Consider the following 54088-nt stretch of genomic DNA (forward strand, 5'->3'; position numbering starts at 1 on the left):
ACCCGCCGGACCGCCTTACCGATCGCTCCCGTCTTCATGACGAGCCCCCTCATCCGTTCCGGAGCCCCTGTGCAGAGGCCTCGAAGCCTGGGTCCCGAAGCCCCGCGGAGCCCCGGTTCCGATCTTTCGGTGGCTCAGTCTGCCCGGGCGTGGACGCCCGGCGCTCTAGGCCTGAACACCCAGTTCGGGGTGTATCTGGATACACCCCCGAGAGGCCGTTTAGACGGCTGTCCGCACCCCGCTGCCGATTCGTAGCGTCATGTCCCGTCAGCCGGCCCGGGTCTCCCGGTGCCGGACCCCGAACCGTGGAGGGCCCGTGAACGCGCCGATCATCCGGATCCGCGGCGTCAGCAAGACGTACGACCGATCCGACGCCGCCCGCCCCGCCCTGGCCGGGCTCGAACTGGAGGTACGGGCCGGCGAGGCGCTGGCCGTGCTCGGCCGCTCGGGCAGCGGCAAGTCCACCCTGCTGAACCTGATCGCCGGCCTTGACCGCCCGAGCGAGGGCGCCGTCGAGGTGGACGGCGTGGCCGTCCACCAGCTCGGTGAGGCCGCGCTGGCCGAGTACCGGCGGACGCGGATCGGCATGGTGTTCCAGTTCTTCAACCTGCTGGACGACCTGAACGTGGAGGACAACGTGCTGCTCCCGGCCCAGCTGGCCGGGATGCGGCGGGAGCGGGCCCGGGCCAGGGCCGGGGAGCTGCTGGAGCGGCTCGGGGTGGCCCGGCACGCCAAGGCCTTCCCCGGCAGGCTCTCCGGCGGCGAGCGCCAACGCGTCGCGGTGGCCCGGGCGCTGATGAACCACCCGCCGCTGCTGCTGGCCGACGAGCCGACCGGAGCGCTCGACACCACCTCGGCCGCCGACGTCCGCGACCTGCTGCGCGGGCTCAACGCGGAGGGCCAGACGATCCTGCTGGTCACCCATGACACCGCACTCGCCGAGGCCTGCGCCGATCGGACGATCGAACTGCTCGACGGCCGACTGGTCCGGGACACGGCGGCCGTCCCGGCTGCGGGGGTCGCCCGGTGAACGAGCGGAGCGAGCGAACCGAGGAAAGGCGCGGGAGGGCGAACGCCCCTGCCGGACGAAGCGAGGTGGCCGCATGAGCGCTCTGAGCAAGGTGGTGCGCGCCGGGGTCGGCCGCAAGCGCGTGCAGACCCTGGTCATGGTGCTGACCACGATGATGTCCGTGACGGCGTGCATCCTCGCGGTCGGGCTGCTGGTCGCCGCCCAGGGCCCGTACCAGCGCTCCTTCACCGACCAGCACGGCGCGCACCTCAACGTGCTGTACGACCGGACCAAAGCGAGCCCCGCCCAGCTCGCCGCAGCCGCCCACACGCCCGGCGTGACGGCTTCGGCGGGCCCCTACTCGGCGGTCACCGTGCAGCCGCGCTCCGCTCCGGGCACGCGGATCCCGCCGGCCGGCAGCCTGCTGCCGCCGATGACGCTGGTCGGCCGCGCCCAGGACGGCCCGATGGACGGCCTGCGGCTCACCATGGGCCACTGGGTCACCGGTCCCGGGGAAGTGGTGTTCCTGGACGGGCACTCCCCACTGGCCGTCGGCGACAGCATGCAGTTCCCGGACCTGCCGGGGCACCCGACGCTCAAGGTCGTCGGCCTGGCCTCCTCGGTCTCCTGGAGTGCGGACGGCTGGATCGCCCCGGAGCAGGTGGCCGGGCTGACCGCGCCCGGCACCACGCCCGCCGCCCAGTACCTCTACCGCTTCGCCCACGCCGACAGCGACGCCGAGGTGGAGGCCGACCACGCCGCGCTGGCCGCCGCGGTGCCGAACGGCGCGCTCACCAAGGCCACCTCCTACCGGCCCGCCCGGGAGGAGGCCAACCGGACGGCCTCGACCTTCGTCCCGTTCGTCACCGCCTTCGGAGTGCTCGGCCTGGCCATGTCGGTGCTGATCATCGGGGTCGTGGTCAGCGGCGCGGTGAGCGCCGCCACCCGGCGGATCGGCATCCTCAAGTCCCTGGGCTTCACCCCGGCCCAGGTGGCGCGCGCCTACGTCGGCCAGGCGCTGATCCCCGCCGGGGTCGGCACGGCGCTCGGCGTGTTCGGCGGCAACCTGCTCTCCGTTCCGGTCCTCGGGATGGCCCACAAGGCCCTGCGCGGCGGGTTGCTCGGCATCCCGCTCTGGGTGGACGTGGTGGTCGCGGTGGTCGCCCTGGGCGCCGTGACGGGCACCGCGCTGGTACCGGCGCTGCGGGCCGGGCGGCTGCGGACGGTGGAGGCGCTCGCGGTCGGCCGGACGGCGCCGGGTGCCAAGCGAGCGGCCGCCGCCGGCACGACGGAACGGGCCGGAGCGACGGGCCTGCTGCCCCGGGTGCAGAACCGGATCAGCCGGCTGCCGGTGCCGCGTGCGCTCAGCCTCGGGCTGGCGTCCCCGTTCAACCGGCCGGGCCGCTCGGCGACCACCGCCGCGGCGGTGGTGCTCGGCACGGTCGGGGTCACCCTCTGCGTCGGTCTGACGCTGTCGCTCGGCTCCCTCCAGGACGGCCTGACGGCCGACCGGGCGGGCAAGGTGCTGGTCCAGCCGCCGATCGAGGGCTCCGCCAAGCCCGTCGACCACGTGGACGAGGCGGCCGTGGTGAAGGCGATCGAGTCCCGCCCCGGCACCCGGGCCTGGTACAGCAGCGTGCCGACCCCGGTCACCGTGGCCGGGAACACCGGGCGCTCCCAGGTGGTCGCGTTCACCGGTGACGTCTCCTGGAGCGGCTTCCAGCTGGTTTCCGGCCGCTGGTTCCACGGCCCCGGCGAGCTCGTGGTCGGCGCCACCTTCCTGCGCGCCAACCAGGCGAAGATCGGTGACACCGTCACCCTCAGTGACCAGGGGCGCAGCACCCCGGCGAAGATCACCGGCGAGGTGGTGACCACCGAGGACCTGGTGTTCCTGGACCGGGCGGCGCTGACGCCGCTCGGCGGTGCGGTCCACAGCGAGGCGCTCTCCTTCCACATCGACCTCACCCCGGGGACCGACGCGAAGTCCTACGCCGACGGGCTGGACCAGGTCGTGGAGCAACAGGGCCTGAGCGCGGACCCCGGTGAGGAGCACATCAACATCGTGGTGCTGGCGATGAACACCCTGGCGGGCACGCTCACGCTGCTGCTCTCCGTGGTGGCAGGGCTCGGGGTGCTCAACACGGTGCTGCTGGACACCCGGGAGCGGGTGCACGACCTCGGAGTGCTCAAGGCGCTCGGGATGTCACCCCGGCAGACGGTCGGGATGGTGCTCACCTCGGTCTGCGGCAGCGGGTTGGTGGCTGGACTGATCGGGGTCCCGATCGGGATCCTGGTGCACCACCAGGTGATGCCGGCGATGGCCGGCGCCGCCGGGATCGGGGTGCCGGACGCGGACCTCGCCGTGTTCGCCCCATCGGTGGTGGGGCCGCTGATACTCGGCGGCCTGGTGCTGGCGCTGCTCGGCGCCCTCCTGCCTGCGACCTGGGCGGCCCGTACCCGGACGGTCACGGCGCTGCGGACGGAGTGACGAGGGACGGAGTGGCGAGGGACGGAGTGACGGCGGACGAAGTGACGGCGGGGGCGCGGGTGGTCGGGCCGGAAGGGTCGGGTCCGTCCCCGGTCCTGCCCGCGCCCACCCCGCCCGGCTCAGGAGAGCCGTGCCGCCGCGTACGCCTCCATGGCGGCGCGCTGGTAGGCGGCCAGGCCCGGAGCGATGGTCTCGTACGCGGTGCTCCACATCTCGTTCTCCGTGCAGGAGCGGGCGATCACGAGGTACTCCTCCACCGGGACGGCCCGGAGCCCGCTGAGCAGCTGGTACTCCTCGTCGATCATGTGCTGCGTGGGCTCGGCGTCGGCCGGGTGGCCGCCCGCCATCAGCTCCGCCAGGCGGACCATCCGCGCGGTCCGTTCGCGCTGGCCGGCCTCGACCTCCGCCGGGGTCATCGCGGCGGTCGCACGCCGGGCCGCCTCGGCGTGCTCGGGGAAGTCACGAAGGCTGACATCGACGTCGGCGGGCTGGATGCCCTCGAAGAGGTTCTCGGGTCGGTTGATGCTGGTCATGGGTGTGCCGTCCTTCCGGGAGCGTTCCAGGTCGGCGATCGTGCGTGAGACGGTGGTGGCCAGAACGTCGAGCCGGTCGCGCTCGGTGACCAGTCGGCGGTGGTGGCCCCCCAGGGCCTCCAGCTCGTCCACCTGGTCGCCCAGGATCCGGGCGATCTCGGACAGCCCCACGCCCAGTGCCCGCAGCACGAGGACCTGCTGCAGCTGGAGCAACTGCTGCTCCTCGTAGTAGCGGTGGCCGTTGGAGCCGATCCAGGCCGGAGGCAGCAGCCCGATCTCGTCGTAGTGCCGCAAGGTCCGGGCGGTCACCCCCGACATCCGGGCGACCTCCGCGATGGGTCAGGCCATGGTCGTCTCCTCTCCCACGTCTCTCGCGTCGCTTGGACCAGGGCCGGTTCCTCCGGCCCTGGTAACGACGGTAGAAGCTGCCGCTGCGGCAGCTTCAAGCCCTCGGAACCTTCACCCACAGCGCCGGGTCACCGGCCGTCACCGCGCCGGGCCACCGGCCGTCGCCCGCAGCGCCGCGACCAGTGCCCCGAGCACCGGCTGCCCCCAGGCGCCCTCCCGCACGGCGGCATGCAGTGCCCGTACCGGTTCCGGGCCGCGGACCCGCCGCACGGTGACGCCCGGATGCCGTTGTGCCAGGCCCAGTTCCGGGAGCAACGCCACCCCCAGCCCCGCCGCGACGAAGCCCTGCGCGGTCAGGTAGTCCGCGCCGTCCACCGCGAGTGCCGGACGGAACCCGGCCGCGTCGCAGGCCCCGTGCACGATCTCCCGGCAAGGGCCGGGCGGTTCGGCGCCCACCCAGGGCTCCTGTGCCAGCTCGGCCAGGTCCAGGACGCGCCGCGAGGCGAACCGGTGCCCCCGGGGCAGCACGGCGCGGTACGGATCGTCACGCAGGTGCACCAGTCGCAGGCCGACCGGGGCCTCCTCGGACCGGAACACCACTGCGAGGTCGGCCCGGCCGTCCCGCACCTCGGTGAGCGGGTCGGCCGGGTCGGTCACGCCGAGGTCGAGCCGAACACCCGGGTACTCCCGGCGGAAGGCGGCCACCGCCGGGGCCACCAGCGCGGCACCGGCCGTGGCGAAGTAACGGACGGTCAGGCTGCCGCTGCGCCCGGCCCGCAGGTCGGCCAGCGCCGCACCCGCCTCCGCGACCTGCCGGTCGATGGCCGCCGCGTGCCCGGCGAGCAGCAGTCCGGCGGCGGTCGGCCGCACGCCGCGCCCGATCCGCTCCAGCAGGGCCGTCCCGGTCTCCCGCTCCAGGGTCGCCACCTGCTGGCTGACGGCCGACGGGGTGTAGCCGAGTGCGGTGGCGGCGGCGCTCACCGAGCCGTGGTCGACCACGGCGCGCAGCATCTGCATCCGGCGGACATCGAGCGAGGCATTCATGCAGCACAGCTTAAAAGTCATGAAGAACTTTTCGCTTGTGCTACCGGATCCCATCACGCGACCGTCATCGGGCACCCGTGAACACACTGACCGACAAGGAGCCCGCCCGTGCTGCGGATGGCCGTCCTCGCCCTGCTCTGGGGCTCGGGTTTTCTCTGGATCCGACTCGCGCTGCACCACGGGCTCACCCCGGTGCAGATCACCGTGCTGCGGGCCGCCCTCGGCGCCGCCGTCCTGCTGCTGCTCGCCCGCTCCGCCCGGCAGCGCCTCCCGCGTGGCCGCACGCTCTGGCGGCGGCTCGCCGTGGCCGCCTTCCTCTGCAACGCCCTGCCGTTCCTGCTCACCGCCTACGGAGAACGCAGCGTCGGTTCCGGCCTGGCCGGGGTGCTGCACGCGACCACCCCGCTCTGGTCGCTGCTGATCGGCCTCGCCCTGGGCACCGAACGCGCCACCACCCCGCTGCGCCTCGGCGGCCTGCTGCTCGGCTTCGCGGGCGTCCTGCTGATCCTCGCCCCCTGGCGGGAGAGCGGCGGCATCGACGGCCCGGGGGCACTCGCCCTGCTCGGCGCGGCGGTCAGCTACGCGGTCGCCTTCGCCTACATGGCCCGCGCCTTCAGCGGAGCCGGAGCCGATACCCAAACCGGAGCCGAAACCCAAACCGGAGCCGAAACCAGAACCGAAACCAGAGCCGGAGATGAGGCCGGAACGGACACGGGTAGGGACACCGCCCCACTCGCCCTCTCCGCCGCCCAACTCTCCGCCGCCGCCGGGCTGAGCGCGCTCGCGCTCCCCACGGTCGGCCCGCTGAACCCGCTCTCCGGCGCCGACGTGCTCGGCCTCGTCGCCGTCACCGTCCTCGGCGTCGCCTGCACCGGGCTCACCTTCCACCTCAACTACCGCCTGATCGCCACCGAGGGCCCCACCGGCGCCGCCACCGTCGGCTACCTGCTGCCCGTCGTCTCCACCGCGCTCGGCGCCCTGGTCCTCGGCGAGGAGCTGACCGTACGGGCGGTCGCCGGGATGGCCGTGGTCCTCGCCGGGGTGTTCCTCGTGAAGCGCCAGCCGAAGCCGAAGCCAAGCTCGCCCCCGGAGCCGACCTCGATCCCGGAGCCGACCTCGAACCCGAGGCGTGAGCCGAAGTCTCACACCGCCGTTCCCGTGACCACTGACTGACTGGCCGACCGACTGGCTGACCGATCGACTGACCAACTGACCAACTGACCAACTGGCTGAACGGACCATGCACCCCGACTCCCTTTGGCGGATCCCCGACTTCCGCACCCTCTTCACCGCCACCGCCCTCGCCCAACTCGGCACCAACGTCGGCTACGTCGCCCTCCCGCTGATCGCCGTCACCGCGCTCGACGCGGGCCCCGGCGAGGCCGGCCTGCTCGCCACCCTGAGTACCCTCGCCTTCCTGCTGATCGGTCTGCCCGCCGGTGCCTGGGTCGACCGGATGCGCCACCGCCGGGTCCTGATCGCCGCCGACCTGGTGAAGGCGGCGCTCTACACCTCCGTCCCGCTCGCCTGGTGGCTCGGTGGGCTCACCCTCCAGCAGCTGTACGCGGTCGCGCTGCTCACCGGCGGTGCCACGGTGTTCTTCGACGTCGGCTCGCAGAGCGTGCTGCCCCGGCTGGTCGGCCGCACGCACCTGGTGGACGCCAACGCCGCCGTGGTCGGACTGATGGCGGTCGGCAATGTCGCCGGACGCGGCGCGGGCGGCGCGCTGGTCCAACTGCTCACTGCGCCGCTGGCGATCGCCGTCACCGCGCTCAGCCACCTCGGCTCCGCCCTCCGGCTGACCGCGCTGCGCCGCACCCCCGTTCCGGCCCCCACACCAACTGCCCCCACGCCCACTGCCCCCACACCGCCGACCGGAGCCCCCGCCACCGGCCTCCGCGCGCAGATCGCCGAGGGCCTGCGGCACGTCCTCGGCAACCGGGAACTGCGCGCGCTCGCCGTCACCGCCGCCCTCAACAACCTCGGCTCCCAGCTGGTCAACACCCTCCTGCCGGTGCTCTTCGTACGGGAACTGCGTCTCCCGGCCGGGGCGTTGGGCCTGTTCTGGGCGGTCGGCGGGGTCGGCATCCTGCTCGGCTCGCGCTGCGCCCGCCCGATCGCCGCCCGGTTCGGCGACGGCCGGACGCTCGCCCTGGCGGGCCTGTGCCTCGCGCCCGCCGGACTGCTGGTGCCGCTGATCGGCGGCGGACCGTGGCTGTTCCTGGCGGGGGCGGGCTGGCTGCTGGCCTCGCTCAAGACCGGGATGGACAACGTGCTCGGGGTGAGCCTGCGCCAGCGGATGACCCCGGACGCGCTGCTCGGCCGGATGAACGCGACCTTCCGCTTCCTGCTCACCGGTGCGCTGGCGATCGGCTCCGCGCTCTCCGGGCTGCTCGGCGAAGTCCTCGGCCTGCGGACCACGCTCTGGCTCGGTGGGGCCGTCCTCGCGACGGCCTTCCTGCCTGTCTACCTGTCCCCGCTGCGCACCCGCCGTCCGACCCCGGCGCCTGCGCCTGGGCGAGCGACTGCACCCGTGCTCGTGCCAGCGCCCGCGCCAGCGCCCGTACCCGTGCCCGTACCCGTGCCCGTGCCCCTACCGGTACCGGGGCGCGCGGCTACCAGCGCGGAGCGCCGTGTCCCGGCTGCCAGTCCAGCCCCGGGTTCGGGCGCGGCCGAAGGGTGCGCACCAGTGAGCTGACCGACCAGACGACCACGGTCAGCAGCCCGTAGAACAGCAGCAGTGCCCAGAACGGGGTGGTGGACAGGCTCTGGTCCTCGAACCGGCACCACGCGTCCGGCGGCAGCCAGGACGCACCCGTCTCCAGCAGTCGTCCGCCGCCCCGCACCAGGCCGTGTTCGCAGCGCTCACCGTAATCCAGCGACCGGACGTACAGCAGGCCGTACAGCGCACCGGCGGAGGCAAGGGAGAGGGCGGCGCTGATGCCGAGGAGCATCGCCCGTCTTCGCCCGGCCGCCGTACGGATGTTCGTCACCGAGGCAGCGTACCGGCGGGGAGGGCCCCGGACCGGCCCGGACACCCGAGCGGACCGCAGGCCGGGGACCACCGCAGCGGTCCCCGCCCCCGCTCAGCCCAGCAGCCCGCCCATGTGCCCGTCCTCCGCGAGCAGCCGCCAGGAGCGGCCCGGCGAGGCGAAGGCCTCCGGGTCGACGGCCTCCACCAGCCGGTCCACCACGGTGCTCAGCAGCGACTGCGGGTCGAACACCGCCCAGGTCTCCCGGCCCCGGCCGTAGTCCCAGCGCTCCCACTCGGCGCGCAGCCGCTCGTACGTCCACAGTGCGTAGAGCAGGGCGGACAGGTCGCGGTTCAGGTAGGCCTCGGGCTGGCCGTCGTCGTACCAGTCCGGCAGTTCGAGCCGGCCGGTGGCGCCGTCCAGGGCGATCGTGAGGTCGGTCGGCCAGTCCCCGAGCGCGAGGTAGTCCCGCTGGTACGGGCGTTCCTCCTCGCCGTCGAAGTACTCGGGGTACGCCTCCGCCATGGTGACCAGCGGCTCCTCGCAGACCCCGAACATCGCCCCGCCCAGCGGCAGCCCGACCTCGGTCAGCAGCCGCCGGGTCGGCTCGTGCACCAGGGTGGCGGGCAGCCCCTCCGGCCGGAAGCGGTGCACCAGGCCGGCCCCGCCGTCCTCGTCCGTCAGCGCCGCGAGCTCGGCCACCAGCTCCCCGCCGACCTCGTACGCGGGCCCGTCCGGTCCGCCCGGCAGGGCACCCCAGCCCAGCGCCCGGACCAGCAGCGCCGTTCCCCAGTGCGCCGGTGCGGCGCTCCGTTCGAACAGCACGGGGTCGATCTCCCGCATCCGCCGCTCGGCCTCCGCCATCACCTCGGCCACCACCGCCGGTCCGCGCCGTCCGTCCAGCGCCTCGGGCCGCCGGGCGGCCTCGCCCACCGCGTCCACCTCCCGCACCAGGGCGGCCAGCGCGGTCAGGTCGGAGGCCAGCGGATCGCGCCTCGGCCCGCCGTTGCCGAGGAACACCTCACCGGTGGTCCCGTCCAGCAGCACCAGGTTGCCGACCGCGGCGAACGGCGTGCAGTAGTCCGTCTCGCCGAGGACGAACAGCCGCTCCGCCCCATCAGGGAAGGCCTTCAGCGACCCGTCGTCGAGCACCCCGAAGTCCAGGAACGCCCCGGTCGTCGGCAGCCCCACCCGCACCAGGAACTCCCGGCTGCCCTCGTGCACCACCCCGCCCGGCACCCCGGCCACCCGCGCACACCCCACGTGCCCCACCCTTCACGGTTCTGCCCCCTGACCCACCAGACCCTAGCGGGCCCGCCCGACAGCGCCACGGGGTTTCCCGGGTCGGGGCGGGACCGTGACGTGTCGCCCGGCGCGGGCAGCGGCGCGTCCTGCGCCGGCGGCACCCCGTCGACGTTCCAGTGCCCCGGGCCCGGCAGATCCGCGTCGCAGAACACGCACACGTAGTGCTCCTCCCGCACGATTCCGCAGTGCCCGCACTCCGGGCAGCGCCGGAACACCACCGGGTGGGTGAATCCGCCCGGGTACGGCAGCCCGATCCGGTCGAGGGCCGCGGCGACGGCGGGCCAGGAGCGGACGTCCGGGCAGTAGCCGGTGGACAGGTTGCTGACCGTCTCCACCTCCCAAGCCCTCTGACCGCCGCCGCCCGAGCGACGGAACCCGACTTCCCCGGCGCCGAGCACCAACTCCCCGCCCGCGCACGCCACATGTTCACTGCGACGTGGAGCGAGCCGCAGCGCCCCGCCCAGGTCGACCACGAAGGTGAACGGCTCCGCGAGTTCCGCGGCCGTCCGCGCGTCCACCCAGGCGGCGAACTCACCTGCCGTCCGCACCCGTTGGCCACCAGAGCCGCCGCCCGTCACCAACTCCTGCAGCTCCGGCGGCCCCACGTACCGGTACGCCCGCGCGAAGCCCTCCTCGACCTCCGCCGCGACACCCCGCTCACCCAGCCGAGCCCGCCAGTACGCCATCTCGACGGCCGTTCCGATCAGCCCGAACTCTCTTGGATCAGCGAGCAGTTCACGAGACCGCCCGAGCGAAACCCCCGCCCCCTCCCGCAGCACCCGCAGCGCGGCCACCGGATCGCCGAGCGGTCCCGCGAGCCGCAGCCGGGCCGGGCCGTGAGCGATCAGCAACGCCTCGCGGACGTCCGCCGGCGCCCCCTCCGGGCCCACGTACTCGCACTGGGCGACGCCGCAGGACGGGCAGCGGCGTTCGGCGTCCCACCACAACTCCCGCCCACCGTGCAGGAACTGCCTGACGCTCCGGACGGCAGCGTCCCCGCAGTCCGCACACCGGACGGTCACCCTCGCGCCCTGCCCCGCCCACGTCATGCCGGCCCGCCGGCCTCCCGGGCGGCCTGCTCCACGCGGTCGCGGTGGGCCTGCCACCAGTCCTTGTCGCCCGGGGCAGTGTTGGCGCCGTCCGAACGCTGGCCGGTGGCGCCGTCGATGAGTTCACGGACCAGGTCGGCGTGGCCGACGTGCCGGTGGGTCTCGGCGATCATGTGGACGAGCACCCGGTGCAGGGTCTGCTTGTGGCGGTCGCCGAACGGCACCTGGCCGACCGCGTCCAGCGGCAGCGCCTCGATGGTGGCGTCCGAGTGTGCCCAGACCCGCCGGTAGCGCCCGATGATCTCCTCGGTGCTCTCGTCCGCCCGGGCCCACAGGTCGCCGTTGGGTTCGGCGGTGCCGACGATCCACAGCGGGGTCGGCTCGGGGAAGGGCCGCCCGAAGGTGTCGCCGAAGTACAGCGCCTCGGCCCCGGTGACGTGCTTGACCAGCCCCAGCAGGTTGGTCCCGGTGGGGGCGAGCGGGCGCCGGAGGTCGTACTCGGAGAGGCCGTCGAGTTTCCACAGCAGGGCGTCGCGGGCGTCCTGGATGTAGATCCGGAGATCGTTCTTGTCGTCTGTCTCGCTCATGGGATCAGTCTGTTGATCGCAGGGAGGCTGTCCATCGAATTCGCCTCCTGACGATGGATCGGGCCGTGTCATCATCGGGACCGCAGACCGAACCCCCACGACAGGAGATCGGGCATGACCGGCGACTGGACCTGGGACGAGACGCTGTTCGCCGGAACGGCCGCCCACTACGCGCGCGGCCGACTGCCCTACGCACCCGGCCTGGCGGAGGCCCTGACCGAGGCGCTGGGCCTGGACGGCACGGGTCGGCTGCTCGACGTGGGGTGCGGACCGGGGACGCTGGCACTGGGGCTGGCGCACCTGTTCGCCGAGGTCGTCGGGGTGGACCCGGACGACGGGATGATCGCCGAGGCGCGCCGGGCGGGCGTGGGGGAGCGCCGGGTCACCTGGGTGCGGGCCCGGGCCGAGGAACTGCCGCCGGGCCTCGGCGCCTTCACCGTGGCGACCTTCGGCCAGTCCTTCCACTGGATGGACCGCGACCTGGTGGCGGCGACCGTCCGGCGCCTCCTGCGTCCGGGCGGCGCGGTGGTGCACATCTCGGACCTGAAGGCCGAACCCCGCCCCACCGAGGGCCTGCCGCACCCGCCGGTCCCGTACACCGCGATCGCCGGACTGGTCCGGCAGTACCTCGGCCCGGTCCGCCGCGCCGGCCGGGGCCTGCTGCCGCAGGGCACGCCGGCCGGTGAGTCCGCCGTCCTCGCCCGGGCGGGCTTCACCGGGCCCCGGCGGCTGGTCGTCCCCGGCGGGCGGCCGCTGGAGCGCTCGGCGGACGACGTGGTCGCCGGGGTGTTCTCCCTCTCCTCCTCGACCCCGCACCTCTTCGGCCCCGACCGGGACGCCTTCGAGACGGACCTCCGCCGCCTCCTCGGGCCGGGCCCCTTCTCCGAACGCCAACCGAGCACCGAGGCCGTCATCTGGCGCACCGAAACCGGGCGCTGACCACCGGGCGCTGACCACTGGGCTCCGGTCACCGGGCGCTGACCCCGGAGGGCGCGCAGGAAGCCCTCGGTCCTCCCGGGCCACCTGGCCGGCTCAGCCCGTTCGGGCCGAACAGCGTGTGCGGGCTGCCCGGCAGTGGTGTGATCACCTGCCCCCGTTCGTGTCGCCCAGCCCGGTACCCGCAGCCGCTGTCGCGGGGGGAGCGGGCCCGGCGGCAGCCCGTCAGTGGCCTGTAGTGGCCCGTCAGCGGCCGGACGGCCTGCCGAGACCGGCACGGAGAGTGACGGGTGGGGTGGAGGGCGCGGACTTGAATCTTTGCGAACAGATGTTCGATCCTGGGGCTGTGCCCGTTTTCGAATCTGTTTTCGAATCTGCCGCCGAGCAGCCCGACCGCCCCACGCTCCGGCCGGTGGCGCTCCCGGCTGCCCTGGCGGGGCAGCAGGGAGCGCCGGGGGAGCCGGGGGAGCCGGGGGAGGCAAGGGCGAAACCGGTGACACTCCGGCCGGTGGCGTCGGCCGTCGCCCCCGAGGGCGGGCAGGCGGCGGTGCGTGGGCTGGTGCCGGTGGTGCCCGCGTTGCGGGAGGTGCTGCCGGACGGCGGGCTGCGGCGGGGGACGGCGGTGTCGGTGGCGGGCGGGGACGCCGGGCTGCTGCTGGCGCTGGCCGCCGGGGTGCGGGAGACCGAGGGCGGCTGGGCGGCGGCGGTCGGGCTGCCGGACCTGGGGCTGGCCGCCGCCGAGGGGTACGGGCTGGACCTGCGCCGACTGCTGGTCGCGGACGACCCGGGGGCGCACTGGCCCGAGGTGGTGTCGGTGCTGGCCGGCGCGGTGGAACTGATCATGCTGCGCCCGGACGGCCCGGTGCCGCCGAAGCTGGCCGCCCGGCTGGCCGCGGTGCTGCGGCGCAGCGGCTGCGTGCTGCTGGTGGCCGGGCCGTGGCCGGGGGCGGTGCTGCGGCTGGGTGTGCGGTCCGGGCGCTGGTTCGGGCTGGGTGACGGCTACGGGCAGCTCGCCGGGCGGCAGGTGGAGGTGGTGGCGGAGGGCCGAGGTTCGGCGGTGCGCGGCCGGTCGGCCCGGCTCTGGCTGCCGGACGAGCACGGCGCGGTGCGCCCGGTCCGGGAGCAGCCCGTCCAGGCGGAGCGCCCACAGGCAGTGGCGGCGGTGGTGTGACGTGCCGACGATGTCCGACAGTGACCGAACCCCCCGGGTGCTGGTGGTCTGGTGCCCGGACTGGCCGGTGGTGGCCGTCACCGGCGACGCCCCGGTGGCGGTGACCGAGGGCGGGCGGATCCTCGCCTGCTCGTCGGGCGCCCGGGCGGCCGGGGTGCGGCAGGGGCAGCGCCTCAAGCTGGCCCAGCGGCTCTGCCCGGAGCTGGAGCTGCGCGACCGCGACCCGGAGGCGGAGACCCGCCGCTTCGAGCCGGTGGTCGCGGCGGTGGAGGCGTTCACGCCCCGGGTGGAGGTGATCCGCCCGGGTCTGTGCGCCATTCCGGTGAAGGGGCCGGGCCGCTACTTCGGCGGCGAGGAGGCGTTGGCGGCCAAGGTCGGTGCGGCGGTGGCGGAGGCGCTCGGCCGGCCGCCCGTCCCGGACGCCGTCCCCGGCGCGGTGGCGGTCCCCGAGGCGACCGCCGAGTCCTCCACGGAGCCGGCAAAGCCAACAGGACCGACTGAACCAGCGGGATCGACAGAACCGACAGAACCGACAGAACCGGCAGGACCAACAGGACCAACAGGACCAACAGGACCAACAGGACCAACAGGACCGACAGAACCGCAGACCGTCCCCCCAGCCCGGATCGGCGTCGCCGACGGCCTGTTCGCCGCCGTGCTCGCCGCCCGCGCCGGGGTGCTGGTGCCCGCCGGTCGCACGGCGGAGTTCCTCGCCCCGTACCCGGTGGGCGCGCTGGGCGACGAGGCGTTGGCCGAGCTGCTCGGGCGGCTGGGCCTGCCCACCGTCGGGGCCTTCGCCGCGCTGCCCGCGGAGGCGGTCGCGGACCGTTTCGGCCCGGCCGGAACGGTCGCGCACCGGCTGGCCCGCGGCCTGCAGCCGCGCCCGCTGGTGCCGCGCGACGAGGAGCCGGACCTTTCCGTCGAACAGCGCTTCGACCCGCCGGAGCCGCTCGCCGAACCGCTGGTGTTCGTCGCCCGCACGCTGGCCGAGCGGCTGCACCAGCGGCTGGCCGGGGCCGGGCTGACCTGCCGCCGGGTGGCTGTCGAGGTGGCCTGCGCGGACGGCCGGACGGCCTCGCGGCTGTGGCGGCACGAGGGCCGGCTGTCGGCGACGGCGCTGGCCGAGCGGGTCCGCTGGCAGCTCCAGGCCTGGCAGAGCGCGGGCGCCTTCGAGGAGGGCCGAACAGGCGGCCACCCCGGCGGCCGCGCAGGCGGCCAGGCGGGCAGCGGCCAGGAGGGCTTCACCCTGCTCCGCCTGGCCCCCGACGGCCTCTCCCCGGACCAGGGCCGCCAGCTCGCCCTGTGGGGCCAGGCCGTCGCGGACGACCGGGTGGAGCGCGCGGTGGCCCGGGTGCAGGCGGTGCTCGGGCACGCCGGGCTGCGCCGGATCGAGCCGGCCGGCGGGCGCGGCCCGGGTGAGCAGCAGGTCAAGGTGCCGTGGGGTGAGCCGTACGAGGCGGCGGCCCCGGCCGACGCGCCCTGGCCGGGACGGCTGGCGGACCTCTGGCCGGCCGTGGTGCTGCGCGAGCCGGCGCCGGTGCGGGTGCTGGACGAGGCCGGGCAGCCGGTCACGGTGGACGGCCGGGCGGGGGTGTCGGCCCGGCCGGCCCTGGTCGTGGTCCGGGGCCGGGAGGAGCGGGTGGCGGGCTGGACCGGGCCCTGGCCGGCGGTCGAGTACTGGTGGGACCAGTCGCTCGCCCGCCGCCGGGCACGGTTCCAGATGGTGGTGGACGGCGGCCGGGCGCTGCTGCTCACCGTGGAGGGGGGTGCGTGGTACCTGGAGGCCGGCTACGACTAGCGGCCCCGGAACCCGGGAGCAGGGGGGAGCAGGACGAGCACGAGAACGACGAAGGCAACCCCCGATGGGCTTCACCAGCCACCCCACCCTCCCCTGGAGCGAGCTGCACCGACGGCTGACCGGCGCTGCGCCGGACCGTACGGTCGTTCCGCTGCGCCGCCCCGCCGGGGAACGCCCCGCCGAGGAACTCCCCGCCGTAAGGACCGGCAGCGACGAACCCTGGGCCGAACTGCACGTCCACTCCGCCTTCAGCTTCCTGGACGGTGCCAGCGACCCGGAGGACCTGGTCGCCGAGGCGGCCTGGCTGGGTGTGGAGACCCTCGCGATCACCGACCACGACGGCCTGTACGGCGCCGTCCGGCTCGCCGAGGCGGCCCGGGGGACGGGCGTGGCCACCGTGTTCGGCGCCGAGCTGACCATCCGCCACGAATCCGCCGGCACCGAACACCTGTTGGTCCTCGCCCGCGACCCGGCCGGCTACCGCCGCCTCTCCGCCGCGATCGCCGCCGCCCAGCTGGCCGGCGGCGCCAAGGGCCGCCCGGTGTACGACCTCGCGACGCTGGCCGGGGCGCACGACGGCCACTGGGCGGTGCTCACCGGCTGCCGCCTCGGCCGGGTCCCCGCCGCGCTCAACGGAGCCGCGCTCAACGGAATCGCGCCCAACGGAACCGCACTCAACGGAGCCGCACTCAACAGAATGCAGCGCCCAGAACACCAACTCCACACCCTCACCGAGGCGTTCGGCCGGGAGAACGTCCACGTCGAGCTGATCGACCAGTGGCTGCCCGGCGACGACCGGCGCAACGACGCCCTCGCCGCGCTCGCCGCCGAGGCACGGCTGCCCGTCGTCGCCTCCACCAACGCCCACCACGCCGGCCCCGCCCAGGGCCGTCTGGCGCAGAGCCTGGCCGCGCTGCACGAGCGCCGCACCCTGCAGGAGGCGGCCGGCTGGACCCGGGCGGCCGGCACCGCGCACCTGCGCTCGGGCCGGGAGATGGCCGCCCGGCTGGCCCGCTTCCCCGGGGTGCAGCGGGCCACCGTCGAACTCGGCCGGGCCTGCGCCTTCGACTTCGCCAAGCTGGACCCGGAACTGCCCGGCTACCCCGTCCCCGAGGGCGAGACCGAGATCAGCCACCTGCGCGCCCTGATCGCGGCCGGCGGCCCGGCCCGCTTCGGCCCCGGCAACGCCGCCGCCCGCCGCCAGCTCGCCAGGGAACTGGACGTGATCGAGGACCTCGACCTGGCCGGCTACTTCCTGATCGTGCACGACATCGTGGACTTCTGCCGCCGCGAGGACATCTGGTGCCAGGGCCGTGGCTCGGCGGCCAACTCGGCGGTCTGCTTCGCCCTCGGGATCACCGCCGTCGACCCGGTCCACTACAAGCTGCTGTTCGAACGCTTCCTCTCCACCGCCCGGGACGGGCCGCCCGACATCGACCTGGACATCGAGAACCGCCGCCGCGAGGAGGTCATCCAGTACGTCTACCGCCGCTACGGCCGCGAGCACGCCGCCCAGGTCGCCAACGTGATCACCTACCGGCCCCGGCTGGCGATCCGCGACGCCGCCCGGGTGCTCGGCTACCCGCAGGGGCAGGTGGACGCCTTCAGCCGGCAGACAGACTTCCGCTCCGCCCCCGGCGCGGACGCCGTCATCCCCGCCGACGTGCTCTCGCTCGCCACCCAGCTCCACGGCCTGCCGAGGCACCTGGGTATCCACTCGGGCGGCATGGTGCTCACCAAGGAGCCGATCGGCGAGATCTGCCCGACCGAGTGGGCCCGGCTGCCCGGGCGTTCCGTCCTGCAGTGGGACAAGGAGTCCACCGCCGGCGCCGGGCTGGTGAAGATCGACCTGCTCGGCCTCGGCATGCTCGCCGCACTGCACGACGCCTGCGACCTGGTCGCCGAACACCACGGCCTGCGCTACGACCTGGCCACCATCCCGGACGACGACAAGGGCGTGTACGCGATGCTGCGCCGCGCCGACACGGTGGGCGTGTTCCAGGTCGAGTCCCGGGCGCAGATGGCCACCCTGCCCCGGCTCAAGCCGGACCACTTCTACGACCTGGTGGTCGAGGTCGCGCTGATCCGCCCCGGCCCGATCCAGGGCGGCTCCGTCCACCCGTACCTGCGTCGCCGCGCCGGGGTGGAGCCGCCCGGCTGCCCGCACCCGCTGATGGAGAACGCCCTCGGCAAGACCCTCGGGGTGCCGCTGTTCCAGGAGCAGATGATGCAACTCGCCATCGACTGCGCCGGGTTCACCCCGTCCGAGGCCGACCGGCTGCGCCAGGCGATGGGCGCCAAGCGCTCGCACGAGCGGGTCGCCCGGCTGCGCGAGCGGCTGCTCGGCGGAATGGCCGAGCGCGGCATCCCGCCCGAGGTGGCCGAGGACGTCTACGGCAAGATCGAGGCCTTCTCCAGCTACGGCTTCCCGGAGAGCCACGCGATCAGCTTCGCCTACCTGGTGTACGCCAGCGCCTGGCTCAAGTACCACTTCCCGGCGGCCTTCACCTGCGCCCTGCTGGCCAACCAGCCGATGGGCTTCTACTCGCCGCTCAGCCTGGTCACGGACGTCCGGCGGCACGGCGTGCGGGTGCGCGGGGTGGACGTCAACGCCAGCGGGCCGCGCCCCACCCTGGAACCGTACCGGGGTCCGACGCCCAAGCCGCCGCTGACCGCCGGCCGCCCGCAGCCGGCGATCCGGCTCGGCCTGGAGACGGTGCGCGGCATCGGCACCCCGCAGGCCGAGGCGATCGCGGCCGGGCAGCCGTACGCGGACCTGGAGGACTTCGCCCGCCGCACCGGCCTGCCCGCGCCCGTCCTGGAGGCGCTGGCGACGGCCGGGGCCTTCGCCTGCTTCGGATTGACGAGACGTCAGGCACTGTGGGCGGCAGGGGCGTTCGCCGGAATCTCGGCCGATCTTCTCCCCGGCACCACGCCCGGCACCGAGGCGCCGGAGTTGCCCGAGCTGAGCCCGGTCGAGGCGACCATCGCCGACCTGTGGGCCACCGGCACCTCCGCCACCAGCCACCCGCTCCAGCACCTGCGCGCCCACCTGGAACGCGGCGGCGCGCTCTGTGCCGCCCAACTCCCGGACGTGCCACCGGGAACGGCGGTGGTGGTCGGCGGCCTGGTCACCCACCGGCAGCGGCCGCCGACGGCCGGCGGGGTGCTCTTCCTCAGCCTGGAGGACGAGACCGGCCTGATCAACGTGGTCTGCAACCGCCCGGTCTGGGAGTCCCAGCGCCGTACCGCCCTGGACCGGGCCGGCCTGCTGGTGCACGGCCACATCGAGCGCGACCGGGGCGCCACCAACCTGATCGCCACCCGGCTCACCCCGCTCCGGATCGGCCTCTGAGCGCGTTCGTCAGTGCGGATAGCCGATCTCCGCGAGGTCCTCGGCCAGCTCCTCCAGCTCCGTGGCCGGGTTGAGCGCCGCCACCACGGCCGCCGTGAGCGGGCGCAGCGCCAGGACGTGCCCGATCGCGGCGAGGTCCAGCTCCTGCTCCGGCTCGAAGTAGTCCTCGGCCCAGGCTCGGTAGGCCTCGGCCGAGCCGTCCAGCAGTAGCTCGATGAGATCTCCGCCGCCCGGCGAGGCGGCGGCGCCCTGCCAGGCCTGGTCCCCGGGTGCCCGCCAGAGGCAGGCGGTGACGGTCGGGCCGTCCACGTCCCCGAAGGCGGGTTCCTCGGTGAACCTGCGGAACGCCGACGGGACGGCGTCCAGCAACTCCGGGGCGTTGGGCGCCTCGTGGTCGAAGCCCCGCCCGTAGACGCCGGCGGGGGAGAAGACGACGAACCAGTCGTCCCCTTCCCCGTTGCGCACCCAGCTCAGTTCCTCGCCGGGCGCCCAGGCGGCGGTGAAGGTGTGGTACCGCGACTCCCAGTCGTCCGGGCTGAGGATCGCGTCCAGCGTGGCGAGGGCGCGGCAGCGGTCACGCAGGTCGGGGACGGCGGGCAGGCGGCTGAGCAGGTCGTTCATGACCGCCATTGAACCCTGGGGGTCCGACAGCCCCTACGCCTGGGGCTGCCGCCCCTTGCCGGGTGGTCCGGCGAAGGCCTGGGCGATCGGGAGCCAGGCGGCGGCGACCGGGCCGGTGGCGGTGAGGGCGAGGTCGTCCCGGTGGCGGCGCTGGGTCACCAGCAGGCAGAGGTCCAGGGCCGGGCCGGTCACCACGTCCGGCGCGTCGGCCGGGCCGAGGGCCCACAACCCGCCGTCGGGGGCGGTCAGTTCGAGCCGCACCGGGTGCTCCGGCGCGGGCAGCCCGTGCGCGGCGAAGGCGAAGCCCAGGGTGCGTAGCCCCAGGTGGGCGATGTGTCGCAGCCGGGCGCTGGGTTCCCGGGTCGCGCCGAGCGCGTCCGCGACGTCCTGGCCGTGCGCCCAGGTCTCCATCAGCCGGGCGGTCGCCATCGAGGCGGGCTTCATCGGCGGGCCGAACCAGGGCAGCCGGGCGTCGGCCGGGGCGGCGGCCAGCGCGGCCGGCACCTCCTCCCGCCCGGCCCGCCAGCGGGCGAGCAGCTCCGCGGGCTCGGCGGCCGCGCCCTCCCGCGCCCCTTCCTCGACCGGGTCGGCCCCGGAGGCCAGCAGCTCGGTGAAGCGGCCGCCGAGCGATGCGGTGAAGCCCTCCGGATCGCGTGCGGCCAGCGCCGTCCAGTCGTCGGTCCACGCCAGGTGGGCGATCTGGTGGGCGACCGTCCACCCCTCGGCGGGGGTCGGCCGGGCCCAGTCCCCGGCCGCGAGGTCGGCGACCAGGGCGTCCAGGACGGCGCTCTCGGCCCGCAGGTCCGCCAGCAGCCCGCCCAGGACGTCGCCGGGGGTGTTCGGGTCGGTCATCGGCTTCCCCTCCCGAGGAGTTCCGTCAAGGCAGTTGCTACCCGCCGGTAGCACACGGCCGCACCCTACGCCGAGCCGGCCGCGGGCGTCCGCCACTCCACGAAACACGCATGTCAGGACTCTCGCCACCGGCCCCACCGCGTGTGACAATTCCGCGATGACCAGGGCCGCGGACCCCCACCTTGCGCAACCCGTCGACGGCGCCGGCCAAGCCGATGACGCCGTGCGACCCGACGATGCCGTGCGCCCCGACGACCCCGAACTCGCCGCGCGCGCCGCCGAGCTGGTCCGGGACGCCGTGCTCGGCGACCTCGCCCGCCGAGTGGTGGCCGAGTGCGGCGCCGACGTCGGCCTGGTCGGCGTGCCCGAGCCGCTGCCCGGGAGCCGCCCCGGCAGCGAGGGCATGGTGCTGCGCCACTGGGCCGGCACCCGGGCGGACCTGCTGCACGATGTGCCCGTCCCGGCCGGACTCGGTCTCGGCGGTCGGGCGCTCGCCGAGCGTGCGCCCACCTGGGTGCCCGACTACCGTGCGGCGACGACCATTTCGCACCACTACGACGCGGCCGTGGCCGCCGAGGACCTGTACGCGATGCTCACCGTCCCGCTGATGGACGGCGGCACCGTGCACGGCGTGGTGTACGCCTCGCTGCGCACCGTCGTCCCGTTCGGGGACGTCCGGATCGCCGCGGTCGGCAAGCTGGCGGCGGCCGCGACCCTGGCCCTCGCCGGAGCGGCGGCCTGGAACCGGACGATGCCCCGACCGGACGCCCCGGTAAGGCCGTTGACCCCGCGCGAGCACGAGGTGCTGCGCTGGGCGGCGACCGGCCGGACCAATCCGGAGATCGCCGCCCGACTGGGTCTGACCCGCAACACCGTGACCGGCTACCTCAAAGCCGCGATGCACAAGCTCGGCGTCCGCAACCGGACCGAACTCGCCCTCGCGGCCCGGGAGTCCGGCCTCCTCGGCTGAGCCCCCACCTCAGTTGACCTGACGCTCCCGCCCCGTCCAGTACGGCTCGCGCAGCCGGAACTTCTGCAGCTTCCCGGTGGCGGTGCGCGGCAGCGCGTCCCGGAGCTCCACCGAGGTGGGCGACTTGTAGCCGGCCAGCCGCTGCTTGCAGTGCGCGATCAACTCCGCTTCGGTGACGGACCCGTGGCCCTCCCGGAGCACCACCAGCGCCTTGACCGTCTCGCCCCACTTCTCGTGCGGCACCCCGATCACCGCGGCCTCGGCGACCGCCGGGTGGCTGTACAGGCAGTCCTCCACCTCGATCGAGGAGACGTTCTCCCCGCCGCTGATGATGACGTCCTTCTTCCGGTCGGAGATGGTCAGTTGGCCGTCGGTGAGGGTGCCGCCGTCGCCGGTGTGGAACCAGCCGTCCCGCAGCGCCTCGGCCGAGGCCTCGGGCTGCCGCCAGTAGCCGTCCAGCACGGTGTTGGAGCGCACCAGCACCTCGCCGGAGGGGCCCACCCGCAGCTGGGTGCCGAGCGACGGGGCGCCGGCCTGCACCAGCTTCTCGGCCCGCTCGGCGGCCGGCAGGGCGTCCCACTCGGCGCGCGAGCGGTTGACCGTGACGATCGGGGAGGTCTCGGTCAGGCCGTAGAGCTGCATGAACTCCCAGCCCAGCTGCTCCTCGACCTGCTGCACCACCGAGGTCGGCGGCGGCGCACCGGCCACGATCATCCGCACCCGGTCCCGGCCGGGCACCGGGCCGTCCCAGTCGGCGGCCGCGTCCAGCACCATCTGCACCACGGCGGGCGCGCCGGACAGGAAGGTCACTCCGTGCCGCTCGACCCGGCGCAGGATCTCCGCGCCGTCCACCTTGCGCAGCACGATGTGCCGGGCACCGAGCCCGGTGAGCGAGAACGGCAGGCCCCAGCCGTTGGCGTGGAACATCGGCAGGGTGTGCAGGTACACGTCCCGGTCGTTCGCGCCGTAGTGCAGGCCCATCAGCGTCGCGTTCAGCCAGATGTTGCGGTGGGTGAGCTGAACGCCCTTGGGGCGGGCGGTGGTTCCACTGGTGTAGTTGATGGTGGCGGTGTCGTTCTCGGACACCGCGTACCGGCGGGGCGCCTTGTCGAAGTCGTAGAGCACGGCGTCGCTGTCCGCGCCGAGCACGAACTTGTGCTTGGCCACCACCCCGTCCAGCGCGTCGGCGAGTTCGGGGTCGACCAGCAGCACGGAGGCGCCGCTCTGCTCGACGATGTACGCGACCTCCTCGGCCTTCAGCCGGAAGTTCACCGGCACCAGTACCCGGCCGTGCCCGCTCACCCCGAAGAAGGCGGTCAGCAGCCGGGCCGAGTTGTGCGAGACGATCGCGACCCGCTCGCCCGGCCCGACGCCGAGCCGGTCCAGCCCGGCCGCCTGGGCCCGGGCGAGCTCGGCGATCCGGCGGTAGCTCAGTTCGCCCCAGGATTCGGCCGGTTGCACGGGTTCGTCGACGATGCCGACCCGGTCGCCGTAGACCAGCTCGGCCCGGTCGAGGAAGTCCATCACGGAGAGTGGAATCTGCATGCGCCCACTGTCCTATCCCGCGCGCCCCCTGCACACCCCCGATCGGGGGTGTCACCCGTCCGTAGGACTCCCGGCGGCCGCCAGCGCCGCCACCAGCCGGTCCCGCGCCTCGGTCTGGGCGGCGATCCGGCGCTCCAGCACCGCCAGCCGCTCCTGGACGATCCGCAGCACCCGCTCGGACGGCGGGTGCGCGAGCACGTCCCCGTCCAGGCAGCCCAGCAGCGGCCGGAGGTCCGCCAGGGTGAGCCCGGCGCCCACCAGCGCGCGGATGTTGCGCACCCGCACGACCGTGGACTCCCCGTACTCCCGGTAGCCGTTGGCGGCGCGCTCGGAGTCGATCAGCCCGGCCTGCTCGTAGTGCCGCAGCGCCCGGGCGGTACTGCCCGCCCGCCGCGCCAGTTCACCGATCCGCACCCGTACCCCGCCCGCCCCACTGCCTAGCCCACCAGGGCACCCCCGTCGACCGACAACACTACGCCGGTCACGAAGGAGGCCTGCGGTGCGGCGAGTCGGGTGATCGCCCAGGCCACCTCCGCCGGTCGGCCGATCCGGCCCAGCGGGGTGTGCTCGATCTGCCACTTGCGGATCGCCGCGAGCTGCTCGGGGCCGTACCCGGAGTGGTCGCCGATCGGGGTGTCGATCGCCCCGGGCGCCACCGCCACCACGCGGACGCCGCGCGGGGCCAGTTCGACCGCCCAGCTGCGGGTGACGGTCTCCAGTGCGGCCTTGCTCGCCGCGTACACCGAGTTGGTCGGCCAGCCGCGCTGTCCGACGGCGGTGCTGACGTTGACCACCACGCCCCGGCTCTCGGTCAGCGCCGGGAGAGCGGCCTGCCCGAGCAGCACCGGGGCGACCAGGTTGACGGCCAGCAACGCCTCGATACCCGCCGCGTGGTAGCTGCCCAGGCCCTGCCCGCTCGGTACGATCCCGGCGTTGTTGACCAGCACGTCCAGCCGCCCGTGCGTCTCCAGCGCCGCCCCGACGATCGCCTCCGGCGCTTCCGGCCCCGTGACGTCCGCGACCAGCGGCTCGATCAGGCCCGGGTAGGCGGTCGCCGTCTCCGCCAGCGGCCCGGGCCGGCGCCCGACCGCCAGTACCCGCGCCCCCTCGGCCGCGAAGGCCCGCGCCGTCTCCCGCCCGATCCCCGTCCCGGCGCCGGTGACCACCACGACCCGCTGCTCCACCGTGTTCTCGTTGCTCATGCGGACAACCCTCCGACCCTGCCGCCGGCGTCAGGGTCAAGCCGGGCTTGTCGGAGTCGCGAACGACGGGTCCGGAACCGCGGTGGAGCCGCCGACCGTCCGTCAGGAAGATCGCAACGCACGGTTCCGAACCCAGGGGGAAACCACCCATGAGCGACCAGCGGCCCGACGCCCTCCACCGGGAGGGCCTCCGATGACCCTCGCCGTGACCACCTACCCGACGGCCGACGGCCTGCTGCTGCGCCCCTTCGAGGACACCGATGCCCCGGCTCTGATCGAGGCCTACCGGGACGAGACACTGCGCCGCTTCACCCGCACCCCGGTGGCCGACGCCGAGCAGGCCGCGCACTGGCTGGGCCTGCAGTACGAGGGCTGGGCGGCCGGCACCCGGTACAGCTTCGCCGTCCTCGAAGCCGGCGAACTGGTCGCCAACGTCGCGCTCAAGCGCGGCGCCCCGGGCGGGGAGTCGGCCGAGGTGGGCTACTGGACGGCGGCCCCGGCGCGCGGCCGGGGCGTGGCCCCGCGCGCGGTGGAGGCCCTCACCGCCTGGGCCTTCGACACCTTCGCCGGCGACGGCCTGCTCCGGATCGACCTGCTGCACGAGGGCGACAACGACGCCTCCTGCCGGGTCGCGGAGAAGAGCGGCTACGCCTTCGCGGAGATCGTCCCGGCCTTCCCGCCGTATCCGCTGGACGGCCACCGGCACTCCCGGAAAAGGCTGGACGCGTCCGAACGGCGCAGGCCAGAGTAGGCGCATGGCTTCTCTGGTACGACATGTGACGATCGACTGCGCCGACCCGTTCGCCCTGGCGAGCTTCTGGGCGCAGGCGCTGGACGGGACCCTGGCCGACGACGACAACCCGGGAGACCCGGAGGCGGTGGTGAACTCCGCCGGGGCCTCGCTGCTCTTCATCAAGGTGCCCGACGGCAAGTCGGTGAAGAACCGGGTCCACCTCGACCTCCAGCCGCAGGACCGCGACCGGGACGAAGAGGCGGAGCGCCTGGTCGCCCTGGGCGCCACCGTGCTGGCCGACCACCGCCGGCCGGACGGCACGGGCTGGATCACCATGGCCGACCCCGAGGGCAACGAGTTCTGCGTCGAGCGCAGCAAGGCCGAGCGCGTCGCCACCGCGCACGCCTGAGCGAGCGCCCTGCTCCGACCACCCGCCTACGGCCGCCCGCCGGTTCCACGAGGACGCGCGCGGGCGGCCGTGCCGCCGCTGCGCGTGATCACTCCTTCGACGGGCTGTCGCACGAGGCGGGCCGTCGCACGAGACGGGCCGTCGCACGAGACGGACCGTCACACGAAAGGCCCAGGCCCCGAGCCGCCACCGGACGCAAGTCCGATAATCGACCCTGTCTGACGCCATCCCCCCGACACGAGCAACCAGGCAGGTATCCCATGGCCAGAATCGCCGTGATCGGCGCCAACGGCAGCATCGGCAACGCCGTCGTCGCGGAGGCGGCGGCCCGTGGGCACGAGCTCACCGCCGTGGTCCGCGACCCGGACCGCTACCGGGGCGAAGCCGCCTTCGTGGAGCGCGCCGACGTGCTGGACCCGGCCGACGTGGCCCGGGTCGCAGGCGGCCAGGACGTCCTGGTCAGCGCCGTCGGCGGCGGTGACGGCCCCGGCCACCTGGCGCTGATCGAACCCGCCGCCCGCTCCCTGGTCGAGGGCCTGCGCGCGCTCGGCGACGGGGCGCCCCGGCTGGTCGCGGTCGGCGGCGCGGGCAGCCTGGAGACCGCGCCGGGCGTTCGGGTCTGGGACACCCCGGGCCTGCCGGAGCCGCTCCTGCAGATCATGCACGCCCACGGCGCGGCGCTGGACTACTACCGGACGGTCTCCGACATCCGCTGGACGGTGCTCAGCCCGTCCGCCGAGATCGGCCCGGGGGAGCGGACCGGCCGCTACCGGACCGGCCTGGAGCAGCTGCTCACCGATTCCGAGGGCCGCAGCCGGATCTCGGTGCCGGACTACGCGGTCGCCCTGGTGGACGAGATCGAGCAGCCCGAGCACATCGGTGAGCGCTTCACCTGCTGCTCGCTGTAGCCCTCGGTCAGCCCAGCTGGATCGACCGCTTGGCCAGCCCCATCCAGAACCCGTCGATGACGCTGCGCTGGCTGCCGAGGTCGGCCTCACCGGCGCCGAGGGTGACGAACAGCGGGGCGAAGTGCTCGGTGCGCGGGTGGGCCAGGCGCCCGGCCGGGGCCTTGTGCTCGAAGTCGAGCAGCGCGTCCAGGTCGTGGGCGTCCAGGGCGCGCCTGCCCCAGTCGTCGAACTCGGCCATCACCGAGGTGACCCGGCCGTCGTTGCTGAGCGCCCGCAGGTTGTGGGTGAAGAAGCCGCTGCCGATGATCAGCACGCCCTCGTCACGCAACGGGGCGAGCCGGCGGCCGATCTCCAGCAGGTGCTGGGGGTCGAGGGTGGGCATGGAGATCTGCAGCACCGGGATGTCGGCCTCCGGGAACATCTCCACCAGCGGCACGTACGCGCCGTGGTCGAGGCCCCGGTCGGGGATGTCCTGGACGGGTGTGCCGGGGGCGCGCAGCAGCTTGCGCACGCGTTCGGCGAGCTCCGGCGCGCCGGGGGCGGCGTACTGCACCCGGTAGTAGTGCTCGGGGAAGCCCCAGAAGTCGTAGACCAGCGGGACGGTGGTGACGGCGCCGACGGCCAGTGGGGCCTCCTCCCAGTGGGCGGAGACCATCAGGACGGCCTTGGGGCGCGGCAGGTCGGCCGACCAGGCGGCCAGCTCGCCCGGCCAGACCGGGTCGTCGGCGAGCGGCGGCGCGCCGTGCGAGAGGTACAGGGCGGGCATGCGCTCGGGGGCCGCGGGGCTCATGGCGTCCTCCTCGGGACCGGACCGGGACCGGACCGGGAATCGGGGCTCGGATGACGGGGATAGTTCAAATTTGAACCTCTGCGTTCGACGGTACACCTTCGTTCGAATTTGAACAACGGGAGTAGGCTTGGCCCCATGTCCTCACTGAACGAACCCCGCTGGCTCGACCAGGACGAGATGGCCGCCTGGCGGGGCTTCGTCGTGGCGAGCAACCTGCTCAACCGCCGGCTGGAGCGCCAGCTCAAGGACGACTCCGGGCTCTCGCACCAGCAGTACGAGATCCTGGTGCACCTGTCCGCCGCCCCGGGCGACTCGCTGCGGATGACCGAGCTGGCCGACAAGCTGGTCACCTCCAAGAGCGGACTGACCTACCAGGTCACCCAGCTGGAGCGGATGGGCCTGGTCGCCCGCCGCTCCTGCCCCAGCGACGTGCGCGGCGTCATCGCCGAACTCACCGACCGGGGCCGGGAGATGATCCGCCAGGCCGCCCCCGGGCACGTCGCCCTGGTGCGCGAGCTGCTGATCGACGTGCTCACCCGCGAGCAACTGGCCGTCCTCGCCGAGGGCCTCGGTGCGGTCAGCGCCCGACTGCGCCAGGACGAAACCCCGTAGTTCCCCGGCGAGTCGGCTCCTCGGCGAGTCAGTCTCCAGCGGGTCGGTTCCCCAGCGAGGCCGCCCGCTCCCGCAGCAGCTCCCGCTCCCGCTCGTTGCGGGTCAGCTCCGCCGCCCGCTCGAACTCCGCCCTGGCCTCCGCCGCCCGCCCCAGCCGGGCCAGCAGATCACCCCGTACGCTCGGCAGCAGGTGGTAGTCGCGCAGGGCCGGTTTCGCCGCCAGCGCGTCCACCAACTCCAGTGCGGCGGCCGGTCCCTGGGCCATCGAGACGGCCACCGCCCGGTTCAGCGCCACCACCGGCGAGGGCGTCAGCACGAGCAGCCGCCCGTACAGCGCGGCGATCGTGGCCCAGTCGGTGTCCTCGTACCGCCGCGCCTTCGCGTGGCAGGCGGCGATCGCGGCCTGCACCGAGTACGGCCCGGCGCCCGCCAGCTGGAGCGCGTCGAAGCCGCGCCGGATCAGCAGCCCGTCCCAGCGGGCCCGGTTCTGCTCGGCCAGCAGCACCGGCCGCCCGTCCGGCCCGGTCCGGGTGGCCGTCCGCGAGGCCTGGAACTCCAGCAGCGCGGCCAGCCCGTGCGCCTCCGGCTCGGCGGGCATCAGCGCGGCCAGCACCCGGGCCAGCCGCAGTGCGTCCTCGCACAGCTGCGGGCGCAGCAGGTCGTCCCCGGCAGTGGCCGAGTACCCCTCGTTGAAGATCAGGTAGATGACCTCCAGCACCGAGGAGAGCCGCTGCGCCCGGTCGTCGCCGTACGGCACCTCGAAGGGCACGTCCGCCTTCGCCAGCGCCCGCTTCGCCCGGACGATCCGCTGCGCCACCGTCGCCTCGGGCACCAGGAAGGCGCGGGCGATCTCCGGGGTGGTCAGCCCGCCGAGCAGCCGCAGGGTGAGCGCGATCCGGGCCCGCGCCGACAGCACCGGGTGGCAGGCGGTGAAGATCAGCCGCAGCAGGTCGTCGTCGATGTCGTCCGGCCCGACCGGCTCCGGCGGCGGCACGTCCTCCACCGACCGCCCCACCTCGGCGAGCTTGCGGGCGTAGACCTCCCGGCGGCGCACCAGGTCGATCGCCCTCCGCTTGGCGGTGGCCGTCAGCCAGGCGCCCGGATTGTCCGGGACGCCGTCGCGCGGCCACTGCTCCAGCGCGGTCACCAGCGCGTCCTGCGCCAGCTCCTCGGCGATGCCCACGTCCCGGACGATCCGGGCGACCCCGGCGATGATCCGCGCGGACTCGATCCGGAACACCGCCTCGACGGCCGCCGCCGCCTCCCTCTCCGTCACGGCCACCCATCAGAGCAGTCGGCGGAGAGGGAGGCAAACACTGCCACGGCGGTTCCGGCTCCCACGGCGGTTCCGGCGATTACTGCGGGGGCTGCGGCATCTCGTCGATCTGCCGGACCTCCGCCTCGACGGCCCACGTCGCCGGGTGGGTCCGCAGGAAGCGGCGGGTCCACTCCAGGGCCTCGGCCTTGTCCTTGCACTGCAGGATCGCGTAGCCGCCGACCACCTCCTTGGTCTCGGTGAACGGCCCGTCGGTGTAGCCGATCTTCCCGTCGGCCCAGGTCAGCCGGGTGCCCTCGGCGGTCGGGGTCAGCCCGGCGGTCTCCAGCATCACCCCGGCCTCGGTGATCTCCTCGAACAGCGCCCCCATCCGCTGCTCGAAGCCCGGGTCCGGCTCCCAGCCGTCGCGGGCGTTCTCGTCGATGCGGATCAGCGTCATGAAGCGCGGCACGGTGACTCCTCGGTCGTGCGGGCGGGGTCCCTCCCCGCCTCTCACCCCTGCGTCGATCGGGCGGGCGACGGATCGACACCCGCCGGGAAGAATTTTCCGCCGGTTTCCGGGGTGGGCTCCGTGGGGTCGTCGAGGTGCAGCAGGTCTCCGACGATCATCTCTCGCTCGCTCTCGCCCGGGTGTCGCGGTGGTACGTCGCACCCGCATCTCTCGCACATGCGAGGACGAAGGCCTTAATCGCATCGTAAATGCCAGCCGAGAGACCGTGAACCTTCTTGTCGGATCATCCAGCGAAAGGGCTTGCGGCTGGTGCCCGGAACCAGTCGTCCACCCGATTGCCGGGCTGCTCCAATGGGTGCGGGGCGCGCCGAGCCGTCTCCTCCGGCGCGCCCCGCACGAGGACTCGCAGTTGCGAGCTGAAATACCTTCGATTCATCGCAGCTGCCGATGAAAGAAGGCATTCGGCGCCGCAACTGCGAATGCCCGGGCTCCCCCTCGGGTACCCATCTCCCGGGCCGCAGCGACGCGGCCCGGGAGAAGGGAGCACCATGACCCCGGGGAGACCCACCGTCCGGCTGCACGGCCACCTCGACGAGCCCGCCGAGCTGACCGTCGAGCAACTGCGCACCCTCCCCGCGCACCGGGTCGAGGTCAGCTTCGACTGCCGGACCGAGGGCGAGCAGCGCCACGGCTACGAGGGCCCGGCCCTGCTGGACGTCCTGCTCGCCGCCCGGCCCCGGATCGACTTCTCCGGCCGCAAGCAGCGGCTGCGCTTCCTGCTCAACGTGGTCGGCGCCGACGGCCACCGGGCCGTGGTCTCCTGGGCCGAGATCGACCCGGACTTCGGCGGCCGCCGGATCCTCCTCGCCACCAGCATGGACGGCGCCCCGCTGGACACCACCGGCCCGCAGCTGGTCGTCCCCGACGACCACTGCGGCGCCCGCTACGTCAGTGCCGTCACCGCCGTCTGGCTCGGACCGCTCGGCGCCCCGGCCCAGGCCCGGCCCGCCGGGTAGCCCCCAACGCCCTTACGGGCGAGCCGCCTTGGGCCGCAGCTCCGGCGGCAGCGGCTGCGCTCCGGAGAGCCGCACGGCCGCCCCGCGGGCCAGCTCGAAGGCGGCCACCGGGTCGTCGGCCTCGGTCCACGGCTTGCAGCCGCAGTACGGGCCGATCGCCCGGAACTGCTCCAGCGCGACGTCGTACAGCTCCGCCCGGCCCGCGTAGGCGGCGAGCAGGTGCCGCAGCATGGTCAGCCGCTGGTCGTCCGGCCGGACCTGCGCCAGCGAGGCGGCCACCTGCTTCAGTCGGCGCTGGGTCGCGTCGCTGGTCAGCCCGCCGAGGGTCTTGCGCAGCTCCAGCTCGTGCAGCGCGAACAGGTAGACGCCGGCCAGCGGGCTGCCGGCCGGGGCCGCGTCCATCGCCTTCTCGGCGAAGGCCGTCATCTTCCGGTCCGAGCCGAACCACTTGGCGCACCAGTACTGCAGCGCCTGGAGGTGGCCGGCGTAGTGGAACGGCGCCCGCTCGATCAGGCCGCGCCACAGCTCCTCGAACTGCTCGGGCTGGTACTGGGCGCCGCGCGCCGCGGTCACCATGACCACCCAGGGCGCCGGGTTGGCCGGGTCGAGCAGCGAGGCCCGCTTGGCCGCCTCGATGGCGGCGGGCAGCATCGTCCGGAAGGCGTTCATGTCCTCCTCGGGCACCTCGTGGGCGTACTTGCTGCCCCGGATCTCCCACGCCGCGTGCACCATCCGGCTGGCCTCCAGGGCCGACGCGTCGCAGTGGCCCGGGTCGGCCGCGCGCCAGGCCTTGAGCCAGGCGTCGTCCTGGCCGGCGATCGAGTCCAGCAGCTCCAGCCGGGACCAGCGCTCGTCCCAGTCCTGCCCGGCGGCCTCGACGTACTCGGCGGCGGGCCGCCAGTTCCCGGCCCAGGCCGCGTCGGCTATCGCCTGCGACTCCTTGCGGCGGTGCGGGGCCGGCGGCGGGCCGCCCCGGTGCGGGTCGAGCCGCTCGCGCGGGACGAGGCCGTAGGCCGCGGCGTCGAAATCGCTCTGCGCCCAGGTGGTGGCCTTGGACTTCCTGGCCCTGGTCACGGCGGCGGAGATCGCCACGACCAGGACGATGATGATGAGGTGTGTCACGGCGGAGCATCATCCCTGGTCGCGCGGGGTGCGGGCAACGCGGTCGAAGGCCCGGGCGGCGCGGTCAAACCGCTCGCCGCGGAACGGATTCCGTGCCAACATGCCCCATATGGGGACGATTCTGCACGGCACCCTGGTCACCCTCCGCCCGGCCACCGAGGACGACATCCCGGCGCTGGTGGCGATCCGCAGCACGCCCGAGGTGTTCGCCCGTTGGCGCGGCGGCGACGACCTGGCCGACGAGGTCGCGGGGGACCTGGAATCGCCCGACACCGAGACCTTCGCGATCGACCTGGGCGGCAAGGTGGTCGGCGCCATCCAGTGGTACGCCAACAACGACGACGAGTACCGGCACGCCGGGATGGACCTCTACCTGGACCCGTCGGTGCACGGCCTGGGCCTGGGCACCGACGCCGTCCGCGTGATGGCCCGGCACCTGGTGCACGACCACCACTACCACCGGCTGGTGATCGACCCGGCCGCGGACAACGCGGCCGCGATCCGCTGCTACGCCAAGGTCGGCTTCCGCCCGGTGGGCACCATGCGCCAGTACGAGCGCGGCCCGGACGGCAGTTGGCACGACAATCTGCTGATGGATCTGCTCGCGGACGAACTGTTGGACGGCTGACGGCGGTTCGCCGGACCCCGATCGCCGGGTGCGAGGGTGTACAGACATCTTGTCGTCCACCCGTCCAGAGCTGTACAGACATCTCATGGCCACGCGATCTGCCGGAACTGATCGCCTGGCGTTCTTCCCGTAGTACCGAGCGGTAGCTAGCGTTCCCCCGCCAATCCCCGGCGGCCGGTCACCCCGGCGCCGGGCCCCACCGGATTGACGGATCCCCCAGGAGAACGCCCATGCTCTCGCGTCGCACGGCCACCGCCCTCACCTCGGCGGCCGCCGCCGCACTGCTGCTCGGTGGCACCGCCCCGACCGCCTCCGCCACCACCTCGGCGGGCCCGACCGCGCTGTCCGTCTTCGCCTTCAACGTCGACCTCGGCACCGCCATCGTCGACAGCACCCAGAACGAGCAGGCCGCCCGCCGCACCCCGGTGGTCGAGCAGATCGTCCGTCAGCACAACGCCGATGTGGTCATCCTGGACGAGCAGTTCAACAACAGCTCGACCGCCGACATCAACAGCAAGCTCGCCGACCTCTACCCGTACCGCACCCCGGTGGTCGGCCAGACCTGCTCCGGCGGCGGCTGGACCGGCATCAGCGGCAACTGCTCCAGCTCGTGGTTCGTCATCAACGGCGGCACGATGATCCTCTCCAAGTACCCGATCACCGCCCAGTACGCCCACGTCTTCAGCAACTCCACCTACGGCACCTGGGACTACCACGCCAACAAGGGCGCGGCGCTGGTGCAGGTCAACAAGGGCGGCAACACCTCCTGGGTGGTCGGCACCCACCTGCAGGCCGACGAGTCGGACGTCTCCACCGACACCACCCAGTCCACCCGGCTCGGCCAGCTCGCCGAGATCCGCGCCTGGGTCGACGGGATCGTCGGCAGCAGCGCGCCGGTGCTGATCGGCGGCGACCTCAACGTCGAGTACTTCCACGGCCAGAGCCGCGGCGACTACACCAACGCCCAGAACGCGGTGAACGGCGTGCTCGGCACCCCGGCCACCGACGCGAGCCAGGACCGCACCACCATGGACTGTCCGGTCTCCTCCTGGTGCCAGTACATGGCGGGCGTCGAGACCTTCCCGACGGACTACCGGGACGACCTCGACTACATCGGCTACCTCAACGCCCCGGGCCGCCCGGTGCCGGCCGGGATGTCCAACGTCAAGGTCGACTTCGACCCCCAGGCCGGCTGGACGCCGGGCCAGCTGGACACCAACGCGCCCAGCGACCACTACCCGGTCGAGGCCACGTTCCAGCTGAACTGACCCACCGGCCCATGGCGTTGACGTTACGTCAGGCTGGCTGCCCGGCCGGGGGCCGGGCAGCCGCAGGAGCGTCGCACCACCAGCTCGGCCGGGAAGGTCCGGGCCCCGGCGGCGCGGCGCTCCGGCCCGCCGAGGACGAGTTCCAGCGCGGCCCGGGCCATCGCGTCCTGCGCGGTGGTGACGGTGGTCAGCGCCGGTCCGGCGATCACCGCCTCGGCGATGTCGTCGAAGCCGGCCACCGCGAGGTCCTCCGGCACCCGGATGCCGAGGTCGTCGGCGGCCCGCAGCAGGCCTATCGCCTGGTCGTCCGTCGCGCAGAACACGGCGGACGGCCGGTCGGGTCGGCTCAGCAGGGTGAGCGCCTCGGCGTGCGCCCGGACCCGGTCGAAGGGTGCCTGGGTGAGCCGCCCCTCGGGGGACAGCCCGGCGTCGGCCAGCGCCGCGGCCCAGCCGGCCGTCCGCCCGGTGACCGGGTCGAGCGGGCTGAGAGCCAGGGTGCCGCCGAAGCAGTGCACCTCGGCGTGGCCGTGGTCGAGCAGGTGGCGGACCACCGCGCGGGCGCCGCCCTCGTCGTCCGCCACCACGGCCACGCCGTCGGCGCTCTCCGCGCGGTGGTGCAGCAGGACGACCGGGGTGCCGTCGGCCGAGTCGAAGCCGGTCAGCCCGGAGGTGGCCGGGTCCTGGGTGACCAGGATCAGGCCGTCCACCTGCATGCCGAGGAAGGCGCGGATGTAGTGAGCCTCACGCTCGTCGGCGTAGTCGGAGTTGCCGATCAGCAGCAGCCGGCCGTGCTCGGTGGCGGCCTGCTCGACGGCGTGGGCGAGCCCGGCGAAGAAGGGCTGCCGGGCGTCCGGCACGACCATGCCGAGCAGATCGGTCCGCCGCCGCGCCATCGCCTGGGCGACCCGGTTGGGGCGGTAGCCGAGCTCCTCGACCGCGGCGAGCACCCGGGCCCGGGTGGCCGGCGCCACCGGCCGGGGTCCGTCGTTGATCACATAACTCACGACTGCCGTAGACGTCCCCGCCGCCCGCGCCACATCGTCCCGTGTCACCCTCACCATGGGTATTGAGCCTACACAGCACCTCCGACCAGCGGCTTTCCCGAGCTCCGGGCAGGCCCCGACCGGTTTGCCCCGGTTGCGGGGGAGGGGGCGACGTGCGGACGCTGGCAGGACGGGCGGCAGCGGGTGCCGCCGCCGACCGTGGGAGCAGGTCGATGAGCACGCCGCCGCAGCGCCGGACACCGCCGTACCGCCGGGTGGTCCGGCCGTCGCGCCCCACGGCCCGCCCCCGGGTCCGGATCCACGCCCGGGCGCGTGGTTCCGTCGCGGGCGCCGTCCGGCCGAAGGTCCGGCCCTGGCGGGCGTACGCCGTGGTGGTGGCGATCGCGCTGTCGGTGGCCGCCGGGCTGCTGCTCTACTTCAACGAGCGCTCCAGCCGCAGCCACGCCCAGGTGGCGGGCGCCACCGCGCCCGGCCCGGACTTCCTGGAGGTCGACGCGGTGCTCCAGCGCGTGGACGCGGCCGCGCAGACCGTCACCGCCAAGGTCCTGGTGCAGCCCCACGGCTCCCTGCATGTGGCGGAGAGCCTGCTGGTGCCCGCCGGGGACGTGGTGCTGGAGACCACCTCGCTGGAGCAGACCACGCTCAGGTATCCGGCGGGCCAGCAGATCGGCTCCAGCGCCGTGACGTTCAGCCTGTTCGACGGACGGGTGTCGGACTACCCCTTCGACCACTACGGCGCGATCATCGGCTTCCGGGCCACCGCCGGCGGGCGGTCCGTCCCGCTGGTGATCGGGCTGGAGGAAGGCGACCCCTTCTTCGCCTTCAAGCAGACCGCGACGCTGAACGAGGGCAACGGCGTCGCGGTCACCGAGCGGATCAGCCGCCCGCGCAGCACCTTCATCCTGGCCTGGTTCATGATGGCGGCGATGTGGGCGCTGGCCCTGGCGGTGCTGCTGGCGGCCTGGCTGATCGTGCGGCAGCGGCGCGGCATCATCTGGCCCGCGCTGGGCTGGATGGCGGCGACCCTGTTCGCCCTGGTCGGCATGCGCAACGCCGCACCCGGCTACCCGCCGATCGGCTCGCTGCTGGACTACGCGGCGTTCTTCTGGGCGGAGCTGCTGGTCGCGGTGGGCCTGACCATGGTCGTGGTGCGCGGCGCCAGGGTCGAGGGCACGCACGGCCCCCGCTCCTAGCCTGCTCACGGGCGCTTCCTCCAGTGGACGTAGCGCCTCTAGTAGACGTAGTGCGCGCAGCCGGTAGGCGAGGTCGAGCACCACCGCACCGGACAGCCCGGTGCCGACCAGGAGCACCCGGGGGGCGTTGTCCAGCAGCTCGGCCGCTACCCGCAGGTCGTCCGGGCCGAGCGTGGCGGTGATGCCCTCCAGGGCCGCCCGGGCGGCCCTGGAGGGTGTCGGCGAGCGCCCGGGCGGCCGGGTCGTCGGAGTCCGCTGCCGGCCGCCGCGGCCTGGCCGTACCTGCTGGCCTCGACGGTGGTCCAGACGATCTCGACGGTCCTGCTGCTGCGGGCGTACCAGCTGGGCGACTTCGGGCAGATGTACCCGATCGCCCGCGGCTCGGCGCCGATGCTGGTCGCGCTGCTGTCGGTCACCCTGCTCGGCCAGCACCTGGGGGCGGGTGAGCTGGTGGGCGTGGTGGTGATCTCCTGCGGCCTGATCGGGCTGGCCTTCGCCCGGGGCATACCCGGGCGGGCGCAGCTGCCCGCACTCGGGGCCGCAGCCGGTACCGGCGTGATGATCGCCGGGTACACGGTGCTGGACGGCAGCGGTGTCCGGCACGCCGGGACGGTCGGCGGCTATGTGGCCTGGCTGTTCCTGCTCCAGGGGCCGACGCTCGCGCTGATCGTCTGGGCCCGGCGCGGCAGCACCCTGTTCACCGGGGTGCGCAGGGTGCTGCCGCTGGGGATCACGGGCGGGGTGCTCTCCCTGACGGCGTACGGCCTGGTGGTCTGGGCGCAGTCCCGGGGCAATCTGGCGACGGTCGCGGCGCTGCGCGAGACCAGCATCGTGATCGCCGCGCTGATCGCCACGGTGGTGTTCCGGGAGCGCCTCGGGCGGCTGCGGCTGACCGCCGCGCTCACCGTCCTGGGCGGGATCACCGTCCTGGAACTCGCCCGGCCGTGAGCCGTGAGCCGTGAGTCCTGAGCCGTGAGCCGTTGGAACCCAGGGCCTCGGTCGCTAGCCGGCGTCCGGCACGATCACGGTCAGCGAGGTCTCCTGCAGCAGGAAGCCCAGCGACTCGTAGACGCGGCGGGCCGGGTTGCCCTCGGACACCGTCAGGTGCACCTCGGCCAGCCCGCGCTCGGCGGCGTCGGCGATCGCCCGGCGCAGCAGCTCGGCGCCGAGGCCGCGGTAGCCGCGCCGCGGGTGGCGGTAGACCTCGGCGACCCACGGCAGGCCGTCGCGGTCGGTGAGCACGGCCCCGGCGACCACCCGGTCCTCGGCGTCCACGGCGAGCAGGCTGGAGGGCAGCACCGGACCGATGGCCCTCCCGGCGAGCAGCGGGCCGATCCGCTCGGCGAGCGCCTGGGTGTCGTCACCGCGGAAGTGGTCCACGTGGTCGGGGTGGAAGGCGGCCCGCCAGGACTCCAGCAGCTCCTCGGGCGCGCGGTCGCAGGGCACCGCCCGCAGGCCCTCGCGCAGCGGCGCCCCGGCCCAGTCGGCGGGCGGGGGGTCGGCGCGCAGGTCGCGCCGGAAGGTGTGGGCGTGCCGCAGCCGCCGGGCGCCCCGCTCCAGCAGGCGCTCTCCGAGCTCGGGAGGGCCGGAGACCACCCACCCGGGCAGCTCGGCGCGGACGAACTCCGCCGCGTCCACCGAGTCGTCCAGGACCTCCAACAGGTCGGCCCAGGGCCGCCCCTCCCGCTCTCCCGGCTGGTAGCGCACCGCAGGTACGCCGTCGCCGTTCCGCCTGGTCACCCAGTCCGTTTCGGGCATGGCCCACCCCACTCACGAGATCGTTCGTCGGCGGCCCAAGCTCACCAGGACGGGAGCGTCCAGGCAACACGTTTTCGACCAGCGGGTTCACCGCCGGGCACCGCTCAACCCACCACCGCCGCGCGGACGCAGAGGACGTCCGGCAGGTGGGAGATCAGCAGCGACCAGCTCTCGCCCTCGTCCCGGCTGCCGTACACGTCGCCGGTCCGGTTGCCGAAGTAGATCCCGGCCGGTTCGGCGTCGTCGGTGCGCAGGGCGTCGCGCAGCACGATGCCGTAGTGGTCCTCGCCGGGCAGCCCCTCGCCGAGCTGCTGCCAGCTGGTGCCGCCGTCGGTGGTGCGGAAGACCCGGCAGCGGCGGCCGGGCGGGATCCGGTCGTCCGAGCCGCCGAGCGGGAAGAGGTAGGCGGTGTCGCCCCGGCGCGGGTGGGCGGCGACGGCGAAGCCGAACTCGGCGGGCAGCCCGTCCACGATGGAGCGCCAGCTGCCGCCCCAGTCGTCGCTGCGGTACACGCCGCCGTGGTTCTGCAGGTAGAGCCGGTCCGGGTGGACGGGGTCCGGGGCGATCTTGTGGACGCACTGGCCGAACTCGGGGTACTGGCTGTCCGGCGGGAAGAACTCGGCGCGCAGCCCGGTGTTGGAGGGCTCCCAGCTGTCCCCGCCGTCCTTGCTGCGGTAGACGCCGCCGCTGGAGACGGCGACCAGCAGCCGCTGCGGGTCCCGCGGGTCGGTCAGGACGGTGTGCAGGCCCTGGCCGCCGTAGCCGGCACCCCACTCGCTGCGCTGGGGGTGGTTCCAGAGCGACTCGACCAGGGCGAAGGTCTCGCCGCCGTCGGTGGAGCGGAACAGCGCGGCGGGCTCGGTGCCGGCGTACACGACCCCGGGGGCCTCCGGCCCGGCGGGCTGGAGCTGCCAGACCCGGGTGAGCGAGGCGCCGGTGGACTCGGGGAAGCGGATCGCCGGCCGCGGCGGCTCGTACCAGTCGGCGCCGAGGTCGTCGGAGCGCCAGACCGAGGGCCCCCAGTGGCTGCTGTCGGCACCGACGAGCAGTCTGGTGCGGCCGTCGCGGCGGTCGATCGAGACGGAGTAGATCGCGTTCATCCGGAAGTGCGGCCCGCTGAACTCCCAGTCCAGCCGGTCGCGGCTGCGGCCGAGAAAGAGGCCCTTCTCGGTTCCGACGGCCAACAGCACCTCGGTCATGCCTCACACCACCTGGTCACGAGCACGGCCCCCCGGGACGCCCCTCCCCGACTGCCAGTGTCCCGCCGCCCACCGGAGGCCACACCTCGCCGCGCCGCTCACCCGGAAGGTGGCGGCTACCCCCGGCAGTCCTCCAGCAGCCGCAGCCACACCTCGCTGATCGTCGGGTACGCGGGGACGGCGTGCCAGAGCCGGTCGATCGGAACCTCGCCGACCACCGCGACGGTGGCCGAGTGCAGCAGCTCGGCGACGGCGGGCCCGACCAGGCAGGCGCCGACGATCATCTCCCGGTCCAGGTCGTAGACCACCCGGGCGCGGCCGCGGTAGCCGTCGGCGTACAGCGAGGCCCCGGCGACGGCGCCGATCTCGTGGTCGACGGCCTTGACCCGCAGCCCGAGCCGTTCGGCCGCCGCCAGGGTCAGGCCGACGGCCGCGACCTCCGGATGCGTGAACACGACCTGCGGCGCGCCCGCCAGGTCGGCGGACGCGGAGTGCGCGCCCCAGCGCGAGGTGTCCAGTGCGCGCCCCTGGGCGCGGGCGGCGATCGCCGCGCCGGTGATCCGGGCCTGGTACTTGCCCTGGTGGGTGAGCAGCGCCCGGTGGTTGACGTCCCCGGCGGCGTAGAGCCACTCGCCGTCGACTCCGAGCACCGTGCAGCTGTCGTCCACCTCCAGCCAGTCGCCCGGCCGCAGTCCGACCTGCTCCAGCCCGATGTCGGCGGTGCGCGGGGCCCGGCCGGTCGCGTACAGCACCTCGTCGGCGGTCAGCCGCTCGTCGCCGGAGAGCGTCAGCGTGACGGGCCCGGTGGCCCCGGCCCGCTCCACCGCGGTGACCACGGCGGCGAACCGGAGGTCCACCCCCGCCTCCCGCAGCCCCTCGGCGACCAGCTCGCCCGCGAAGGGCTCCATCCGCGGCAGCAGCGCCTCCCCGCGCACCAGCAGGACGACCTCGGCGCCGAGCGCCCGCCAGGCGGTGGCCATCTCCGTTCCGACCACCCCGCCGCCGACCACCGCCAGCCGCCCGGGGACGGCGGGCGAGCCGGTCGCCTCCCGGTTGGTCCACGGGTGCGCCTCCGCCAGACCGGACACCCCGGCGGGCAGCACCGGTCGGCTGCCGGTGCACACGGCGACGGCGTGCCGGGCGGTGAGCACCCGCTCGGTACCGTCCTCGGCCTCCACCGTGACGGTCCGCACCCCCGCCAGTCGGCCGTGGCCGCGGACCAGCTCGATGCCGGTGTCCCGCAGCCACTGCACCTGCCCGTCGTCCTTCCAGTGCGAGGTGAAGGAGTCCCGCCGGGCCAGCACCGCTGCTGCGTCCAGCCGCCCGCCGCCCACCGCCTCCCGGGAGCCGGCCACCGAACGGGCGTCGGCCAGCGCGGCGGCCGGACGCAGCAGCGCCTTGCTCGGCATGCAGGCCCAGTACGAGCACTCCCCGCCGACGAGTTCCGCCTCCACGATCACCGTGCGCAGCCCGGCGGCGACCGTCCGGTCGGCCACGTTCTCACCGGTCGGGCCCGCGCCCACGACGATGACGTCGTACTCCTCGGCGGTGCTGCTGGTCATGTCCCGTCCTCCGTGGTCTCGATGGCCACCCGGCCCCCGGGGCGGGGGCCGCGGCTGCCCGTGCTCCCGTACCCGCCACCCGTACGCGGGCGCGGCGTGGGGCCCATCCTGCGACCTGGACGCGCCTTCGCGCGGGCGAACACGCGGATGGGGTCAGATTGCCGCGAGCTCCGCCAGCAGCGCGGCGGTGTCGGCCGGGCGGGAGAACATCGGCCAGTGCCCGGTGGGCAGTTCGCGCAGCTCCCAGTTCGGCCCGTCCAGTCCGACGAACCAGGGGTGGCCGGCCGCGATCATCGCCCGCACCTGGTCGAGCGGGAAGGAGCAGGACACCAGCGCCTGCGGGAGCGCGGCCCCGGCGCCGGTCAGCCGCAGCCGGTCCCGGTACGTTCCGGCCGGCTGCGGGGTGACCCGCGCGCCGACCCGGGCCAGGGTGGCCTCGTCCAGGCCCTCGATGCTGGCGCCGTGGGCGGCGATCACGTCCCAGGGCGGCATCGGGAGGCGGCCGTCGACCACCGTGGCGTCGGCGGCCTCGCGGTAGTCGGGCTGCCAGAGGTCGTACAGCGAACCGCCGTCGATCATCGGGCCGCTGTCCAGGTAGACCACCCGGCGGATCCGCTCCGGCATCCGGTCCGCGACCCCGCCCACCGGGGCGCAGGCGCCGCTGTGCGCGACCAGCACGACGTCCCACAGGTCCTCGCGCACCAGCAGCTCGGCCAGGTCGGCGATGTGGTCCTCCAGTCCGAAGTCGCCCTGCTCGCAGGCTCGTTCGGCCACACCGGGCAGGGTCACCGAATGGACCTCGTGCCCGGCCGCGCGCAGCGGCCCGGCCACCTCGTCCCAGGCCCAGGCGCCGAGCCAGAACCCGGGGACCAGTACGAACGTGCTCATGGTGGATCGCTCCTTCGTGGGTGGGGCCTCCGTCACCGCCGACTCTAGGATCGAATCCGGACAGATCCCGCCCGGATGTCGCGGCAAGGAAGGAGCACCCCGGTGGAACACCCGGTCAGCCGTGTGCTCGCCCTTCTGGAGCTGCTCCAGGACCGTCCCGGCCTGACCGGCGCCGAACTGGCCGCCCGGCTCGACGTCGACGAACGCACCATCCGCCGCTACGCCGCGCGCCTCGCCGAACTCGGCATCCCGGTCCGAGCCGAACGCGGCCGCTACGGCGGCTACCGCCTGCTGCCCGGCTACCGGCTCCCGCCGCTGATGCTCAACCCCGAGGAGGCCGCCTCGGTGGTCCTCGGCCTGCTGGCCGGGCGCAGTTCGGGCCTGTCGGTGGGGGAGCGGGCCGCCGAGACCGCCCTCGCCAAGATCCAGCGAGTGCTTCCCCCGCCGCTGCGCGAACGGATCGCCGCCGTCGAGCAGACCCTCGGCGTGACCGCCACGCCCGCCGCCGGCCCCAGCCCGGCCGTGGCCGCGCTGTTCACCCTGGCCGAGGCGGCCCGCCGCCGGCGCCGGGTGCGGCTCGCCTACCGGGACCGCGAGGACCGGCCCAGCGAGCGCGAGTTCGACCCGTACGGCCTGGTCTTCCACTCCGGCCGCTGGTACACCACCGGGCTCGACCACCGCAGCGGCGAGCCGCGCACCTTCCGGCTGGACCGGATCGAGCGGGTCGAACAGGGCGAGGCGGACTTCGAGCCGCCCGAGGACGTCGACCCGGTGCAGCGGGTGGTGGAGTCGCTGGCCGGGGTGCCCTGGCGGCACCGGGTGGAGGTGGAGCTGGAGACCACCCTCGCCGAGGCCCGCCGTCGACTGTTGCCCGCCGCGGGCACGCTCACCGAGCTCGCCGAGGACCGGGTGCTGCTGCGGGCCCGGGCACAGAACCTGGACGGCGTCGCGGTCATGCTGGCCGGCCTGGGCTGGCCGTTCGCCGTCCGCGAGCCCGCCGAACTGCGGGCGGAGGTCCGGGCGCTCGCGGCCCGGCTCGCCGCCTGGGGCGCGGAGGACGGGCGGGAAGGGGCCGGACGGGAAGACGGCGGGCGGGAAGGGAGCGGGCCGCGGGCATGACGAGGGCCCGGGGAGACACCGCTCCCCGGGCCCGTCAGGTCCGTCCGGATCAGGCCTGGCCGCCGGCCACCTGCTCCTCCGCCACCTTGCGCTTCACCTCGGCCATGTCCAGCGTGCGGGCCTGGCCGATCAGGTCCTCGAACACCGCCTCGGGCAGCGCGCCGGGCTGCGAGAAGACGAGCACGCCCTCACGGATGATCGCCAGCGTCGGGATCGACTGGATGCCGAACGCGGCGGCCAGCTCCTGCTGCGCCTCGGTGTCCACCTTGGCGAAGACCAGGTCCGGGTGGCGCTCGGCGGCCTTCGCGTACACCGGGGCGAACTGGCGGCACGGCCCGCACCATCCGGCCCAGAAGTCGATGAAGACGAAGTCCTTGCCCTCCGGGCCAGGGACGATCTCGTCGAAGTTCTCCTTGGTCAGCTCGACCATGTTGCTCATCTCGCGAATCCTTCCCTTCCGAAGGTGGCGGTACGGACCATCTGCCGGGCACAACGGTGATGCCCGACGGGGTATTCCGGGGCCCTTCCGGATCGAGTACGCGGTCACCACGGACCGTACAGAAGGATGTCCGGTCCGTTCACCGAGGCGGGAGGCTCCCCATGCGCAGCGCCCCCGCGGGGCCAGGGCACGGCCGGCACCCGGTTCGCGCCGACCCCGACCGGCGGCACCCGGCCGCGCGAGGTGGACGCGGCGGTGCTGGAACAGCTGCCCGCCGAGGACGAGATCGACCGGGCGCTGCGGATGATGACCGTCGCGGACGCGCTCGGCGACCTGTCGCCCGCACATCGCGAGATCATCGTCGAGACCTATTTCAAGGGCCGCACCGCCAGGGAGGCGGCCACCGAACTCGGCATCCCGGCCGTCACCGCCGCGGTGCTCACCGCCGACAGCGGCCCCGCCGTGGTCGCCGTCGCCGAGCAGTTCAGCGCCACCGACCCGAGCACCGGCGCCAAGGCAACCGTCGGCGTGGACGGGAAGACCTGGGGCAGCCAGGTCAGCCTGCAACTCAGCGGTGTCCAGGGTCCGTTGACCTGCCGCCTGGTCGCCGTCTCGCACACCGGCGAGCAGCAGACGGTCACCACCTGGAGCGTCCCGGCGGGCGGCTACGACGAGTCCGACTACCGGGGCACCTCTTTGCAGACCACCGGCGGCGCGGCCTTGCAGCCGGGCGACATCGACCACCACTTCGAAGTACGGGTCCAGAACACCGGCGCCCTGCTGGTCGCGATCCCGGCGCACAAGGCCTGAGCCGGCGGGCCTCCCACCGTGTTCGACCGGCGTCGGTCAGGTACCCGGAGGGCCCTCCTCGTCGCGGTAGTAGTGCAGCACGCCCGAGTCCCAACGCACGGTGTACGACTCCAGCCGCTCGATCCGGGCCGTGCCCAGGTGGGTGGGCCAGTGCGGGTTGGGTCCGCCGGTGCCGGTCATGTGCTCCCGGCGCCAGGTCCGGCTCCAGCCGATCCGCAGCTCGGGTTCGAAACTGTGCCACTGCTCGCACGGGCACGGCACCAGCACCCGGGCGCAGGAGCGGCACAGCTCGGCCCGGTCGTGGCCGGTCGACAGCGACACCGCCGGCCCCTCCTCCCCGCAGGCCGGGCAGCCCGGCAGCTCGACCCCGTCCAGCAGCGCGTTCTGCCGCCGGACATAGTCGGGCAGGCTCAACCGCGGATGCAGGAACGGGTCGTTGCGCCAGGCCGAATCCGGTGAGGCCCACGAGTGCTGGTTCCACCACGCCGGCTCGGGCGGCTTCCGACATCCGGCCCGCTTCGCGGCCCTCCGCTGCACCGCGTACTCCTCGGCCCGGGCCAGCCACAGCTGCCGCGCCTCGTGCAGTTCCTCCACCGCCCGCACCAGCGAGTCCGGGTCGGCCTCCAGCAGCCGGGGCATCCGGGCGCTGACGGTGAGGTGGTGGTAGGTGGCGCGGAAGCCGTAGGGGGCGAAGCAGGTGAGGCAGGTGCGCAGGGCGCCGTGGCGCCGGTACGGCGGGAGGGTGGTGTCGTGGACGAGGGCGCGGTAGGTGAGGAAGCTGGTCACGCCGGATCGTCCAGGTCCAGCGCCCGGGCCAGCGCGGCGGTGACGGCGGCGGCCCGCTCGGGGAGCTGCCGCTCGGCCCAAGCGCCCGCCAGCCGGACGAAGTCGCGCAGGTCCTGCTCGGCCCCGGCGATCAGTCGGCGCAGCTCCTCCACCGGCAGTTCGATCACCGGGCTGTTCGCCTCGCTGGTGTCCGCCGTCAGCCGCACCACGCGGCCCAGACGCTCGGCCCCGGCGTCGGGGTCGTGGCCGAACCCGGCCTCGCCGCACCCGTCCGTCACCTCCAGCCAGTCACGCCACTCCTCCAGACCGTTGCAGCAGCCAGGTTCGAGGACGGCGCCGGTGGTGGTGTCGGTGACCCGGAAACCGCCCGGGGCGAACAGGTGCTCCATGGTGAGAAGCCCGTGCAGGAGGGCGCCCAGGGGATCGTCCGGGCGCGGGCCGCGATCCTCGCCCGCCTCCGGGTCGACGTCATTGGTGGCGGCGAGCAGCCAGACCGCAGTGCCGACCTCCTCCGGCGTCAACGTCCCGTCCAGTACGAGGAATTCGTACGGCTTGTGGGCGCCCGTGGGCCACAGCGTGAAGCCGTCGGGGGTGCGGATCTCCAGCACTGGCTGCATCGATATCACCCGCCGATGATGCCGGGGTCGCGGCCCACGGCACCAACCGATTTACGCCGCGTCCGCCGCTGCTACGCCGCGTCCGCCGCGATCGCGGCCAGCACCCGGTGGCGCAGGTGGCGGTACCCGGCGGGCAGCTCGCCGGTGCGGCTGGCGCCCTGCTCGGGGTAGCTGTAGTCGTTCATCGGGAGATCTCCGCGGCGTTGATCCGGCGCCAGGCGAGGAGCGCGCAGAGGGCGAAGCCGAGCGCGTTGCCGAGGCCGTGGGTGGCGGCCATCCAGGCCAGGGTGGGGTGGGGGAGTCCGGCGGCGCGGCCGAAGGCCCACCAGAGGGCGAGCAGCATGGTGAGCGCCAGTACGGCCGAGGAGGCGGCCAGCAGCCGGGCGGTGACCGCGTCCCCGCCGCAGGGGCGCAGTTCGCGCCAGCTGACCAGGCCGACCAGCCACATCCCGGTGGTCAGCACGACCGCTCCGGCGAACTGCCACCAGTCGCCGAGGAAGTACCCGGCCAGGACCAGCAGGGTGCCCGCCGGGACGCTGAGCGCTGCGCAGCGGGCCGGCCCGGAGGCGTGGTCGGCCCGGCAGACCAGCCCGGCGACCAGCGCTGCGGTGAATCCGGCGTAGTGGAAGTGCGGGACGGTCAGCGCCAGGATGTGCGGCTCGAAGCCGAACAGCGGGTAGCCGGAGCGCTCGGCGACCAGGGCGACCCCGGCCACCGAGGGCGCGGCGAGCGCGGTGAGCACCGCGACCTCGGCGGGGGCGAGCGAGCGGGTCCGGGCCAGCCGCAGCGGCGCGTGCAGGGCGACGGCCAAAGTGCCGAGCGCGTAGACGACCGCCGGCCCGGTGGCGAGGGCGCCGCGCGGCAGCCAGAGCGAGAGCGCCCCGGGGACGGCGGCGAGCGGCCACAGCCGGCGGATCCGGGCCAGCCCGGGTTCGTCGATCAGCGCCAGGCCGAGCGGTAGGACGGCGCCCATGCCGAGCAGGACCAGCAGGTCCACCAGTTCCGTCGTGTCCTTGCCCACGGCGGGTGCACCCCCTATTGAACGTGTTCAAATATGCCGTCGTCGCCGACTCTACGTCGCCGAGTTGAACGCGTTCAACTCGCCCCCGGTCCGGCTGCTCTGGTGTTCACGTTGGGTGCGGCGCACTCTGGAGGAGTAACCGATGGAGGTGATCCGCCATGCAGACTCTGGTCGGTTGGCACATCGAGATGGAGTTCCGCGAGGACGGCCCCCGGACGAGCGCGGCCGCCATGCTCCGGCTCAGCGACGGGACCGAAATGCGTGCCCACGGCTACAGCAGCCGCCACCCCTCCGACCCGGAACAGCTGCGGGTCGGGGAGGAGATTGCGGGCGCCCGTGCGCTCAACGACCTCGCCTCGCAGCTGCTCACCAAGGCTCACGGCGAGATCCAGCAGGTCAGCCCGGTCCCGACCCACCCGCTGACGTGACCGCCCCGGACCCGGGCGCGGACCAGGCCGGACGGGAATCGCACCGCCCGCGCATCCCGCTGATCTGCCCGCGCTGCGGGCACGAGCAGCGGGTCGTCCCCGGCGGCCCCGAGCGCACGATCAAGGTCGTACACGTGGCGACCGGCCGGGAGGCCTGTGAGCCGGGGGACCTGGCCCGGGCGCCGGACGACGGGCCCTGACCCCGGCGGGTGCCGGTGACGGGCAGGTGCCGGTGACGCCGAGTACCGGGCCCCGTTCCCAGGGGTCCCGGCACTCGGCGGGCACGAGGCCGCCCGCAGGCACGAGGCCGCCCGCGGGCTCGACGGAGCCCCGACGGCCGCCAGTTGACGCAGTACGTCTCAGTTGATGCAGTACGTCGCCGGCGGCCGCCACTCCGGCCCGACCAGCCGTTGCTCCAGCTCGTTCAGCGTGATCCGGATCCCGACCGTCCCCGCCAGCCCCACCCGGAACCGGCTGCGGGCCAGCGCGATCAGCGCCGTCAGGCCGTACTTGTTGATCAGCGAGGTGCGGTAGCGGGCCGTCGCATCGGGGTCGCAGAGCCGTGCGCGGGCCGGGAGTCGCCGGCCGGTGGGGCGCCCGTGGGCGTCGCAGGGGCCGATCAGCACCCTGGGATGGCGCCGGATCCGCTCGGCCTCGCCGGAGTGGGCGGGGGTCCAGACACCGAGCGCGGTGCCGTCGGACACCACCCAGAGCTGCGAGTCCAGCCGGGTTCCGTCGTCACCGAAGGTGGTCAGCAGGAGGTATCTGCTGTCGGCGAGCTGGTCGGTTCGGTCGTGCACGATGTCCTCCCTCTGGTGTGGGGGGCGGGTCAGTGCCCGTGGCCCTCGGCGAGCTCGCGGTACTCCTCGGCGGTGGGCTTGGGGATCCGCGCGTGCTCGCCGTGGAACCCGTGGGACAGCCTCGCACGGGTGCGGGTGAGCGCACCCGCCGGGTGGGCGACTCCATTCTCGTCCACCGCGGGCGGCAGTTCGAGGGGGCGGGGCTGCTCGTGCGCCGTGAGCCGGTGCAGTTCGGCGGGCGCGAGCCCGGCGTGCAGCTCGGTGAACTCGCCGTGCGGCAGCCGTTTGATCACGCCGGTCTCCCGCCCGTGCAGCACCTTGTCCCGGTCCCGCCGCTGCAGGCCGAGGCACCAGCGCTTGGTGATCACGAACACGGCCACTGGGACGACGAAGACGCCGATCCGCACCGCGTAGGTGATCGCGTTGAGTGACAGGTGCAGGTGGGTGGCGATCAGGTCGTTGCCACCGCCCGCGAGCATCACCAGGTAGACGCTGATCCAGGCTGCGCCGAGCGCGGTGCGCACGGGCGCGTTGCGGGGGCGGTCGAGCAGGTGGTGCTCCCGTCCGTCGTTCGTCACCCAGCCCTCGATGAACGGGTAGACCGCGATCGCGCCGAGGATCAGCGGGAACAGTGTGAAGGGGATCAGCACCCCGAGGTTGAGGGTGTGCCCCCACAGCCCGATCTCCCAGCCGGGCATCACCCGGATCAGGCCCTCGGCGAAGCCCATGTACCAGTCCGGCTGCGCGTCGGTGGAGACCTGGTCCGGCCGGTACGGGCCGTAGGCCCAGATCGGGTTGATCGTGGCGACCGTCGACATCAGCGCGACGATCCCGAACACCAGGAAGAAGAACCCGCCGGCCTTGGCCAGGTAGACCGGCATCAGCGGCATCCCGACCACGTTCTTCTCGGTCCTGCCCGGGCCCGCCCACTGGGTGTGCTTGTGGTAGAAGACCAGGATCAGATGCGTCACCAGCAGGCCGAGCATGATGCCGGGGATCAGCAGCACGTGGATGGTGAAGAACCTCGGGATGATGTCGTGCCCGGGGAACTCCCCGCCGAACAGGAACATCTGGATGTACGTGCCGACCAGCGGCACGGCCAGCAGCACGCCCTCGATGAACCGGATGCCGGTGCCGGAGAGCAGGTCGTCCGGGAGTGAGTAGCCGAAGAAGCCGTCCAGCATGCCGAGGAACAGCAGCAGGAAGCCGAACACCCAGTTGATCTCGCGCGGCTTGCGGAACGCGCCGGTGAAGAACACCCGCATCATGTGCACGAACATGGCCGCGACGAAGACGATCGCCGCCCAGTGGTGGATCTGACGGATCAGCAGCCCGCCGCGCACCTCGAAGCTGATGTCCACGGTGGAGGCGTAGGCCTCCGACATCGAGATGCCCTTGAGCGGGACGTACGAGCCGTCATAGATCACCTCACCCATGCTCGGCTTGAAGAACAGGGTCAGCCAGACACCGGTCAGGATGATGATCAGGAAGGTGTAGAGGCAGATCTCGCCCAGCATGAAGGACCAGTGGTCCGGGAAGATCTTCCGCAGGTTGGCCCTGGCCAGGGAGTAGATCCCCAGCCGGCCGTCCGCCCAGTCGGCGGCCCGCTGCCCCCGCCCTGGGTTCTGATTCCGGGTCATGTGAACGCACCTCAGTCCGAAGGAAACGGGGATAGTTCCCCGATTCGCGCTGAGGTCACCATAATCGGGGAGAGATCCCCACTTCCAGTGGGGGGTGGCTCCCCAGTTCCCCGGCTGCCCGTCGGCTGCCCGTCCGCCGCCGTCGCGCCGTCGACGCCGAACGCGCGGGCCCGGGACATGCGAGCGGCCCGCCCGGTGCCGTGGAGGACACCGGACGGGCCGCGTACGCACCCGAGTCACCCGGATGACGGGCGGTACCCCGAGAGGGTCAGTGCACCAGCACCGGCACCTCGTCGCTCTTCACCGAGCCCGAGCCCGCCCCGGCGCCCGCACCCGCGGCGCCGGGCCGACCGGCGTTGATGAAGGTGAAGGCGACCGCGGCGGCCGCCACCAGGATCCCGAAGGAAACCCAGATCGCGGTCGTGAACCCGTGCACCATGCCGCCGAACTGCAGCGCCTTGGTGGCCTCCGGGGAGGCGAGGGCTGCGGCGGTGGCGTGCGAGGTCAGCCAGCTGGTGGTGGCGCTGGCCGCGATGGTGTTCAGCAGCGCGGTGCCGATGGCGCCGCCGACCTGCTGCGAGGTGTTGACCATCGCCGAGGCCACGCCCGCGTCGCGCGGCTGGACGCCGTACGTGGCGAGGCTCATGGCCGGCATGAACGCGGTGCCCATGCCGAGGCCCATCAGGACCAGGCCGGGCAGGATCAGCGCCGGGTACGAGGTGTCCAGGCCGATGTGGGTCAGCAGGAACATGCCGGCCGAGGCGGTCAGGAAGCCGGGCGCCATCAGGTAGCGCGCCGGGACCCGGGTCATCAGCCGGGCGCCGATCTGGGTCGAGCCGGTGATCATGCCCGCCACCATCGGCAGGAAGGCGACGCCGGTCAGCACCGGGCTGTAGCCGCGCACGATCTGCAGGTAGTAGGTGAGGAAGAGGAACAGACCGAACATGCCGATCACGGCCATGCCCAGCGACATGTACACCCCGCCGCGGTTGCGGTCGAGCACCACGCGCAGCGGCAGCAGCGGGGCCTTGACGCCGCGCTCCACCAGGACGAAGGCGGTCAGCAGCACGACGGCCGCGGCGAACAGCGCCAGGGTGCTGCCGGCCGTCCAGCCACTGGACTCGGCGCGGGTGAAGCCGTAGACCAGCGAGACCAGGCCGGTGGTCACCAGCACCACGCCGGGGATGTCCAGCTTGTTGCGGTTGCGGCCCTCGGCGGGCTCGCGGATCACCATGACGGCGCCGGTGGCGGCCACGATGGCGAACGGGATGTTGACGAAGAAGGTCCAGCGCCAGTTCATGTACTCGGTCAGCAGGCCGCCGAGGATCAGACCGATGGCGCCACCGCCACCGGCGATCGCGCCGTAGATGCCGAAGGCCTTGGCGCGCTCCTTGGCCTCGGTGAAGGTCACCGCGAGCAGCGACAGCGCGGCCGGCGCGAGCAGCGCGCCGAACACGCCCTGCAGGGCGCGGGCGCCGAGCAGCATCGCGGTGTTGGCCGCGGCGCCGCCGAGCGCGGAGGCGAGGGCGAAGCCGGTCAGGCCGACCACGAAGGTCCGCTTGCGGCCCCAGAGGTCTGCGATCCGGCCGCCGAACAGCAGCAGGCCGCCGAAGGCCAGCGCGTAGGCGGTGATCACCCACTGGCGGTTGCCGTCGGAGATGCCCAGGTCCTTCTGGGCGGAGGGCAGGGCGATGTTCACGATGGTGGCGTCGAGGACGACCATCAGCTGGGCGAGGCCGATGAAGATCAGCGCCTTCCAGCGCCGGGGATCGGGCAGTGTCGCCGGGCGGGCGTCGGTTTCAGGCATGGGGGTACTCACTTCACGGTGCGTGGCGTGCGAGAACGGTCAACCGCCGTACGGGAACGGACGGTTGCCGCAAGGGCTCAGGTGCGGGTGCGGGTGCGGGCGCGCGAGGGCGTCCGGAGCCGGCGCCGGTCAGCGGCGCGGCGGCAGGGTGCTGGGAGGTCGGATCAGTGGTGTGGGTCCAGGTGGTGGGTCAGCCCTGGGGTCGGAAGTCCTCGAAGGTCGCGGGTCGGCCGGGCAGGACCGAACGCGCGGGCGCGCGCAGGCCGTCCAGGAAGAGCTGCAGGTGCCGGTGGACGAACTCGTCGAGCAGTCCGCAGGAGGTGCCCGGCAGTGGCCGGGTGAGCTGGCTCATCGCGATGAACAGGTCCCCGTGGTCCACGTCGGACCGCAGTTCGCCCGCGGCCCGGGCGCGCTCCATCAGTCCGCTCACGGCGGTCCGCAGGCGCTCCCGGATCTCGGTCAGCTCAGGGTCGTAGGGGTCGATGGTGCTGGTGAAGACGGCGCAGAGCCCGCCGACCTTCTCCGCCACGGTCGCGTGCGCGAACCGCTGCAGAGCGTCGAACGGACCGCCGCCCTCGCCCGCATCCGCCTCGGCCGTCGCCGTCTCGGCCAGGGCCAGGATGCGGTTCTTGACGAGCAGCGCCACCTCGCGGATCAGTGCCACCCGGTCCGGGAAGTTCCGGTACAGCGTGGCATTGCCGACCCCCGCCCGCTTCGCGATCTCGTCGAACGGTACATCGGCACCGTGCTCGACGAACGCGTCCCGGGCCGCCAGCACGATCCGCTCCCGGTTCCGGCTCGCGTCCGCGCGCAACTTCGGCGCACGCACACTCCCCGCGGCAGGGGCCGACTCGGCGACGACGGTGGTCATGGTGACTGCTCCTTCAGGATACCGGGGAAATTCTCCCCGCTTAAGCCAGCGTAGTCGGAAACGGGGAATCTGTCCCCGCTATTTCCCGGCACGGTGTGACCTGCGTCACATGTCTGTCGCGGTGTCGTTGACCGGTGCGAGGTTGCGCAAGCTCTCCCGTGAGGCCTTGCGGAACGGGTGGCGGCGCTATCGTCGGAAGCCATACAGCCCGTAACCGCCCGCCGGTGTGCTCGTTGTTCCGGAGGGTGCCCAGGCGAAGGAGGAAGGCCCGTGACTGCGATCTCCGACCGCCCGCAGATGCTGCCCGAGGAGTTCGAGGAATTCGCTCGTCATCTGGCCACGACTGCCGAAGGCATCCGGCCGGAGTTCATCAACGGGAAGCTGGGGGTCAAGCCCGTGCCGGACGGTGACCACGGCCGCATCATCCAATGGCTCAATCGGATCTGCATCCAGGCTCGGCCAGAGCTCTATCTTCACGATCAAGGACTCAAGCTGCAGGGCTGCCGGGGTGGATTCGCTCGCCCGGACGGCACGCTGGCCGACGCGGATGCCTTCGTGGGCCACGGCGACTGGGCTGAGACCGAGCAGGTGCTCATGGTCGCGGAGGTCACCTCGTTCGACTCCGACACCGACCGCCGCGACCGCGTCGAGAAGCCCCGCGCCTATGCCGAGACCGGCATCCCGGTCTACCTGCTGATCGACCGGGACTCCGCCGAGGTCGTCGTCCACAGCCGGCCCGACGGCGTCCGGTACGAGGCCGTCCAGATCCTCCCCTTCGGCAAGACCGTCCACCTCCCCGACCCGGTCGGCATCTCCCTGGACACCGAGCCGCTCAAGAACTGGGTGCGCTGAGCCCGGCCATGCCTTCACCGGGGTGGTACGCCCGTCGGCCTAGGCTGTGGGCGTCCCGGGCGGCCGGTGGGTCGTGGGAGTCGGGAGGGGCCCGGCGGCCGGGTGGGCGAGGAGGTTCGCGATGGGCAGCGGTGAGACGACCGCCATGGTGCGCTGCGTGGCGGCCGTTCCGTGCTGGGTGAGCCTGATGGCCCGGGACCTGGAGGGCGCCAAGGAGTTCTACGGGCCGCTGCTCGGCTGGGAGTTCGAGCCCGAGTCGGAGCGCTTCGGCCCGTACCTGCACGCGGTGACCGGCGGGGAGGCGGTGGCCGGGCTGGGGGTGGCCGGCCTCGGGGCGGTGCCGCTCGCCTGGACCAGCTACTTCGGGACGGAGAGCGCCGACGCCGCCGCCGACGCGGTGCGCGAGCGCGGCGCGACGCTGGCCGTCGGCCCGCTGGCCTTCGACGAAGGGAGGGTGGCCTTCGCGGCGGACCCGGCCGGGGCGGTGTTCGGCATCTGGGAGGGCCCGCTGGGCCGCGCCCGGAAGCTGGACGTCCCGGGCGCGCCGGTCTGGATCGAGCTGCGCACCCCGGACCCGTTCGCGGCGGCGCTGTTCTACGGCCAGGTGTTCCGTTGGGACGGCCGTGACCCGGAGCGCTTCGAGGTCCGCTGGGAGCACGACCGGGTGGTGCTGCGCGCCGAGGGGCACAGCGTCGCGGCGCTGGCCAAGGAGCAGGCGGGCGGCCCGGCGGGCATGCCGCCGCACTGGGAGGTCTCCTTCGCCGTCCCGGACACCGACCGGGCGCTGGCCCGGGCGCTTGAGCTGGGCGGTTCGGCGGTCGGTCCGGCCTTCGACTCCCCGTACGGCCGGGTGGCCCGGCTGCAGGACCGCGAGGGCGCCCGCTTCGCGGTGATCAGTCCGAAGAGTTGATCAGCCCGCCGAGTCGATCGTTCCGTCCGGGCTGATCAGCCCGACGAGCCGAGCTCCGCGCGCTCCGCCCGCAGCCGTTCGCCCAGCGCCGCCCGGGCTTCGGCGGGCAGGGCCTTGCGGGCGGCCGGGAAGAGCAGCTTCTCCTCGCCGCTCAGGTGTCGCCGGACGGTGTCGGCCAGGCCGCCCAGTAGCGCGTCGAAGCCCGGGTCGGCCGGGCCGAGCCCCTGCAGGTCGGCGAGGTACTGCCCGATCGCGAGGTGGTCGTGGATGCTGCTGAACACCAGGGCTCCGCCGTCCGGCACGTCGTGCTGGACGACCGGGAAGAGGTGCTCCTCCTCGGCGGCGCAGTGGGTGAACAGCAGGTCGGTCAGCCGGGTGACCAGCTCGGCGCGCTCGGCGGAGCCGGCCGGGGAGGCTTCGACCCGGTCGAGCAGCTCGGTGACCGCGTTGTGGTCGGCGGTGAACTCGCCGAGGATGTCCGGCCTGCGGCTCATGGCGCGCCCGCCTCTCCTACGGGATCAGGACGTACCCCCGTACTCTCCAGTATCCGGCGCGCCCGGATTTACCCGGTTCAGCCTCCGTCCCGTCGCCCGGTGAGCGCCAGCAGCTGGGCCTGCGGGCCCGCGTCCTCGGCGACGGGCAGCGGCGGGCCGAACAGCCCGCTGCCGGAGAGGTCCCCGTAGCCGCTGATCTCGCCGAGCGCGAAGTCCACCAGCTCCGCCGGGATCCGGGTGCGGGTCCCGATGCCCTCGGCGAGGTCCCAGGTGTGCACCACCAGGTCGGTGGTGAGCTGGTCCAGGTAGTACTGCCCGGAGACGTCCGCGAAGGACAGGTGGACGGTGAGCTCGGTGGCGCCGGGGACTTCCCAGGCGTGCCGGGCGGCCTCGGCGGCGGCCGTCCAGGCGGCGACCGGGTCCGGGCCGAGCACGTCGCCGTCGAAGCGGCTGCCGACCTCGGTGATGGTGGCGCCCATCAGCAGCTCGGGCACCCAGAGCTGCTCGCCGGTGAGGTGGTTGACCAGGTCGCGGACCGACCAGTCGGCGCACGGGGTGGGGGAGTCCCACTGGCCGGGTGTGACCAGCCGGACCCGCTCGTCGAAGGCGGCCAGCGCCTCGGGGTAGGGCGTGCCGGACTCGGCGGCCCGCCGGTGTCGCCTGCGTTGAGCCATGCCTCCACCCTGCCCCGGGCCGGGCGGGGCCCGCACCTCGCTCACTGACCGTCAGTTGTTCAAATTCGAACTCCAAGGTACGGTCGAGGAGCGGCCGGTTCAAATTTGAACAACAGGCGGGCCCGCCACACTCCGCCCGGCCGCATCACCACACCCCGACGACCGACCCCGATCGATGGAGACGCGCATGCCGAGCAGCAGCCCGAGCACGACCGCCG

55 protein-coding genes and 1 pseudogene (2 of these 56 cut by a window edge) are annotated in these 54088 nt (G+C 73.8%); 25 read left to right on the plus strand and 31 right to left on the minus strand.

Features of this window, described 5'->3' with window-relative positions; all coding sequences use genetic code 11:
* Positions 1-38, minus strand: the 5' end (the start) of a protein-coding gene (locus tag ACIRYZ_RS30575; RefSeq protein WP_402950388.1) for a sensor domain-containing protein. The gene continues 1414 nt to the left of window position 1, outside the view; 38 of the gene's 1452 nt are visible here — the first part of the coding sequence; it begins with the start codon at positions 36-38; its stop codon lies beyond the left edge, outside the window.
* A 278-nt stretch (positions 39-316) separates the two neighbouring features.
* Between ACIRYZ_RS30575 and ACIRYZ_RS30580 the strand changes: the two genes are divergently transcribed.
* Positions 317-1030, plus strand: coding sequence for an ABC transporter ATP-binding protein (locus ACIRYZ_RS30580; RefSeq protein WP_402950391.1), 714 nt, complete (start codon positions 317-319; stop codon positions 1028-1030).
* A gap of 73 nt (positions 1031-1103) precedes the next feature.
* Complete coding sequence (locus tag ACIRYZ_RS30585) at positions 1104-3497, plus strand: FtsX-like permease family protein (protein ID WP_402950393.1); 2394 nt, start codon at positions 1104-1106, stop codon at positions 3495-3497.
* Positions 3498-3616: 119 nt separating this feature from the next.
* On the opposite strand, the gene ACIRYZ_RS30590 is transcribed toward ACIRYZ_RS30585, so the two are convergent.
* On the minus strand, positions 3617-4348 hold the full coding sequence (locus tag ACIRYZ_RS30590) for a MerR family transcriptional regulator (RefSeq protein ID WP_402950395.1): 732 nt from the start codon (positions 4346-4348) through the stop codon (positions 3617-3619).
* A 168-nt stretch (positions 4349-4516) separates the two neighbouring features.
* Entirely contained in the window at positions 4517-5395 is an 879-nt protein-coding gene (locus ACIRYZ_RS30595; RefSeq protein WP_402950531.1) for a LysR family transcriptional regulator, read from the minus strand.
* Between the two features lie 144 nt (positions 5396-5539).
* Here ACIRYZ_RS30595 and ACIRYZ_RS30600 point away from each other — a divergent pair, with 144 nt between their 5' ends.
* Together ACIRYZ_RS30600 and ACIRYZ_RS30605 are read left to right on the plus strand one after the other, a co-directional pair.
* Entirely contained in the window at positions 5540-6595 is a 1056-nt protein-coding gene (locus ACIRYZ_RS30600) for a DMT family transporter (protein WP_402950534.1), read from the plus strand.
* A 67-nt stretch (positions 6596-6662) separates the two neighbouring features.
* Positions 6663-8120, plus strand: a complete 1458-nt coding sequence (locus ACIRYZ_RS30605; protein WP_402950398.1) for an MFS transporter — start codon at positions 6663-6665, stop codon at positions 8118-8120.
* Here the strand turns inward: ACIRYZ_RS30605 and ACIRYZ_RS30610 are convergent.
* The 4 genes from ACIRYZ_RS30610 to ACIRYZ_RS30625 form a co-directional block, all read right to left on the minus strand.
* Positions 8038-8415: a hypothetical protein gene (locus ACIRYZ_RS30610; RefSeq protein WP_402950401.1), complete on the minus strand. Its 378-nt coding sequence runs from the start codon at positions 8413-8415 to the stop codon at positions 8038-8040. The genes ACIRYZ_RS30605 and ACIRYZ_RS30610 overlap by 83 nt on opposite strands.
* A gap of 93 nt (positions 8416-8508) precedes the next feature.
* Positions 8509-9618, minus strand: a complete 1110-nt coding sequence (locus ACIRYZ_RS30615; protein WP_402950404.1) for an SUKH-4 family immunity protein — start codon at positions 9616-9618, stop codon at positions 8509-8511.
* Complete coding sequence (locus ACIRYZ_RS30620; protein WP_402950406.1) at positions 9525-10646, minus strand: hypothetical protein; 1122 nt, start codon at positions 10644-10646, stop codon at positions 9525-9527. The genes ACIRYZ_RS30615 and ACIRYZ_RS30620 overlap by 94 nt, the downstream gene beginning before the upstream one ends.
* 98 nt (positions 10647-10744) lie before the next feature.
* Complete coding sequence (locus tag ACIRYZ_RS30625) at positions 10745-11335, minus strand: DinB family protein (RefSeq protein WP_393034267.1); 591 nt, start codon at positions 11333-11335, stop codon at positions 10745-10747.
* 114 nt (positions 11336-11449) lie between these two features.
* Here ACIRYZ_RS30625 and ACIRYZ_RS30630 point away from each other — a divergent pair, with 114 nt between their 5' ends.
* From ACIRYZ_RS30630 to ACIRYZ_RS30645, 4 genes are all read left to right on the plus strand, one after another.
* Positions 11450-12274, plus strand: a complete 825-nt coding sequence (locus tag ACIRYZ_RS30630) for a class I SAM-dependent methyltransferase (protein WP_402950409.1) — start codon at positions 11450-11452, stop codon at positions 12272-12274.
* Between the two features lie 505 nt (positions 12275-12779).
* Positions 12780-13442 (plus strand): hypothetical protein, encoded by a 663-nt coding sequence (locus tag ACIRYZ_RS30635; RefSeq protein WP_402950411.1) that lies wholly within the window; start codon positions 12780-12782, stop codon positions 13440-13442.
* A 10-nt stretch (positions 13443-13452) separates the two neighbouring features.
* Positions 13453-15240 (plus strand): hypothetical protein, encoded by a 1788-nt coding sequence (locus tag ACIRYZ_RS30640; RefSeq protein WP_402950414.1) that lies wholly within the window; start codon positions 13453-13455, stop codon positions 15238-15240.
* 64 nt (positions 15241-15304) lie between these two features.
* On the plus strand, positions 15305-18595 hold the full coding sequence (locus tag ACIRYZ_RS30645) for an error-prone DNA polymerase (protein WP_402950416.1): 3291 nt from the start codon (positions 15305-15307) through the stop codon (positions 18593-18595).
* A 9-nt stretch (positions 18596-18604) separates the two neighbouring features.
* Here ACIRYZ_RS30645 and ACIRYZ_RS30650 read toward each other — a convergent pair whose 3' ends face one another.
* Complete coding sequence (locus tag ACIRYZ_RS30650) at positions 18605-19216, minus strand: hypothetical protein (protein ID WP_402950418.1); 612 nt, start codon at positions 19214-19216, stop codon at positions 18605-18607.
* 33 nt (positions 19217-19249) lie between these two features.
* A complete protein-coding gene (locus ACIRYZ_RS30655; RefSeq protein ID WP_402950420.1) occupies positions 19250-20068 on the minus strand; it encodes a TIGR03084 family metal-binding protein in 819 nt (272 codons plus the stop codon).
* A gap of 223 nt (positions 20069-20291) precedes the next feature.
* On the opposite strand from ACIRYZ_RS30655, the gene ACIRYZ_RS30660 reads away from it, so the two are divergent.
* Positions 20292-21038: a LuxR C-terminal-related transcriptional regulator gene (locus ACIRYZ_RS30660; protein WP_402950422.1), complete on the plus strand. Its 747-nt coding sequence runs from the start codon at positions 20292-20294 to the stop codon at positions 21036-21038.
* Positions 21039-21047: 9 nt separating this feature from the next.
* On the opposite strand, the gene ACIRYZ_RS30665 is transcribed toward ACIRYZ_RS30660, so the two are convergent.
* The 3 genes from ACIRYZ_RS30665 to ACIRYZ_RS30675 are packed head-to-tail and all read right to left on the minus strand — an operon-like array spanning position 21048 to position 23785.
* Complete coding sequence (locus tag ACIRYZ_RS30665) at positions 21048-22583, minus strand: AMP-binding protein (protein WP_402950424.1); 1536 nt, start codon at positions 22581-22583, stop codon at positions 21048-21050.
* 51 nt (positions 22584-22634) lie between these two features.
* Entirely contained in the window at positions 22635-22997 is a 363-nt protein-coding gene (locus tag ACIRYZ_RS30670) for a MerR family transcriptional regulator (RefSeq protein ID WP_402950426.1), read from the minus strand.
* 23 nt (positions 22998-23020) lie between these two features.
* On the minus strand, positions 23021-23785 hold the full coding sequence (locus tag ACIRYZ_RS30675) for an SDR family NAD(P)-dependent oxidoreductase (RefSeq protein ID WP_402950428.1): 765 nt from the start codon (positions 23783-23785) through the stop codon (positions 23021-23023).
* A gap of 193 nt (positions 23786-23978) precedes the next feature.
* Here ACIRYZ_RS30675 and ACIRYZ_RS30680 point away from each other — a divergent pair, with 193 nt between their 5' ends.
* The 3 genes from ACIRYZ_RS30680 (at position 23979) to ACIRYZ_RS30690 (ending at position 25835) form a co-directional block, all read left to right on the plus strand.
* Positions 23979-24536: a GNAT family N-acetyltransferase gene (locus ACIRYZ_RS30680; protein ID WP_402950429.1), complete on the plus strand. Its 558-nt coding sequence runs from the start codon at positions 23979-23981 to the stop codon at positions 24534-24536.
* Between the two features lie 4 nt (positions 24537-24540).
* On the plus strand, positions 24541-24927 hold the full coding sequence (locus ACIRYZ_RS30685) for a VOC family protein (RefSeq protein WP_387619986.1): 387 nt from the start codon (positions 24541-24543) through the stop codon (positions 24925-24927).
* Between the two features lie 260 nt (positions 24928-25187).
* A complete protein-coding gene (locus tag ACIRYZ_RS30690) occupies positions 25188-25835 on the plus strand; it encodes an NAD(P)-dependent oxidoreductase (RefSeq protein WP_393034230.1) in 648 nt (215 codons plus the stop codon).
* Between the two features lie 7 nt (positions 25836-25842).
* Here the strand turns inward: ACIRYZ_RS30690 and ACIRYZ_RS30695 are convergent, their stop codons facing one another.
* Positions 25843-26625, minus strand: a complete 783-nt coding sequence (locus ACIRYZ_RS30695; protein ID WP_402950431.1) for a dioxygenase — start codon at positions 26623-26625, stop codon at positions 25843-25845.
* Between the two features lie 144 nt (positions 26626-26769).
* On the opposite strand from ACIRYZ_RS30695, the gene ACIRYZ_RS30700 reads away from it, so the two are divergent.
* Positions 26770-27237: a MarR family winged helix-turn-helix transcriptional regulator gene (locus tag ACIRYZ_RS30700; protein WP_402950537.1), complete on the plus strand. Its 468-nt coding sequence runs from the start codon at positions 26770-26772 to the stop codon at positions 27235-27237.
* Between the two features lie 28 nt (positions 27238-27265).
* Here ACIRYZ_RS30700 and ACIRYZ_RS30705 read toward each other — a convergent pair whose 3' ends face one another.
* Together ACIRYZ_RS30705 and ACIRYZ_RS30710 are read right to left on the minus strand one after the other, a co-directional pair.
* The gene (locus ACIRYZ_RS30705; RefSeq protein ID WP_402950434.1) at positions 27266-28513 is read right to left on the minus strand and encodes an RNA polymerase sigma factor; all 1248 of its coding nucleotides are present in this window, start codon (positions 28511-28513) and stop codon (positions 27266-27268) included.
* 79 nt (positions 28514-28592) lie between these two features.
* Positions 28593-28964: a YciI family protein gene (locus tag ACIRYZ_RS30710; RefSeq protein WP_402950437.1), complete on the minus strand. Its 372-nt coding sequence runs from the start codon at positions 28962-28964 to the stop codon at positions 28593-28595.
* Between the two features lie 548 nt (positions 28965-29512).
* Between ACIRYZ_RS30710 and ACIRYZ_RS30715 the strand changes: the two genes are divergently transcribed.
* The gene (locus ACIRYZ_RS30715; RefSeq protein ID WP_402950439.1) at positions 29513-29980 is read left to right on the plus strand and encodes a molybdopterin-dependent oxidoreductase; all 468 of its coding nucleotides are present in this window, start codon (positions 29513-29515) and stop codon (positions 29978-29980) included.
* Between the two features lie 12 nt (positions 29981-29992).
* Here the strand turns inward: ACIRYZ_RS30715 and ACIRYZ_RS30720 are convergent, their stop codons facing one another.
* Positions 29993-31102 (minus strand): hypothetical protein, encoded by a 1110-nt coding sequence (locus ACIRYZ_RS30720; protein ID WP_402950441.1) that lies wholly within the window; start codon positions 31100-31102, stop codon positions 29993-29995.
* Positions 31103-31211: 109 nt separating this feature from the next.
* Here ACIRYZ_RS30720 and ACIRYZ_RS30725 point away from each other — a divergent pair, with 109 nt between their 5' ends.
* Both ACIRYZ_RS30725 and ACIRYZ_RS30730 read left to right on the plus strand, forming a co-directional pair.
* Complete coding sequence (locus tag ACIRYZ_RS30725; RefSeq protein ID WP_380611731.1) at positions 31212-31730, plus strand: GNAT family N-acetyltransferase; 519 nt, start codon at positions 31212-31214, stop codon at positions 31728-31730.
* Between the two features lie 230 nt (positions 31731-31960).
* Positions 31961-32998, plus strand: a complete 1038-nt coding sequence (locus ACIRYZ_RS30730; protein ID WP_402950444.1) for a sphingomyelin phosphodiesterase — start codon at positions 31961-31963, stop codon at positions 32996-32998.
* A 23-nt stretch (positions 32999-33021) separates the two neighbouring features.
* On the opposite strand, the gene ACIRYZ_RS30735 is transcribed toward ACIRYZ_RS30730, so the two are convergent.
* The gene (locus ACIRYZ_RS30735) at positions 33022-34059 is read right to left on the minus strand and encodes a LacI family DNA-binding transcriptional regulator (protein WP_402950447.1); all 1038 of its coding nucleotides are present in this window, start codon (positions 34057-34059) and stop codon (positions 33022-33024) included.
* Between the two features lie 155 nt (positions 34060-34214).
* On the opposite strand from ACIRYZ_RS30735, the gene ACIRYZ_RS30740 reads away from it, so the two are divergent.
* Together ACIRYZ_RS30740 and ACIRYZ_RS30745 are read left to right on the plus strand one after the other, a co-directional pair.
* Positions 34215-35195, plus strand: coding sequence for a DUF4436 family protein (locus ACIRYZ_RS30740; RefSeq protein WP_402950450.1), 981 nt, complete (start codon positions 34215-34217; stop codon positions 35193-35195).
* A 297-nt stretch (positions 35196-35492) separates the two neighbouring features.
* A complete protein-coding gene (locus ACIRYZ_RS30745) occupies positions 35493-36143 on the plus strand; it encodes an EamA family transporter (protein WP_402950453.1) in 651 nt (216 codons plus the stop codon).
* A gap of 54 nt (positions 36144-36197) precedes the next feature.
* Here ACIRYZ_RS30745 and ACIRYZ_RS30750 read toward each other — a convergent pair whose 3' ends face one another.
* From ACIRYZ_RS30750 to ACIRYZ_RS30765, 4 genes are all read right to left on the minus strand, one after another.
* Positions 36198-36953: a GNAT family N-acetyltransferase gene (locus ACIRYZ_RS30750; RefSeq protein ID WP_402950456.1), complete on the minus strand. Its 756-nt coding sequence runs from the start codon at positions 36951-36953 to the stop codon at positions 36198-36200.
* A 104-nt stretch (positions 36954-37057) separates the two neighbouring features.
* Positions 37058-38152 (minus strand): WD40/YVTN/BNR-like repeat-containing protein, encoded by a 1095-nt coding sequence (locus tag ACIRYZ_RS30755; RefSeq protein WP_402950459.1) that lies wholly within the window; start codon positions 38150-38152, stop codon positions 37058-37060.
* A gap of 116 nt (positions 38153-38268) precedes the next feature.
* On the minus strand, positions 38269-39714 hold the full coding sequence (locus tag ACIRYZ_RS30760) for a dihydrolipoyl dehydrogenase family protein (RefSeq protein ID WP_402950462.1): 1446 nt from the start codon (positions 39712-39714) through the stop codon (positions 38269-38271).
* Positions 39715-39867: 153 nt separating this feature from the next.
* Entirely contained in the window at positions 39868-40602 is a 735-nt protein-coding gene (locus tag ACIRYZ_RS30765) for an alpha/beta fold hydrolase (protein ID WP_402950464.1), read from the minus strand.
* 102 nt (positions 40603-40704) lie between these two features.
* Here ACIRYZ_RS30765 and ACIRYZ_RS30770 point away from each other — a divergent pair, with 102 nt between their 5' ends.
* A complete protein-coding gene (locus ACIRYZ_RS30770; protein ID WP_402950467.1) occupies positions 40705-41721 on the plus strand; it encodes a helix-turn-helix transcriptional regulator in 1017 nt (338 codons plus the stop codon).
* Between the two features lie 49 nt (positions 41722-41770).
* Here the strand turns inward: ACIRYZ_RS30770 and ACIRYZ_RS30775 are convergent, their stop codons facing one another.
* A complete protein-coding gene (locus ACIRYZ_RS30775; RefSeq protein WP_402950470.1) occupies positions 41771-42160 on the minus strand; it encodes a thioredoxin family protein in 390 nt (129 codons plus the stop codon).
* Between the two features lie 231 nt (positions 42161-42391).
* On the opposite strand from ACIRYZ_RS30775, the pseudogene ACIRYZ_RS30780 reads away from it, so the two are divergent.
* Positions 42392-42589: pseudogene (locus ACIRYZ_RS30780) on the plus strand (sigma factor-like helix-turn-helix DNA-binding protein); the annotation flags it as partial.
* Between the two features lie 417 nt (positions 42590-43006).
* On the opposite strand, the gene ACIRYZ_RS30785 reads toward ACIRYZ_RS30780, so the two are convergent.
* From ACIRYZ_RS30785 to ACIRYZ_RS30795, 3 genes are all read right to left on the minus strand, one after another.
* The gene (locus ACIRYZ_RS30785; protein WP_402950473.1) at positions 43007-43756 is read right to left on the minus strand and encodes a hypothetical protein; all 750 of its coding nucleotides are present in this window, start codon (positions 43754-43756) and stop codon (positions 43007-43009) included.
* Entirely contained in the window at positions 43753-44373 is a 621-nt protein-coding gene (locus tag ACIRYZ_RS30790) for a hypothetical protein (protein ID WP_402950476.1), read from the minus strand. The genes ACIRYZ_RS30785 and ACIRYZ_RS30790 overlap by 4 nt, the downstream gene beginning before the upstream one ends.
* Before the next feature lie 181 nt (positions 44374-44554).
* Positions 44555-45394, minus strand: coding sequence for a YndJ family protein (locus ACIRYZ_RS30795; protein ID WP_402950479.1), 840 nt, complete (start codon positions 45392-45394; stop codon positions 44555-44557).
* A 158-nt stretch (positions 45395-45552) separates the two neighbouring features.
* On the opposite strand from ACIRYZ_RS30795, the gene ACIRYZ_RS30800 reads away from it, so the two are divergent.
* A complete protein-coding gene (locus ACIRYZ_RS30800) occupies positions 45553-45822 on the plus strand; it encodes a DUF1876 domain-containing protein (RefSeq protein WP_402950482.1) in 270 nt (89 codons plus the stop codon).
* Positions 45819-46022, plus strand: coding sequence for a hypothetical protein (locus tag ACIRYZ_RS30805; RefSeq protein ID WP_402950485.1), 204 nt, complete (start codon positions 45819-45821; stop codon positions 46020-46022). The genes ACIRYZ_RS30800 and ACIRYZ_RS30805 overlap by 4 nt, the downstream gene beginning before the upstream one ends.
* A gap of 159 nt (positions 46023-46181) precedes the next feature.
* On the opposite strand, the gene ACIRYZ_RS30810 is transcribed toward ACIRYZ_RS30805, so the two are convergent.
* From ACIRYZ_RS30810 to ACIRYZ_RS30825, 4 genes are all read right to left on the minus strand, one after another.
* Positions 46182-46622, minus strand: coding sequence for a PPOX class F420-dependent oxidoreductase (locus ACIRYZ_RS30810; RefSeq protein ID WP_402950487.1), 441 nt, complete (start codon positions 46620-46622; stop codon positions 46182-46184).
* Between the two features lie 29 nt (positions 46623-46651).
* Positions 46652-48262, minus strand: coding sequence for a cytochrome bc complex cytochrome b subunit (locus ACIRYZ_RS30815; protein WP_402950490.1), 1611 nt, complete (start codon positions 48260-48262; stop codon positions 46652-46654).
* A 268-nt stretch (positions 48263-48530) separates the two neighbouring features.
* Positions 48531-50069, minus strand: coding sequence for an MFS transporter (locus tag ACIRYZ_RS30820; protein WP_402950493.1), 1539 nt, complete (start codon positions 50067-50069; stop codon positions 48531-48533).
* Between the two features lie 190 nt (positions 50070-50259).
* The gene (locus tag ACIRYZ_RS30825) at positions 50260-50940 is read right to left on the minus strand and encodes a TetR/AcrR family transcriptional regulator (RefSeq protein WP_402950496.1); all 681 of its coding nucleotides are present in this window, start codon (positions 50938-50940) and stop codon (positions 50260-50262) included.
* Between the two features lie 270 nt (positions 50941-51210).
* On the opposite strand from ACIRYZ_RS30825, the gene ACIRYZ_RS30830 reads away from it, so the two are divergent.
* Both ACIRYZ_RS30830 and ACIRYZ_RS30835 read left to right on the plus strand, forming a co-directional pair.
* Positions 51211-51792: a Uma2 family endonuclease gene (locus ACIRYZ_RS30830; protein WP_402950499.1), complete on the plus strand. Its 582-nt coding sequence runs from the start codon at positions 51211-51213 to the stop codon at positions 51790-51792.
* A 121-nt stretch (positions 51793-51913) separates the two neighbouring features.
* Positions 51914-52702, plus strand: coding sequence for a VOC family protein (locus tag ACIRYZ_RS30835; RefSeq protein WP_402950502.1), 789 nt, complete (start codon positions 51914-51916; stop codon positions 52700-52702).
* 35 nt (positions 52703-52737) lie between these two features.
* Here ACIRYZ_RS30835 and ACIRYZ_RS30840 read toward each other — a convergent pair whose 3' ends face one another.
* Together ACIRYZ_RS30840 and ACIRYZ_RS30845 are read right to left on the minus strand one after the other, a co-directional pair.
* Positions 52738-53196 carry a hemerythrin domain-containing protein gene (locus ACIRYZ_RS30840; protein WP_402950505.1) on the minus strand — a complete coding sequence of 153 codons (459 nt, stop codon included), beginning with the start codon at positions 53194-53196 and terminating at the stop codon, positions 52738-52740.
* A 77-nt stretch (positions 53197-53273) separates the two neighbouring features.
* Positions 53274-53870: a TIGR03086 family metal-binding protein gene (locus tag ACIRYZ_RS30845; RefSeq protein WP_402950507.1), complete on the minus strand. Its 597-nt coding sequence runs from the start codon at positions 53868-53870 to the stop codon at positions 53274-53276.
* A gap of 187 nt (positions 53871-54057) precedes the next feature.
* On the opposite strand from ACIRYZ_RS30845, the gene ACIRYZ_RS30850 reads away from it, so the two are divergent.
* Positions 54058-54088, plus strand: the 5' portion of a protein-coding gene (locus tag ACIRYZ_RS30850; protein ID WP_393034129.1) for a DoxX family protein. It continues 542 nt past the right edge of the window; the window shows 31 of its 573 coding nt (coding positions 1-31); the start codon lies at positions 54058-54060; its stop codon lies off the right edge, out of view.

This window comes from Kitasatospora sp. NPDC101155, assembly GCF_044768305.1.
Taxonomy (GTDB): Bacteria; Actinomycetota; Actinomycetes; order Streptomycetales; family Streptomycetaceae; genus Kitasatospora.

What these genes read in the sequence shown, in the direction of transcription:
- ACIRYZ_RS30585 (WP_402950393.1), top strand. Translation starts at nt 1,104, where the DNA reads ATGAGCGCTCTGAGCAAGGTGGTGCGCGCCGGGGTCGGCCGCAAGCGC.
- ACIRYZ_RS30590 (WP_402950395.1), bottom strand. Translation starts at nt 4,348, where the DNA reads ATGTCGGGGGTGACCGCCCGGACCTTGCGGCACTACGACGAGATCGGG.
- ACIRYZ_RS30595 (WP_402950531.1), bottom strand. Translation starts at nt 5,395, where the DNA reads ATGCAGATGCTGCGCGCCGTGGTCGACCACGGCTCGGTGAGCGCCGCC.
- ACIRYZ_RS30600 (WP_402950534.1), top strand. Translation starts at nt 5,540, where the DNA reads ATGGCCGTCCTCGCCCTGCTCTGGGGCTCGGGTTTTCTCTGGATCCGA.
- ACIRYZ_RS30605 (WP_402950398.1), top strand. Translation starts at nt 6,663, where the DNA reads ATGCACCCCGACTCCCTTTGGCGGATCCCCGACTTCCGCACCCTCTTC.
- ACIRYZ_RS30625 (WP_393034267.1), bottom strand. Translation starts at nt 11,335, where the DNA reads ATGAGCGAGACAGACGACAAGAACGATCTCCGGATCTACATCCAGGAC.
- ACIRYZ_RS30630 (WP_402950409.1), top strand. Translation starts at nt 11,450, where the DNA reads ATGACCGGCGACTGGACCTGGGACGAGACGCTGTTCGCCGGAACGGCC.
- ACIRYZ_RS30640 (WP_402950414.1), top strand. Translation starts at nt 13,453, where the DNA reads ATGTCCGACAGTGACCGAACCCCCCGGGTGCTGGTGGTCTGGTGCCCG.
- ACIRYZ_RS30645 (WP_402950416.1), top strand. Translation starts at nt 15,305, where the DNA reads ATGGGCTTCACCAGCCACCCCACCCTCCCCTGGAGCGAGCTGCACCGA.
- ACIRYZ_RS30650 (WP_402950418.1), bottom strand. Translation starts at nt 19,216, where the DNA reads ATGAACGACCTGCTCAGCCGCCTGCCCGCCGTCCCCGACCTGCGTGAC.
- ACIRYZ_RS30655 (WP_402950420.1), bottom strand. Translation starts at nt 20,068, where the DNA reads ATGACCGACCCGAACACCCCCGGCGACGTCCTGGGCGGGCTGCTGGCG.
- ACIRYZ_RS30665 (WP_402950424.1), bottom strand. Translation starts at nt 22,583, where the DNA reads ATGCAGATTCCACTCTCCGTGATGGACTTCCTCGACCGGGCCGAGCTG.
- ACIRYZ_RS30675 (WP_402950428.1), bottom strand. Translation starts at nt 23,785, where the DNA reads ATGAGCAACGAGAACACGGTGGAGCAGCGGGTCGTGGTGGTCACCGGC.
- ACIRYZ_RS30680 (WP_402950429.1), top strand. Translation starts at nt 23,979, where the DNA reads ATGACCCTCGCCGTGACCACCTACCCGACGGCCGACGGCCTGCTGCTG.
- ACIRYZ_RS30685 (WP_387619986.1), top strand. Translation starts at nt 24,541, where the DNA reads ATGGCTTCTCTGGTACGACATGTGACGATCGACTGCGCCGACCCGTTC.
- ACIRYZ_RS30690 (WP_393034230.1), top strand. Translation starts at nt 25,188, where the DNA reads ATGGCCAGAATCGCCGTGATCGGCGCCAACGGCAGCATCGGCAACGCC.
- ACIRYZ_RS30695 (WP_402950431.1), bottom strand. Translation starts at nt 26,625, where the DNA reads ATGAGCCCCGCGGCCCCCGAGCGCATGCCCGCCCTGTACCTCTCGCAC.
- ACIRYZ_RS30715 (WP_402950439.1), top strand. Translation starts at nt 29,513, where the DNA reads ATGACCCCGGGGAGACCCACCGTCCGGCTGCACGGCCACCTCGACGAG.
- ACIRYZ_RS30725 (WP_380611731.1), top strand. Translation starts at nt 31,212, where the DNA reads ATGGGGACGATTCTGCACGGCACCCTGGTCACCCTCCGCCCGGCCACC.
- ACIRYZ_RS30730 (WP_402950444.1), top strand. Translation starts at nt 31,961, where the DNA reads ATGCTCTCGCGTCGCACGGCCACCGCCCTCACCTCGGCGGCCGCCGCC.
- ACIRYZ_RS30735 (WP_402950447.1), bottom strand. Translation starts at nt 34,059, where the DNA reads ATGGTGAGGGTGACACGGGACGATGTGGCGCGGGCGGCGGGGACGTCT.
- ACIRYZ_RS30740 (WP_402950450.1), top strand. Translation starts at nt 34,215, where the DNA reads ATGAGCACGCCGCCGCAGCGCCGGACACCGCCGTACCGCCGGGTGGTC.
- ACIRYZ_RS30750 (WP_402950456.1), bottom strand. Translation starts at nt 36,953, where the DNA reads ATGCCCGAAACGGACTGGGTGACCAGGCGGAACGGCGACGGCGTACCT.
- ACIRYZ_RS30755 (WP_402950459.1), bottom strand. Translation starts at nt 38,152, where the DNA reads ATGACCGAGGTGCTGTTGGCCGTCGGAACCGAGAAGGGCCTCTTTCTC.
- ACIRYZ_RS30760 (WP_402950462.1), bottom strand. Translation starts at nt 39,714, where the DNA reads ATGACCAGCAGCACCGCCGAGGAGTACGACGTCATCGTCGTGGGCGCG.
- ACIRYZ_RS30765 (WP_402950464.1), bottom strand. Translation starts at nt 40,602, where the DNA reads ATGAGCACGTTCGTACTGGTCCCCGGGTTCTGGCTCGGCGCCTGGGCC.
- ACIRYZ_RS30775 (WP_402950470.1), bottom strand. Translation starts at nt 42,160, where the DNA reads ATGAGCAACATGGTCGAGCTGACCAAGGAGAACTTCGACGAGATCGTC.
- ACIRYZ_RS30790 (WP_402950476.1), bottom strand. Translation starts at nt 44,373, where the DNA reads ATGCAGCCAGTGCTGGAGATCCGCACCCCCGACGGCTTCACGCTGTGG.
- ACIRYZ_RS30800 (WP_402950482.1), top strand. Translation starts at nt 45,553, where the DNA reads ATGCAGACTCTGGTCGGTTGGCACATCGAGATGGAGTTCCGCGAGGAC.
- ACIRYZ_RS30815 (WP_402950490.1), bottom strand. Translation starts at nt 48,262, where the DNA reads ATGACCCGGAATCAGAACCCAGGGCGGGGGCAGCGGGCCGCCGACTGG.
- ACIRYZ_RS30820 (WP_402950493.1), bottom strand. Translation starts at nt 50,069, where the DNA reads ATGCCTGAAACCGACGCCCGCCCGGCGACACTGCCCGATCCCCGGCGC.
- ACIRYZ_RS30825 (WP_402950496.1), bottom strand. Translation starts at nt 50,940, where the DNA reads ATGACCACCGTCGTCGCCGAGTCGGCCCCTGCCGCGGGGAGTGTGCGT.
- ACIRYZ_RS30835 (WP_402950502.1), top strand. Translation starts at nt 51,914, where the DNA reads ATGGGCAGCGGTGAGACGACCGCCATGGTGCGCTGCGTGGCGGCCGTT.
- ACIRYZ_RS30840 (WP_402950505.1), bottom strand. Translation starts at nt 53,196, where the DNA reads ATGAGCCGCAGGCCGGACATCCTCGGCGAGTTCACCGCCGACCACAAC.
- ACIRYZ_RS30845 (WP_402950507.1), bottom strand. Translation starts at nt 53,870, where the DNA reads ATGGCTCAACGCAGGCGACACCGGCGGGCCGCCGAGTCCGGCACGCCC.